61 protein-coding genes and 5 tRNA genes (2 of these 66 cut by a window edge) are annotated in these 56,915 nt (G+C 49.8%); 7 read left to right on the top strand and 59 right to left on the bottom strand.

What is annotated here, in order from left to right; translation table 11 throughout:
• From C508_RS0105110 to trmL, 6 genes are all read right to left on the bottom strand, one after another.
• Positions 1–364 carry the 5' portion of a cell division protein SepF gene (locus C508_RS0105110; protein WP_018702471.1) on the bottom strand. It extends 59 nt beyond the left edge of the window, so 364 of the gene's 423 nt are visible here — the first part of the coding sequence; its start codon is at positions 362–364; its stop codon lies beyond the left edge, outside the window.
• Between the two features lie 86 nt (positions 365–450).
• Positions 451–2,256, bottom strand: coding sequence for a translational GTPase TypA (gene typA, locus C508_RS0105105; protein WP_018702470.1), 1,806 nt, complete (start codon positions 2,254–2,256; stop codon positions 451–453).
• 22 nt (positions 2,257–2,278) lie between these two features.
• Positions 2,279–3,883: an MBL fold metallo-hydrolase RNA specificity domain-containing protein gene (locus C508_RS0105100; protein WP_018702469.1), complete on the bottom strand. Its 1,605-nt coding sequence runs from the start codon at positions 3,881–3,883 to the stop codon at positions 2,279–2,281.
• 148 nt (positions 3,884–4,031) lie between these two features.
• On the bottom strand, positions 4,032–4,955 hold the full coding sequence (gene murB / locus C508_RS0105095) for a UDP-N-acetylmuramate dehydrogenase (RefSeq protein ID WP_018702468.1): 924 nt from the start codon (positions 4,953–4,955) through the stop codon (positions 4,032–4,034).
• A 96-nt stretch (positions 4,956–5,051) separates the two neighbouring features.
• Positions 5,052–5,927 (bottom strand): TIM barrel protein, encoded by an 876-nt coding sequence (locus C508_RS0105090; protein WP_018702467.1) that lies wholly within the window; start codon positions 5,925–5,927, stop codon positions 5,052–5,054.
• A gap of 28 nt (positions 5,928–5,955) precedes the next feature.
• A complete protein-coding gene (gene trmL / locus C508_RS0105085) occupies positions 5,956–6,414 on the bottom strand; it encodes a tRNA (uridine(34)/cytosine(34)/5-carboxymethylaminomethyluridine(34)-2'-O)-methyltransferase TrmL (protein ID WP_018702466.1) in 459 nt (152 codons plus the stop codon).
• A 342-nt stretch (positions 6,415–6,756) separates the two neighbouring features.
• Here trmL and C508_RS0105080 point away from each other — a divergent pair, with 342 nt between their 5' ends.
• Together C508_RS0105080 and hydG are read left to right on the top strand one after the other, a co-directional pair.
• Positions 6,757–7,026, top strand: a complete 270-nt coding sequence (locus C508_RS0105080) for a TM1266 family iron-only hydrogenase system putative regulator (RefSeq protein ID WP_018702465.1) — start codon at positions 6,757–6,759, stop codon at positions 7,024–7,026.
• A complete protein-coding gene (gene hydG / locus C508_RS0105075) occupies positions 7,019–8,458 on the top strand; it encodes a [FeFe] hydrogenase H-cluster radical SAM maturase HydG (RefSeq protein WP_018702464.1) in 1,440 nt (479 codons plus the stop codon). Before C508_RS0105080 ends, hydG begins: the two co-directional genes overlap by 8 nt.
• A gap of 131 nt (positions 8,459–8,589) precedes the next feature.
• Here hydG and C508_RS19355 read toward each other — a convergent pair whose 3' ends face one another.
• The 5 genes from C508_RS19355 to aroE all read right to left on the bottom strand — a co-directional run bounded on the left by C508_RS19355 (position 8,590) and on the right by aroE (position 13,579).
• Positions 8,590–9,030 carry a type II secretion system protein gene (locus C508_RS19355; RefSeq protein ID WP_018702463.1) on the bottom strand — a complete coding sequence of 147 codons (441 nt, stop codon included), beginning with the start codon at positions 9,028–9,030 and terminating at the stop codon, positions 8,590–8,592.
• Between the two features lie 32 nt (positions 9,031–9,062).
• On the bottom strand, positions 9,063–10,277 hold the full coding sequence (locus C508_RS0105065; protein WP_039796878.1) for a type II secretion system F family protein: 1,215 nt from the start codon (positions 10,275–10,277) through the stop codon (positions 9,063–9,065).
• Between the two features lie 20 nt (positions 10,278–10,297).
• Entirely contained in the window at positions 10,298–11,341 is a 1,044-nt protein-coding gene (locus tag C508_RS0105060) for a type IV pilus twitching motility protein PilT (RefSeq protein ID WP_018702461.1), read from the bottom strand.
• A 15-nt stretch (positions 11,342–11,356) separates the two neighbouring features.
• The gene (locus C508_RS17855; protein ID WP_018702460.1) at positions 11,357–12,583 is read right to left on the bottom strand and encodes a GspE/PulE family protein; all 1,227 of its coding nucleotides are present in this window, start codon (positions 12,581–12,583) and stop codon (positions 11,357–11,359) included.
• A gap of 126 nt (positions 12,584–12,709) precedes the next feature.
• Complete coding sequence (gene aroE / locus C508_RS0105050) at positions 12,710–13,579, bottom strand: shikimate dehydrogenase (protein ID WP_018702459.1); 870 nt, start codon at positions 13,577–13,579, stop codon at positions 12,710–12,712.
• A 162-nt stretch (positions 13,580–13,741) separates the two neighbouring features.
• Here aroE and nagA point away from each other — a divergent pair, with 162 nt between their 5' ends.
• The 3 genes from nagA (at position 13,742) to C508_RS0105035 (ending at position 16,273) form a co-directional block, all read left to right on the top strand.
• On the top strand, positions 13,742–14,902 hold the full coding sequence (gene nagA, locus C508_RS0105045) for an N-acetylglucosamine-6-phosphate deacetylase (RefSeq protein ID WP_018702458.1): 1,161 nt from the start codon (positions 13,742–13,744) through the stop codon (positions 14,900–14,902).
• Between the two features lie 24 nt (positions 14,903–14,926).
• Complete coding sequence (locus C508_RS0105040; RefSeq protein WP_018702457.1) at positions 14,927–15,406, top strand: PTS sugar transporter subunit IIA; 480 nt, start codon at positions 14,927–14,929, stop codon at positions 15,404–15,406.
• 147 nt (positions 15,407–15,553) lie between these two features.
• Entirely contained in the window at positions 15,554–16,273 is a 720-nt protein-coding gene (locus tag C508_RS0105035) for an SIMPL domain-containing protein (RefSeq protein WP_018702456.1), read from the top strand.
• A gap of 79 nt (positions 16,274–16,352) precedes the next feature.
• On the opposite strand, the gene pfkA is transcribed toward C508_RS0105035, so the two are convergent.
• The 4 genes from pfkA to C508_RS19350 form a co-directional block, all read right to left on the bottom strand.
• On the bottom strand, positions 16,353–17,312 hold the full coding sequence (pfkA, locus tag C508_RS0105030) for a 6-phosphofructokinase (RefSeq protein ID WP_018702455.1): 960 nt from the start codon (positions 17,310–17,312) through the stop codon (positions 16,353–16,355).
• Between the two features lie 157 nt (positions 17,313–17,469).
• The gene (locus C508_RS20265) at positions 17,470–17,640 is read right to left on the bottom strand and encodes a hypothetical protein (protein WP_018702454.1); all 171 of its coding nucleotides are present in this window, start codon (positions 17,638–17,640) and stop codon (positions 17,470–17,472) included.
• A 587-nt stretch (positions 17,641–18,227) separates the two neighbouring features.
• Positions 18,228–18,578 (bottom strand): hypothetical protein, encoded by a 351-nt coding sequence (locus tag C508_RS0105020; RefSeq protein ID WP_018702453.1) that lies wholly within the window; start codon positions 18,576–18,578, stop codon positions 18,228–18,230.
• A 14-nt stretch (positions 18,579–18,592) separates the two neighbouring features.
• Complete coding sequence (locus C508_RS19350) at positions 18,593–20,365, bottom strand: GGDEF domain-containing protein (protein WP_018702452.1); 1,773 nt, start codon at positions 20,363–20,365, stop codon at positions 18,593–18,595.
• Between the two features lie 310 nt (positions 20,366–20,675).
• On the opposite strand from C508_RS19350, the gene C508_RS0105010 reads away from it, so the two are divergent.
• A complete protein-coding gene (locus C508_RS0105010) occupies positions 20,676–21,569 on the top strand; it encodes a sensor domain-containing diguanylate cyclase (RefSeq protein ID WP_018702451.1) in 894 nt (297 codons plus the stop codon).
• A gap of 29 nt (positions 21,570–21,598) precedes the next feature.
• On the opposite strand, the gene C508_RS0105005 is transcribed toward C508_RS0105010, so the two are convergent.
• From C508_RS0105005 to C508_RS0104855, 32 genes are all read right to left on the bottom strand, one after another.
• Positions 21,599–23,134 carry a YifB family Mg chelatase-like AAA ATPase gene (locus C508_RS0105005; RefSeq protein WP_018702450.1) on the bottom strand — a complete coding sequence of 512 codons (1,536 nt, stop codon included), beginning with the start codon at positions 23,132–23,134 and terminating at the stop codon, positions 21,599–21,601.
• Between the two features lie 70 nt (positions 23,135–23,204).
• Positions 23,205–23,564 (bottom strand): YraN family protein, encoded by a 360-nt coding sequence (locus C508_RS0105000; RefSeq protein WP_018702449.1) that lies wholly within the window; start codon positions 23,562–23,564, stop codon positions 23,205–23,207.
• Between the two features lies 1 nt (position 23,565).
• Entirely contained in the window at positions 23,566–23,880 is a 315-nt protein-coding gene (locus C508_RS0104995) for an EscU/YscU/HrcU family type III secretion system export apparatus switch protein (protein WP_018702448.1), read from the bottom strand.
• The gene (locus tag C508_RS0104990; RefSeq protein WP_018702447.1) at positions 23,877–24,665 is read right to left on the bottom strand and encodes a ribonuclease HII; all 789 of its coding nucleotides are present in this window, start codon (positions 24,663–24,665) and stop codon (positions 23,877–23,879) included. Before C508_RS0104990 ends, C508_RS0104995 begins: the two co-directional genes overlap by 4 nt.
• Before the next feature lie 124 nt (positions 24,666–24,789).
• Positions 24,790–25,680, bottom strand: a complete 891-nt coding sequence (ylqF, locus tag C508_RS0104985; protein ID WP_018702446.1) for a ribosome biogenesis GTPase YlqF — start codon at positions 25,678–25,680, stop codon at positions 24,790–24,792.
• Positions 25,681–25,705: 25 nt separating this feature from the next.
• Complete coding sequence (gene lepB / locus C508_RS0104980) at positions 25,706–26,233, bottom strand: signal peptidase I (protein WP_018702445.1); 528 nt, start codon at positions 26,231–26,233, stop codon at positions 25,706–25,708.
• A 102-nt stretch (positions 26,234–26,335) separates the two neighbouring features.
• Positions 26,336–26,677 carry a 50S ribosomal protein L19 gene (gene rplS, locus C508_RS0104975; RefSeq protein ID WP_018702444.1) on the bottom strand — a complete coding sequence of 114 codons (342 nt, stop codon included), beginning with the start codon at positions 26,675–26,677 and terminating at the stop codon, positions 26,336–26,338.
• Positions 26,678–26,784: 107 nt separating this feature from the next.
• On the bottom strand, positions 26,785–27,384 hold the full coding sequence (locus tag C508_RS0104970; RefSeq protein WP_018702443.1) for an RNA methyltransferase: 600 nt from the start codon (positions 27,382–27,384) through the stop codon (positions 26,785–26,787).
• Positions 27,381–28,121, bottom strand: coding sequence for a tRNA (guanosine(37)-N1)-methyltransferase TrmD (trmD, locus tag C508_RS0104965; protein ID WP_018702442.1), 741 nt, complete (start codon positions 28,119–28,121; stop codon positions 27,381–27,383). Before trmD ends, C508_RS0104970 begins: the two co-directional genes overlap by 4 nt.
• Complete coding sequence (rimM, locus tag C508_RS0104960; protein ID WP_039796810.1) at positions 28,118–28,627, bottom strand: ribosome maturation factor RimM; 510 nt, start codon at positions 28,625–28,627, stop codon at positions 28,118–28,120. Before rimM ends, trmD begins: the two co-directional genes overlap by 4 nt.
• A gap of 13 nt (positions 28,628–28,640) precedes the next feature.
• On the bottom strand, positions 28,641–29,048 hold the full coding sequence (locus tag C508_RS0104955; protein WP_018702440.1) for a YlqD family protein: 408 nt from the start codon (positions 29,046–29,048) through the stop codon (positions 28,641–28,643).
• A 15-nt stretch (positions 29,049–29,063) separates the two neighbouring features.
• On the bottom strand, positions 29,064–29,294 hold the full coding sequence (locus tag C508_RS0104950) for a KH domain-containing protein (protein ID WP_018702439.1): 231 nt from the start codon (positions 29,292–29,294) through the stop codon (positions 29,064–29,066).
• Positions 29,295–29,313: 19 nt separating this feature from the next.
• Complete coding sequence (gene rpsP, locus C508_RS0104945; protein ID WP_018702438.1) at positions 29,314–29,586, bottom strand: 30S ribosomal protein S16; 273 nt, start codon at positions 29,584–29,586, stop codon at positions 29,314–29,316.
• A 25-nt stretch (positions 29,587–29,611) separates the two neighbouring features.
• Complete coding sequence (gene ffh / locus C508_RS0104940; RefSeq protein WP_018702437.1) at positions 29,612–30,961, bottom strand: signal recognition particle protein; 1,350 nt, start codon at positions 30,959–30,961, stop codon at positions 29,612–29,614.
• Positions 30,951–31,310, bottom strand: coding sequence for a YlxM family DNA-binding protein (gene ylxM, locus C508_RS0104935; protein WP_018702436.1), 360 nt, complete (start codon positions 31,308–31,310; stop codon positions 30,951–30,953). The genes ffh and ylxM overlap by 11 nt, the downstream gene beginning before the upstream one ends.
• Positions 31,311–31,409: 99 nt before the next feature.
• The gene (gene ftsY / locus C508_RS0104930; protein ID WP_018702435.1) at positions 31,410–32,324 is read right to left on the bottom strand and encodes a signal recognition particle-docking protein FtsY; all 915 of its coding nucleotides are present in this window, start codon (positions 32,322–32,324) and stop codon (positions 31,410–31,412) included.
• A 52-nt stretch (positions 32,325–32,376) separates the two neighbouring features.
• The gene (smc, locus tag C508_RS0104925) at positions 32,377–35,949 is read right to left on the bottom strand and encodes a chromosome segregation protein SMC (protein ID WP_018702434.1); all 3,573 of its coding nucleotides are present in this window, start codon (positions 35,947–35,949) and stop codon (positions 32,377–32,379) included.
• A gap of 115 nt (positions 35,950–36,064) precedes the next feature.
• The gene (locus tag C508_RS0104920; protein ID WP_018702433.1) at positions 36,065–36,325 is read right to left on the bottom strand and encodes a stage V sporulation protein S; all 261 of its coding nucleotides are present in this window, start codon (positions 36,323–36,325) and stop codon (positions 36,065–36,067) included.
• Between the two features lie 154 nt (positions 36,326–36,479).
• A complete protein-coding gene (locus tag C508_RS0104915; protein WP_018702432.1) occupies positions 36,480–37,541 on the bottom strand; it encodes an elongator complex protein 3 in 1,062 nt (353 codons plus the stop codon).
• Positions 37,542–37,632: 91 nt separating this feature from the next.
• Entirely contained in the window at positions 37,633–38,382 is a 750-nt protein-coding gene (gene rnc / locus C508_RS0104910) for a ribonuclease III (RefSeq protein WP_018702431.1), read from the bottom strand.
• A 6-nt stretch (positions 38,383–38,388) separates the two neighbouring features.
• Positions 38,389–39,639, bottom strand: a complete 1,251-nt coding sequence (gene fabF, locus C508_RS0104905; RefSeq protein WP_018702430.1) for a beta-ketoacyl-ACP synthase II — start codon at positions 39,637–39,639, stop codon at positions 38,389–38,391.
• 15 nt (positions 39,640–39,654) lie between these two features.
• The gene (locus C508_RS0104900; RefSeq protein WP_018702429.1) at positions 39,655–40,602 is read right to left on the bottom strand and encodes an NAD(P)H-dependent flavin oxidoreductase; all 948 of its coding nucleotides are present in this window, start codon (positions 40,600–40,602) and stop codon (positions 39,655–39,657) included.
• Between the two features lie 98 nt (positions 40,603–40,700).
• A complete protein-coding gene (locus C508_RS0104895; protein ID WP_018702428.1) occupies positions 40,701–40,937 on the bottom strand; it encodes an acyl carrier protein in 237 nt (78 codons plus the stop codon).
• Positions 40,938–40,977: 40 nt separating this feature from the next.
• Positions 40,978–41,724 (bottom strand): 3-oxoacyl-[acyl-carrier-protein] reductase, encoded by a 747-nt coding sequence (fabG, locus tag C508_RS0104890; protein ID WP_018702427.1) that lies wholly within the window; start codon positions 41,722–41,724, stop codon positions 40,978–40,980.
• Between the two features lies 1 nt (position 41,725).
• A complete protein-coding gene (fabD, locus tag C508_RS0104885) occupies positions 41,726–42,673 on the bottom strand; it encodes an ACP S-malonyltransferase (protein WP_018702426.1) in 948 nt (315 codons plus the stop codon).
• A 39-nt stretch (positions 42,674–42,712) separates the two neighbouring features.
• Positions 42,713–43,669: an enoyl-[acyl-carrier-protein] reductase FabK gene (gene fabK, locus C508_RS0104880; RefSeq protein WP_169342517.1), complete on the bottom strand. Its 957-nt coding sequence runs from the start codon at positions 43,667–43,669 to the stop codon at positions 42,713–42,715.
• On the bottom strand, positions 43,656–44,675 hold the full coding sequence (locus C508_RS0104875) for a beta-ketoacyl-ACP synthase III (RefSeq protein ID WP_018702424.1): 1,020 nt from the start codon (positions 44,673–44,675) through the stop codon (positions 43,656–43,658). Before C508_RS0104875 ends, fabK begins: the two co-directional genes overlap by 14 nt.
• Positions 44,662–45,684 (bottom strand): phosphate acyltransferase PlsX, encoded by a 1,023-nt coding sequence (plsX, locus tag C508_RS0104870; protein ID WP_018702423.1) that lies wholly within the window; start codon positions 45,682–45,684, stop codon positions 44,662–44,664. Before plsX ends, C508_RS0104875 begins: the two co-directional genes overlap by 14 nt.
• The gene (gene fapR / locus C508_RS0104865; RefSeq protein ID WP_018702422.1) at positions 45,684–46,253 is read right to left on the bottom strand and encodes a transcription factor FapR; all 570 of its coding nucleotides are present in this window, start codon (positions 46,251–46,253) and stop codon (positions 45,684–45,686) included. Before fapR ends, plsX begins: the two co-directional genes overlap by 1 nt.
• Positions 46,254–46,387: 134 nt before the next feature.
• Positions 46,388–46,564: a 50S ribosomal protein L32 gene (gene rpmF / locus C508_RS19795; protein ID WP_071595766.1), complete on the bottom strand. Its 177-nt coding sequence runs from the start codon at positions 46,562–46,564 to the stop codon at positions 46,388–46,390.
• 29 nt (positions 46,565–46,593) lie between these two features.
• On the bottom strand, positions 46,594–47,094 hold the full coding sequence (locus C508_RS0104860) for a YceD family protein (protein WP_018702421.1): 501 nt from the start codon (positions 47,092–47,094) through the stop codon (positions 46,594–46,596).
• A gap of 124 nt (positions 47,095–47,218) precedes the next feature.
• Complete coding sequence (locus C508_RS0104855; protein WP_018702420.1) at positions 47,219–48,415, bottom strand: acetate/propionate family kinase; 1,197 nt, start codon at positions 48,413–48,415, stop codon at positions 47,219–47,221.
• 249 nt (positions 48,416–48,664) lie between these two features.
• On the opposite strand from C508_RS0104855, the gene C508_RS19790 reads away from it, so the two are divergent.
• On the top strand, positions 48,665–49,900 hold the full coding sequence (locus C508_RS19790) for a tRNA(Met) cytidine acetate ligase (protein ID WP_018702419.1): 1,236 nt from the start codon (positions 48,665–48,667) through the stop codon (positions 49,898–49,900).
• On the opposite strand, the gene C508_RS0104845 is transcribed toward C508_RS19790, so the two are convergent.
• The 12 genes from C508_RS0104845 to polA all read right to left on the bottom strand — a co-directional run.
• Positions 49,876–50,649, bottom strand: a complete 774-nt coding sequence (locus tag C508_RS0104845) for a patatin-like phospholipase family protein (RefSeq protein ID WP_018702418.1) — start codon at positions 50,647–50,649, stop codon at positions 49,876–49,878. The genes C508_RS19790 and C508_RS0104845 overlap by 25 nt on opposite strands.
• A gap of 111 nt (positions 50,650–50,760) precedes the next feature.
• Positions 50,761–50,846: transfer RNA gene (locus C508_RS0104840), tRNA-Leu, on the bottom strand.
• A gap of 15 nt (positions 50,847–50,861) precedes the next feature.
• A tRNA-Leu gene (locus C508_RS0104835) sits at positions 50,862–50,948 on the bottom strand.
• 20 nt (positions 50,949–50,968) lie between these two features.
• Positions 50,969–51,055 (bottom strand) — tRNA-Leu (locus tag C508_RS0104830).
• 109 nt (positions 51,056–51,164) lie between these two features.
• Positions 51,165–52,013, bottom strand: coding sequence for a methyl-accepting chemotaxis protein (locus tag C508_RS20810; RefSeq protein WP_018702417.1), 849 nt, complete (start codon positions 52,011–52,013; stop codon positions 51,165–51,167).
• A gap of 136 nt (positions 52,014–52,149) precedes the next feature.
• Positions 52,150–52,235: transfer RNA gene (locus tag C508_RS0104815), tRNA-Leu, on the bottom strand.
• Between the two features lie 11 nt (positions 52,236–52,246).
• Positions 52,247–52,333 (bottom strand) — tRNA-Leu (locus C508_RS0104810).
• Positions 52,334–52,399: 66 nt separating this feature from the next.
• A complete protein-coding gene (locus C508_RS0104805; RefSeq protein WP_018702416.1) occupies positions 52,400–54,007 on the bottom strand; it encodes a peptide ABC transporter substrate-binding protein in 1,608 nt (535 codons plus the stop codon).
• Positions 54,008–54,020: 13 nt separating this feature from the next.
• Positions 54,021–54,641: a lytic transglycosylase domain-containing protein gene (locus C508_RS0104800; protein WP_245553717.1), complete on the bottom strand. Its 621-nt coding sequence runs from the start codon at positions 54,639–54,641 to the stop codon at positions 54,021–54,023.
• On the bottom strand, positions 54,634–55,272 hold the full coding sequence (coaE, locus tag C508_RS17845; RefSeq protein ID WP_018702414.1) for a dephospho-CoA kinase: 639 nt from the start codon (positions 55,270–55,272) through the stop codon (positions 54,634–54,636). The genes C508_RS0104800 and coaE overlap by 8 nt, the downstream gene beginning before the upstream one ends.
• An 8-nt stretch (positions 55,273–55,280) precedes the next feature.
• Positions 55,281–56,117 (bottom strand): DNA-formamidopyrimidine glycosylase, encoded by an 837-nt coding sequence (gene mutM, locus C508_RS0104790; RefSeq protein WP_018702413.1) that lies wholly within the window; start codon positions 56,115–56,117, stop codon positions 55,281–55,283.
• 24 nt (positions 56,118–56,141) lie between these two features.
• On the bottom strand, positions 56,142–56,915 hold the 3' portion of the coding sequence (gene polA, locus C508_RS0104785; RefSeq protein ID WP_018702412.1) for a DNA polymerase I. Its footprint extends 1,803 nt past the window's final position; the window shows 774 of its 2,577 coding nt (coding positions 1,804–2,577); its start codon lies beyond the right edge, outside the window; it ends in the stop codon at positions 56,142–56,144.

The raw sequence follows: 56,915 nt of genomic DNA, 5'->3' as shown, positions 1-56,915 counted from the left end.
CTACTTGCTGCGGTGCATAAATAATGAGACGTTCTTCTACCATCAAAGAACCCGCCTCGCATACAGCGCAAACTCCCTCGAGAAAATCAGCCATAGAACGCTGTTCCTCTGCGGTTAAGCAAGAAAAATTAACAATTAGGCCTTTACCCTGCAACAAGAAATCTGCATAGGAACAAACATTTTCGTAAGCCCGCGGGACTACCACGGTAATGGAAAACTCTTCCCCCCGTCTGGCAGCGCCTTCATGCACGGTCAGTTGAGGCTGGTTTTTGCTTTGCCGCACAGGTGCTGCTGCAGCAACTTCTTCCTCTTCCTCCAAAGGCATTAAAAAATTGGTCAGCTTTTCCATTAAGCTTGCCGCCATGGGGCATTCCTCCTTTTGCAGATACTGTCACTTCTTTATGCTAATTCGAGCTAAATTCCGCAATTCCTGCAGGCTTCCAAAAAATTTTATCCTTTTTTCGCCCGCGCCCGCGCCGTACGATCCAAGATCGCCTTGCGCAAACGAATGCTTTTAGGTGTAACTTCTACTAATTCATCGTCATTAATATACTCCAACGCCTGTTCCAAGCTATGAATGCGAGGCGAAGTCAGACGGATAGCTTCATCCGCCGAGCTGGAACGCATATTGGTTACATGCTTTTTCTTGCAGGGATTCACATCCATGTCCTGCTCCCGGGCATTCTCGCCAACAATCTGGCCGGTATATATTTCCTGGCCCGGAGTAACAAACATGACGCCGCGATCCTGCACGCTGTAAATGCCGTAACCTGTGGTTTCGCCTGGCTCAAAGGCCACCAGCGCGCCACGCGTACGTCCCTGGATATCTCCTTTGTAAGGGGCGTAACCGTGGAAAACATGGTTCATGATGCCATTGCCCTTGGTGCTGGTCAGCAGTTCATTGCGGAAACCGATCAAACCACGAGCGGGAATAACAAATTCCATCCGCAGATAGCCGGAAATTTCGCCCATGTTGATGAGTTCGGCTTTACGAGTGCCCAATTTCTCCATAACCGCACCCATAAAGTCCTGCGGTACGTCTACTGTCAAAAGCTCCATCGGCTCGCAGCGCTGCCCCTGGATGTTCTTATAAATAACTTCCGGTTTACCCACCTGAAACTCAAAGCCTTCCCGGCGCATAGTCTCAATCAGAATGGACAAGTGCAGTTCACCGCGACCCGATACTTTGAAGCTGTCAGGGCTGTCGGTTTCATCCACACGCAAGCTGACATTGGTTTCCACTTCCCGGAACAGGCGGTCCCGCAAATGACGTGACGTAACAAAATCGCCTTCGCGTCCGGCAAAAGGACTGGTATTGACGCTGAAAAGCATGGAAAGAGTAGGCTCGTCAATGGCAATCGTCGGCAAGGCTTCTGGGTTTTCCGTATCAGCGATGGTGTCGCCAATATTGACGTCATCTAAACCGGTAACGGCAATAATATCGCCCATCGCCGCTTCTTCCACTTCCCGGCGTTTGAGACCTTCGTAACCGTACAGGCGGCCAATGCGGCCTTTGCGCTGCGTTTCTCCGTCCAAGACCGTCACGTTTTGGCCGTTCCTAACGCGTCCGCGTACAACACGCCCGATCGCAATGCGTCCTACATACTCATCATAATCCAGGGTCGTAACCATAACCTGCAAAGGACCGTCAATATCGCCTTTAGGCGCCGGAATATTTTCAATGAGTAGCTTGAACAACGGCTCCAAATTAGAACTCTCATCCGCCATGTTCAGCTTAGCAATGCCATCCCGAGCCGTAGCATAGACAACGGGAAAATCAAGCTGATCATCGTCGGCGTCCAGTTCCATGAACAGTTCCAACACTTCGTCCTCTACATCATCCACGCGCTGGTCCGGCCGGTCAATTTTGTTGATAACCACGATTGGTTTCAATTTCTGTTCCAAGGCTTTGCGCAGAACATATTTTGTCTGCGGCATAGGGCCTTCGAAAGCGTCTACCAAAAGCAGTACGCCATCAACCATGTTCAATACGCGTTCTACTTCGCCGCCGAAATCGGCATGGCCAGGGGTGTCAACAATGTTGATCTTAACGCCTTCATGAAGTACTGCTGTGTTCTTGGACAAAATAGTAATGCCGCGTTCCCGCTCCAAATCATTGGAGTCCATAACCCGCTCCGCCACCTGTTCGTTGGAGCGAAAAACGCCGCTCTGCCGCAGCATAGCATCCACCAATGTAGTCTTACCGTGGTCAACGTGGGCAATAATAGCCACGTTACGAATGTCTGTTCTTTCCATAGTTCCTCCTTATGGGACGCTCTTAGACGTCATTAAACATTTTTTTAAAGTAAGCAGAAATTTTGCTAAGCCGCCGCAGCATTTCGTTGGCTTTGCTTGGTTGGGTAGCCACCACTTTGGCAATGCGGCGACGCATTGCCCGGTAGTCCCCCTCCATTTGATCCAAATACTCGTCCAGTTGGCGCATGGCCGGATCCAGAACCACCACGTCGGACTCGACGATTTCCCATTCACGCCCTTTTAAAAGAGCCGCATCGGCAAAACGGGGAATATATACAGGCCATCCCAGCTGAGACTGAATCCGCTCGCTGAAGGGCTCGGACATTTCAATTTCTCCGTGGACCAGGAAGATACAGGCAGGCTTCTCTTTAAAAGAGCTCAGCCAGGTCATCATTTGTTCTTGATCCGCATGGGCGGAAAAACCTTCTAAATTGTGAATCTGAGCCTTAACGGCAATTTCCTCGCCCATCATGCGCACCCGTTTAGCGCCATCTACCAAACGACGCCCTACGCTGCCCTGCGCTTGGTACCCCACAAAAAGCACGCTCGATTCGGGACGCCACAAATTATGTTTGAGATGGTGCAAAATGCGTCCGGCATCAGCCATGCCGCTGGCGGAAATAATGATCTTCGGTTGCAGATCCTCGTTTAACGCCTTGGACTCGTCCGCAGTATGCACAAAACGCAGTTGCGGCAACTCCAGCAGCTTGCCGCCGCATCGCACAAGAGCCTTGGTTTCTTCATCAAAGTCTTGGACGTTATTAAAGAAGATATTGGTAGCTGAAATAGCCAACGGGCTATCGATAACCACCGGAATTTCCGGAATACGTCCCGCCTTCCAGAGCTTGTAAAAATGATACAACAGCGTTTGAGTACGGCCGACCGCAAAGGCGGGGATAATGATATTGCCGCCTCGTTCTACTGTTTCGTTGACAATTTCCGCCAGGCGGCTTTCCTTGTCGTAATGTTCATGATTGCGATTGCCGTAGGTAGACTCGCTGATGATGTAATCCGCCGTCTCAATAATCGCCGGATCGCGAATAATCGGCTGTTCCGGCTGACCTAGATCTCCGGTAAAAAGAAGCTTTTCCGTTTTTCCGTTTTCTTCGCCCCAAATCTCCAATACCGAAGAACCCAAAATATGTCCTGCTTCTTGAAAACGCACCCGTAAACCAGGAACCGGCCGCAGGTCTTCCGCGTAAGCTACAGACCGAAATTGCTGCAGACACTGGAATGCGTCGTCCACGGTATACAGCGGCTGAATTTCCGCCATACCCGAACGTTTTCCTTTTCTCGTCGTCAGCTCAGCATCTGATTCCTGAATATGTGCGCTGTCGGGAAGCATAATGCGGCATAGTTCATTCGTCACTTTTGTACTGTAAATGGGACCTTTAAAGCCTTCTTTACACAATTTCGGCAATAAACCGCTGTGATCGATATGAGCGTGGGTCAGCAACACACAATCAATACTGCCCGGCTCTACGGCAAAAGGCCGGCGATTCAACGCCGCAATCGCTTTGCCCCCTTGGAACATGCCGCAATCCACTAAAACACGACTCTTGCCAATTTCCAAAAGATAGCTGGAGCCGGTTACCATTCTGGCGGCTCCCAGAAACGTCAAACGCATATAAGCACGTCTCCTCTCGACCTGAGTTTTATTCTCCCAGTACTAAAACGTCGAACACAGAGCCACGTAGGTTCCGAAAGCCGGCATTTGCTTCGCCGGCTTCGTACTTTCCCGCCTGCTCTGTGTCATGCTTTCTTCCCTGTCGCTATTAGGCTTCGCCCAAAATGCGCACTTCCGGCTGTAATGATACGCCAAACTGCTGCTGCACCTGCCGCTGCACTTCAGAGATCAACGCTAAGACATCCTGCGCCGTAGCGCCGCCGGCATTAACAATAAAACCGGCATGTTTTTGCGACACTTCGGCTCCGCCCACGCGTAAACCTTTTAGACCGCTCTGTTCAATCAAAGTGCCGGCAAAATGTCCCGGCGGACGTTTGAAGGTACTGCCGGCGCTCGGTAACTCCAAGGGCTGCTTGCTTTCACGCCGCTGGGTCAACTCCTGCATGCGAGCTTCAATGGTGTTGCTCTCTCCCGCTTCCAGCAACAATTCCACTTCGCACACAATATGTCCATTATCCTGAAAAATACTATGCCGATACGAAAACTCCAATTCTTCACGGGAAAATCGGCGCACTCCTCCTGCAGGAGAAACGGCTGTAACTGCGTCAACAACACAGCTCATCTCCCCTTGATAGGCTCCGGCGTTCATAAAGACAGCGCCGCCGATACTGCCGGGAATGCCTACTGCAAACTCCATGCCCTCCAGCCCTTGGGCTGCAGCAAAACCTGACACTTCACTCAAAAGCGAGCCCGCCCCGGCAAAGATACGATTTCCATCCCGGCGCAAAGAGCTTAAAAAATCGCCTAGCTTAATTACGACGCCGCGTATGCCCCGGTCCAGCACCAACACATTAGAGCCGTTGCCTAAAATGGTAACAGGCACGTCCGAGTGCGCATGCAGCACTTGCATAGTCGCCGCCAGTTCTCCCATGCTGCCAGGCTGTACGAAAATATCAGCCGGGCCGCCTATAGCAAAGGTTGTATGCTGCGATAACGGCTCTTCCGCCAATAATCGCCCCACATGAATCACACGTTGCAGTTCCTGAAATACGCTTTGCATATGCTCTATCATAAACCTTTTAGCCTACTCCCTTCAAAATTCTCCCTTATTATAGCACGGCTGGGTATTTTTCGGAAAGCATCAGGCTCGAACCACCTCTAGCATTCATTATAAACCGTTCGTGAGACGCCGATATTCGACATGCATCTGCCGCGCATCTAACGCCTGCGTACCGGCTGATTCGCAAATGATACGGGGCGTGTAGCCCCCTCGCGCACAGCATTCCAGCAAGGGTTCATGCGGCGGACCAAAAGGATCTGCAAACGTCCAATGGCGCTTTTCTCCAGCGCCGGTAAACTCAATCTTGCTGAAATGAATATGCAGTTGTTTAGCCGCTTCTGCTCCCAAAGCCTTTTCCACAGCCGCAAAAACGGCTTCATATTCCTCCCTGGTATCGAAAGCGCCCCCCGCCACTGCGTGCAAATGACCAAAATCGACAGCCGGACGCAGCCACTGAGGCGCTAAGAGACAAAAACCAAGCACTTCCGCCAGCGTACCCAGTTGATTTTTCTTGCCCATCGTTTCCGGACACAGCCAAACTCCATCCAGCAGGCCCTCTTCACTGCATTGCTGCAACACTCGCATCAAGGCCTTTTGCGCCCGTTCCAACGCTGCAACGCGTTCCTTCTTGCCAGCGCCGCCGATATGAAAAACCACCCGATCCGCCCCTAACCAATGGGCTACGCGCAAAGATTTACGAAAGTGCTCCTGTGTATTACCTACCACAGTCTCATCTTCCGCCGCCAAGCTAATATAATAGGGCGCATGAACGCTTAGCGCCACCTGATGTTCTTTTGCAGCTTCGCCTATCTTGCGCGCCGTTTCTTCCTTGACTGAAGCTCCCCGGCTGCATTGATATTCATAAGCATCAAGACCTTGCGCCGCCAGCCATGCAGGCATAGCAACGCTTGCTTTACCTCCGGCTTCATAAAAAGCGTCTGGATTTCCAGCCGAGCCAAACCAAGGTTCTTTTCTTACCGTCATCTGGCACCTCATTGTTTTTCTTGCAGTATTACTTCATCTCCGGGTAGCCAATTTGGCGCAATGCCTCATAGACAACCACGGCCACCGCATTAGACAAATTCAACGAACGAGCGTCTGGAATCATAGGAATGCGCAGACACTGCTCTTCTTTGCCTGCCACCACTTCCGGCGGCAGCCCTGCGGTTTCCCTGCCGAACACAAGCACATCCTCCGCCTCGTATTGAATCGAGCTGTGCGCTTTATGCGCCTTTGTCGTGTTAAAGAAGAACCGCCTCGGCTGCAGCATCCGCTCTACCGATGCAAAATCTTCATGATGATGAATGGAAAGCAAGTGCCAATAGTCCAGACCGGCCCGTTTTAAATGGCGATCATCCACGGAAAACCCAAGAGGATGCACCAAATGAAGCGTACAGCCTGTAGCTGCGCAAAGACGCGCTATATTTCCTGTATTTCCAGGTATTTCCGGTTGATACAAAACAATATGCATGGCAAAGATTCCTCCCCGTCAACAAACTGCCAAGCATTTTTCTTGCTCCTGCAGTGAGTCTCAGTCCATAACTTATATATTATAGCACAAGACGAGCCAAAGAGTGCGTTCTTTACGAATTCAATCTATTCGGTGTATAATAAGAAAAAAGTAATTCTGCGACAGAATGTTTGCCTGTTTTTAAACAAGCTGTCAAGGAACATACATGTGGTCCTGCTGTGAACGCAAGGGTTTCTGCCTGCGCGGTCGGAGAGGCTTTTTTTGTTTTCTGCGCCTCTCTTAAATTGTGTCTAAAGAGAGGCTTTTGCATTTTTTCAGCCTGGACTCCGAAGGAGGTTGTGTATGGAAAAACGAATTGGCGTCATCGGTATTGTCGTAGAATCTCCTGAGACTATCGCCGGAAAAGTCAACCAGTTAATCAGCCAGTACCGTCATCTTATCGTTGGCCGCATGGGAATTCCCCATCACGGCACTGATTCAGGCGTCATCGCCTTGATTGTGGAAGGCTCCACCGACGACGTAGGCGCCTTCACCGGCCGTCTTGGAAATCTGCCCGGCGTAATTGTCAAATCAGCTCTTACAGCAAAAAAGGAGGCCCCTGCTCATGATTAGCAATGCAGAACGTACCAGCGACGCCTTTATCGACGAGGCCCGCATAGAAGAATTGTTGGCTGCAGGAAAAAAAACAGCCCAAGATGTCGATCAGGTACGCGCCATCATCGCCAAAGCTGCTGGCCACCAAGGACTAACCGCAGCGGAAGTGGCCGTCTTGCTTCAAGTTGACGATTCAAAGCTGCAAGAAGAATTATTTCAAACGGCGGAACAAGTAAAAAAGGACATTTACGGCCAGCGTATCGTCATTTTTGCGCCGCTTTATCTTTCCAGCTATTGTGTTAACAACTGCACCTACTGCGGCTACCGCTGCAGCAACGAAAAGCAGTTGCGCCGCCGGCTTACCGCCGAAGAAGTCCGCCGCGAAGCGGAAATTCTGGAGGACATGGGCCATAAACGTCTGGCCGTCGAGGCTGGCGAGGATCCGGTCAACTGCCCTATCAGCTATGTTACTGACATGCTCAAAGAAATTTACGCCAGCAAAAGCGGTAACGGCAACATACGCCGGGCCAATGTCAACATTGCCGCCACGACCATTGACGAATATCGTCAACTAAAAGAAGCCGGCATTGGCACTTATATTCTTTTCCAGGAAACCTATCACAGGCCTACGTATGCCGCCCTTCATCCAGGCGGGCCAAAACAGGACTACAACTGGCACACCACTGCCATGGACCGCGCTATGAAAGCTGGCATTGATGACGTAGGCTTGGGCGTACTCTACGGCCTATATGACTATAAATATGAAACCGTGGCTATTTTCCTGCACGCCGAACATTTAGAACGCACTTTCGGCGTCGGCCCGCATACAATTTCCGTACCGCGCATGCGTCCGGCCAGCGGCATCAATCTCGAAACCTTCCCCTATTTAGTCGACGATGAAGCCTTCGCCAAAATCATCGCCATCATCCGTCTGGCAGTTCCTTACACAGGCATGATCCTATCCACCCGGGAAGAACCGGGCACAAGAGACCGCCTTATTCGCTACGGTATTTCTCAAATCAGCGCCGGTTCCTGTACTGGCGTCGGCGGGTATGCCCAATTGCAAGCGCACCCCGACGAGCGCCTGGATCCAGAAAGCAGCGGGATGCAATTTGAGCCCAGCGACGGCCGCTCGCCTAACGAAATTATCCGCATGCTCTGCGCCCAAGGTTATGTGCCTTCCTATTGCACCGCCTGTTACCGCCAAGGCCGCACAGGGGACCGCTTCATGGCGCTGGCTAAAACTGGCGAAATTCAGAATGTCTGTCTCCCCAACGCTCTTTTAACACTCCAGGAATATCTGCTTGACTATGCGGATGAAGAAACTCGCAGTGTTGGAGAAAAAGTAATCGCCGAGCAGTTAGCCTCGATTCCTCAGGCCGACGTCCGGGACGCCACCCGCCGCGAGCTGGAAAAAATCCAAAGCGGTACACGCGATTTGTATTTCTAATAGCTACGATTTATAAAAGCAGGCAAACTCCTACATGCCAACGGAGTTTGCCTGCTTTTTCTTTGCTCCATCCTCAATCTCGCCGAGCCTTAATTTTATTTCGTTCTTCTTGTTTATTCCGCTCGTTTTACTTACTGCGACGCCGTCAATCCTAACAGTTGGTCCACTGTCAAATCTCGGCTGTCTATTTTTACTGTCACCTGTCCTTTAGCCGTATTAATGCCATACGCCAACGCTCCGGTTTGTTCGCTTGTATACACAGCACCGCCTACGCGAATCTTCGTAGCCTGCATCTTTTGCAGGGAAACCACTGGATCCGGCGTCAACCGTTCCTGAATCAAAGCCAACGTTGGCGCAGCCGTTCCTTCCGCTTTAATCATTACCAACGCCGTATCCATATTCCGCATATCAGCTGCCAATTTGGCGCCGCGCGCCATAGCTTGCGAATCTTCATACTTTAATAGTCCAATCCCCGCTAAGGTCACGATAATGGCGATAACCACCATCAATTCGATTAAAGTAAAACCGCCTTCTAGACGCCAGCATTTTCCCCATTGGCAAAATCGTCTCATCAGCACGTCACTCCTTTCGCCATACCGTCTTATTAAAAAGACCCAATAGCTCCGACAGACTCAAACACAGGCAACATAACCGCCAAAACCAAGGTCCCGACCAACAGGCCCAGAAAAACAATCACGAATGGTTCCAGCAATACTCCCAGCCGTACAGCCGCTTCTTCTACGTCAGCCTCATAAAAATCAGCAACCTTTGCCAGCATCGTTTCTAGCTTGCCTGTTTCCTCGGCTACCGCTACCAGCTGCAATACAAGAGGCGGAAACAATTCACTAGCGCTCAAAGAAACCGTCAAGGACTCTCCTGCGCTCATGCAGCTTCGTACCGTCTGCAGACGTTCTAAAAAGTATCGATTGCTTGTCGTCCGTTGCGCCAAATCCAACGCCGGCAATAAAGGAAGGCCGCTACCCAACAGCGTTCCTAACGTGCGACAATACCGGGCGATCACGGCTTTACGCCAAAGAACGCCCAAAACGGGAAACGTTAAGGCAAGCTTATCCCTCCAGTACAACCAGAAAGATTTTCCCTTCCAAAAACGCAAACCAAACGCCACAATTGCAAAAAATCCTCCCCCAATGAGCCCTTCTCTCCTCAGCCAAGAACTGCTCCGCACCAATGCTCGCGTCAACCACGGAAGTTCCAAATTCATTTGAGTAAATAAATCTGCAAACACCGGCAATACATACAAAAGCATGTAAAAAACTAAAGCTAACGCCATCACCAATACCACGGCAGGATATAACAATGACGAAACTATTTTTTGCTTCAGAGAATGCTCTTTTTCAAAGTAAATTGCTAAACGCCCCAAGATTTCATCCATAGCACCGGAAGCTTCCCCTGCTTCCACCATACCTAACAGCAACGGAGGGAAAAATGCAGGCTGCTTGCTTAAGGCTCCGGCTAGAGAACTTCCTGCCTCAATTTGTCTTTCTACTTCCTCCAAAACCATTTGCCAGCGCCGCTTTCCTGCCTGACGTCGCAGCACCTGCAAAGAAGAAGCAAAGGACACCCCTGCATCTATCAACAAAGAAAACTGGCGGCAAAAAACAGCTAATTCCTTGTCCGCCGGACGCCGTTCCCAATGTTTTTCCTTATGCGACGCACAGGGAACTATCGATGTCAAATAACACTGGCGCGCCCGAATATAGGCGGCTACCTCCTCCTCTCCAGTCGCCTGTAAAACACCGCATACCTCCCGCCCGTCGCGATCGCGAGCGCGATAGGCGTATTCATTTATTTCCTGCATTTCTTTCGCCACTTCCAGTTTCAAAGCAAGTTTAAGTCTTTCACTCCAGCGTTGGCCGTTTCCCGCGCGATCAAACCTTGCCTCCACAAAACCGCCACGGCCATATCCATAGTCTGCATGCCCATTTTCCCGTTTGTCTGCATAACCGAGACCAATTGATGCGTCTTGCCCTCGCGAATTAAGGTGCGCACCGCCGGCGTAGCTAATAAAATCTCCAAAGCAGCTACCCGCCCCTGCCCTGCAAGCAACGGAAGCAATTGCTGCGCCACCACCGCTTCCAGCACCATCGACAGCTGTTGCCGTACCTGCTGTTGCTGATGCGGCGGAAACCCGTCAATAATCCGATCCAAGGCCTGTGCGGCTTCGTTAGTGTGAAGGGTCGCCAACACCAAATGGCCTGTTTCCGCTGCGGTCAAAACGGTTTGCATTGTTTCGGCATCCCGCATCTCCCCTACTAAAATTACGTCCGGGTCTTCGCGCAAAGCCGCCCGCAGTCCCTGCGGAAAAGTCGGCGTATCGCGCGGAACCTCTCTTTGATTGATAATGCTGCTCCGATGCGTATGCACATACTCAATTGGCTCCTCTAACGTAATCACATGACAGCAACGCTCGCAGTTAATTTGATGTACCATTGCCGCCAGCGTGGTCGATTTGCCGCAGCCGGTAGGACCGCAAATAATAACCAGGCCACGGCGCTTGTAGGTCAATTGGCGCAGCACTTCCGGATGCCCCAACTGCGCCAGCGTCGGCAGCGTATCTGGAACCAGCCGCACCGCCAACGCCGTTCCATTATGCTGTTGAAACGCGTGAATCCGATAACGCTTCTGCTCCACTACATAGATTAAGTCCAGTTCTCCGAGCTGGCAAAACTGTTGCCATTGCTCCTCATTGACAAACGACCGCAGCAAACTTGCCGTCCGATCCGCCGTCAAGACTTCTTGTATTGCCAACGGACTTAGGCAGCCTTGCAAACGCACAAGCGGAGGCGCACCAATTGTAAGATGCAAGTCGGAAGCTTGCGCGGCCCGCGCCTCCCACAACAATTGGTTCCAAAACTCAACCATATTCAGTCACCACCTTCACGCCATATCGGCAACCACACGCACCACTTCCGCTAAGGAAGTCAAGCCGGCTCCGGCCTTGGCAACTCCATCCTCACTCATGGTATGCATGCCTTCTTGCCTCGCCATCGCTTCGATTTCATAGGCAGCCGCTCTTTCTTGAATCAATTGGCGCAGCCGTGATGTCAGCGGCATCACTTCGTAAATCGCCTGCCGTCCCCGATAGCCAGTTTGACCGCAAGCGTCGCAACCGCAGCCCTTTACAAAGGATCTGTTGCCTTCTGGCGCATCTTTAAGCAGCATCTGTTCCGCTGTATCTTCTGCCGGCCGATAGGCCTGCCGGCACTTCGGGCAAACAAGGCGAACTAAACGCTGTGCTACCACTCCCAAAAGCGAAGTTGCGACCAAAAACGGAGGAACACCCAAATCCAACAGCCGCACAATCGCCCCTGCGGCGTCATTGGTATGGAGCGTACTGAAAACTAAATGGCCTGTCATGGCAGCCCGCACAGCTGCATCCGCCGTTTCAGCGTCACGAATTTCACCCACCATGATAATATTGGGATCTTGCCTCAAAATCGCCCGCAAAGCCGTAGCAAAAGTAAGTCCGGCTTTCGTATTAACCTGCACTTGATTCATGCCCGCTAACTGCATTTCTACCGGGTCCTCAATGCTCACTAAATTGCTCTCTGGCCGATTCAATTCCGCCAAAGTCGCATATAAGGTGGTTGTCTTGCCGCTCCCGGTCGGTCCGCAAACAAGCACTATTCCTTGCGGTTTTTTGTACAGCAGTTGGTAACGTTGCAAAGCCACTTTGCTGAACCCCAAGGTTTCTATATTCCGCTGCATGCCACGAAACGGCAAAATTCGCAGCACCGCTTTTTCTCCGCCCTGCACAGGCAAGGTTGATACCCGCACATCAATATCCCTCTTCTCGTCCTTCACCCGCCAGCGTCCGTCTTGAGGCAAGCGCTTTTCGGCAATATCAAGCGCGCTCAACAACTTGATGCGCGATATAACCGCCGCCTGTAGTTCTAAGGGCAACTGCTCCTTTTCGCGAAGCATGCCGTCGACTCGAAAGCGCACTCGCACGCCCTGCGTCGCAGGTTCAATATGAATATCACTAGCCCTTTCCTGCAGAGCCTGCTGCAATAATGCATCGACTAATTGAGGTACAGGCAGCATCGCCAACTCTTTTTGCTTCTCAGGGCGAAACTGCATCGATGCTAAAACACCCTCTCGCACTGCCAACGCCTCCTTTTTCTAGAATTTCGCCAACATAGAAAAAACGGCGCTTTACAGCGCCGTTAGCGAATCGTTCCCTAAAATAGCGGTTCTCTAATTAAAAGCGCTTTCCCAAGCGATCTCGTTCTAACCCGGCCCAGACTCCTGCAAAAAATCATGCAGTTTAGCGTAAAACACCTCACGCGGCGCCGCTTGTCCTGTCCACAGCTCAAAAGCTAACGCTCCCTGCTCTGCCAGCATGCCTTCGCCGGTCACCGTCCTATGTCCTCGTCTAGCCGCTTCCCGCAAGAAAGCCGTCTGCAAAGGCCGATAGACAATATCACAGCAAACAGCGTCCTTCTTTAGGCGATCCCAGGAAATCTCAGGACACTGCCCCAGCGATTTGCCAGCCATTCCCAAAGAAGTGCATTGCACAAGCAAATCACATTCTTCCAGCAGCGTTCCGACTTCAGCCGCTGCGCCAAGAGCCACCGCGCTCCCTGCCTTACCAGTGGCCGCTTCCAACCAATCTGCCTGCTCCGGCCGCCGGGCCGCCACCGCTATACTTGCGGCGCCAGCCTCCGCCAGTCCGGCCGCAACCGCCCTCGCCGCACCGCCTGCGCCGAGCAGCACTACTCGCCGTCCTCTAACCGCCACCTGTCTTCTTGCCAAAGATGCCGCAAACCCCGGAGCATCAGTATTATACCCTTTGGCACGCCCTTCTTGAAACACAAGGGTATTCACAGCGCCAATGCGCCGGGCCATTTCGTCTAGTTCATCCACAAAGGACATGATCTCCACCTTGTGAGGCACCGTAACGTTCGCCCCGGCAAAACCTAAGGTGACTAAGGAATTTATAGCATTGGCAATCTTAGCCGGCTCCACCGCCAAAGGAACATAGGCGGCATCAATTTGCATCGCTGCAAAAGCAGCATTTTGCATAGCCGGGGAAGCTGTATGCCCCACTGGCCAGCCAAGAAGCCCGTATAATTTCGTATGACCTGTTATCGTTGTCATGCTCTGCTCCAGCCTTTCTATGTCTTTTTATGTTTTCTTCTGCAATGGTTTCGCATTTCCTGCCCCTATCAGTAAAAGAAAGGACTCTTTTCATCTTGAGATATTCCGACAAATGTGGTACTCTCAGGCCGTACCTATCAAGTCCGTCGAAAGGAGCCAGTCATGCAAGCCATAGTTAATGGCCGCCTGGTCACCACCGATTCCATACTCTCTCAGTGGGCCTTAGTATTCCATCATTCCCGTATTGTAACTCTCCTGCCGCAGGCAAACCTGCCTTCTGATATGCCTTGCATTGACGCCGCAGGACTTTATGTTTCTTCGGGCTGGATTGACGCCCATATTCATGGGTGCGGCGGTTGCGACGTAATGGACGCTTTGCCGAAATCCTTAGATACCATCAGCCTTCTGCTGGCATCTCAGGGAGTTACCTCGTTTTTACCCACCACTATGACTATGGATTGGCAGCAAATTGAAGCCGCTCTGCAAAGTTTGAATCAAGCCTCCTGGCCAGGCGCCTGCTCGTTAGGGTGTCACCTGGAAGGACCTTTCCTCAGTGCTGCACGGCAAGGAGCACAAGCGCCGCAGCATCTGCGACCTTTGGATTTCTCTCTGCTTACGCCTTATCTAAAGCAGCTACGCCTCATTACTATAGCTCCAGAAGAGCCCGGCGGCTTGGAATTCATTTCCCGCTGCTGCGACGCCGGTCTCAGCGTTTCTATTGGTCATAGCAACGCAACCTATGAGGAAGCATGCCAAGCCTTCGCGGCCGGAGCCTCTCATCTCACACATACTTTCAACGCTTTGCCGCCCCTGCATCATCGTCAGCCGGGCGCCATAGCGGCTGCGTTAGACCTCGAACATGTATATTGCGAAATTATCGCTGATAATCTCCATGTCCACCCAGCTATGCAGCGTCTTCTCCTTCGCCAAAAAGGCGTAGACCGCCTGCTGCTTGTAAGCGATTCTATGCGAGCCGCCTTACTTGACGAAGGCCGCTATGATTTGGGCGGACAAGCAGTCAATGTAAGCGACGGCGCTGCGCGCTTGGATAATGGCACTCTTGCCGGCAGTATTACTTCTTTGCCCCAAGAGCTGCGAAATTTCCAAGCGGCGACCACACTCTCTTTACCAGCCTTACTGCGCACCGTAACCAGCACCGCCGCACAAAGCGTCGGCGCATTCGCAATCAAAGGCAGTTTACACCCTGGTAAAGATGCCGATTTTGTTCTCTTTCATGATGATTTTACCGTTGAAACAACCTATGTAGCTGGCCGCAGCGTCTTCCATCGAAAAATCGATTGTTGCGCACCTCAGCCTAACTAAACTATAAGCAAAGGAGTTGTCTGCATGTTTTCTTTCTTGCAACGCAATGCCAAATCGTTTCAGTTGCATGCCCCGGCTCCGGGCAACGTACTTCCCTTAGCCAATGTTCCTGATGCCGCTTTTGCCGGAAATCTTCTTGGTGAAGGTTTCGCCGTCGAACCGGAAGGACATCAAATTTTTTCGCCTTGCGACGGCTTGATCGCCTTGATTGCCCCGACCAAGCACGCGATCGCACTCACAACGGAAAACGGTCTGGAAATTCTCATCCATGTCGGTTTAGATACAGTGGAGCTTAATGGCGAAGGTTTTGAAATCCATGTGCAAGTCGATCAAAAAGTTAGCAAAGGAGACTTACTTCTCTCCTTCGATCCCCGCGTGCTGGCAGCGCATAATAAATCTTCTATTACACCGGTTGTAGTTACCAACAGCGCCAGCAAGGTACAAAAAGCTGTTTTTTCCGCCAACGCTAATGCGAAAGCGCCTTGCTGCCTGACATTAAAATAAAGAGATAGACCTGCTCTTAGTCCAATTAAATCTGGAGACGTAAGAACCTCTCGAACCTTGGGTTCCTTAACGCTCCAGATTTTTTTTATTTTTCTCCGTTACCTTTTTCTCTTGGAAGCGTTTATATAAGCAAAGGAGTTGATATACATGTCAAAAATAATTAAAACGTTCTGTTCCCTCGCTTTGTTTGTCGCGTTGCTTGGTCCCACCGCATTGGCTGCAGAAGTCCCTTCAGCCACAGAAGTTCAGGTAAGCGGCGTCTACCAGGAGGAAATCTCACCGGATGTCGTCTACATCAACTTAGGCACCTTGACTGAAGCCGACACCGTAGGTGCAGCCCAGAGCAAAAACGCGGAAATATCCTCCCATGTCCAGCAACAGCTAGAACGCATCGGCATCAAGACAGAGCATATAAAAACCTCCCAATACACCGTAACCCCGCTCTACAAAAATGATGACAGCCGTCACAACTATGTAATAAAGGGATACCAGGTCACAAACAGCATCACCGTAACCACTACGCCGGACAAAGCGGGCGAGGCAATCGACATAGCTCTTGCTGCCGGCTGCAATCAAGTAAATCATCTGCAATTCGGCAAGAAAGATGATGACGCTGTAAAAAACGCTGCTCTGGCGCAGGCCGTACGCAATGGTCTCAATAAAGCCAATGCCATTGCCTCTGCCTTGAACAAGCGCGTTGTCCGAATTAAAACCATCACGGAAAGCGGCATCAGCGTCCAAAATCCTGACTCAACCAACCAGATGTACCGAATGAAAGCCCTGGCTGAAGCGGCTCCGCCTACTCCAATCTCCGCAGGTTTGCTAAAACTAAATGCCACCGTTCATCTGGTGGTCGAATTGGACTAAAATTAAAAACCCGTAAAAAAATCAAAGAGGACTGTGGAAAATTCCACAGTCCTCTTCTCTTACCAGTAAAGACGTTTCTTCAAGAAAGCACCGTTGAAAGACGAAACAAGGAAGGTTCTATTGTTTTTTGGCACGTTACCGCATCTTTCAGCGAGACGGAACAGATCGTTCCCGTACGATAGCCAAACATAATATTAGAGAGTCCCTGCAAAAGCGCCAACACAGCCTTTTCAGCCAAAGCGCTCGCCAGCAGCCGATCCATAGCCGTAGGAGATCCTCCACGTTGAATATGCCCCAAAATGGACACCCTTGTCTCAAAATTTGTCTTCTCTGCAATAACTTTGCCAATTTCCATCGCGCTCCCAGCACCTTCTGCAACAACAATAATACTATACTTTTTACCGCTATCCCGAGAGGCGACAAGCTGCTTGCATATGTCCTGAAGATCATACTCCATTTCTGGAATTAAAATATGTTCCGCCCCGCCGGCCAAACCGGTAGTCATCGCAATCCAACCGGATTTACGCCCCATTACCTCCACAACAATGACGCGGCGATGCGCTGAAGCCGTATCTCTCAGTTTGTTAATCGCATCCACCACCGTATTAATAGCCGTGTCAAAGCCGATCGAATAATCGGTACCCCAAATATCGTTGTCAATACTGCCCGGAAGACCAACTACAGGCAGCCCCATTTCCGCCAGCTTCATCGCGCCAGTTAAAGAGCCGTTGCCGCCAATAACCACCAAACCTTCAATCCCTTGTTGGCGTACATTTTCTATCGCTTTTCGCTGTCCTGCTTCGGTATGAAACTCTTCACAGCGAGCCGTACCCAAAAACGTACCGCCTCTTTGAATAATATCCCCTACGGAACGGGATGTCAGCTGTTCCATTTCGCCCGCCAGCATCCCGGCATAGCCATTATAAATGCCCCAAACTTCCGCTCCTTCATGAAGCGCTACACGCACCACAGAACGAATAGCTGCATTCATGCCCGGCGAATCGCCGCCACTAGTCATCACTGCAATCTTTTTGAGCATATTCTTGCCCCCTTGTCTTTTCAAGTCAATTTAATTTTATTATACCGTTTCCACAGAACTGTGTCACACTATTTTCAAATTTCCTCTCCCCAGGCATACTTGTCTATAAAAAAAGAGTCAGCTTGCGCTAACTCTTTTTCCCTTTATACAGGGATCGTTATTTACTGTAGCCTTGCACGTAATCCGCGCCAAGAACTTCATATTTTTGCAAATCCAAAAGTAACTGTTCATGCGAGCCATTGCTTTCTTCCATGATTCTTTGAATCTGAAAGCGTCGGTATCCCAAAAATGCTAACTTCTGCTGCATTTGTTGAATGCGATGATCCATTCTCTCTCCTCCTTTATGCGTGCTTGTGGTAACATGGTCGGGCTAAACCATTTTCTTTACCGAGACCATCTCACATTGCTACCAGTCACGACGAGAAGAGTTCCAGCATCTGCTTCACGTTTTTTGGAAATTCCTGCTAATGATCTTGTTAAGGATATCATATAACACAAAAAATTGCAAGAAAATAATTATCCATTTGTTTTAAGTCACTTTAAATATTCACTTCTTTGATTTAACGCATTATATTCTTTTGTTTTTGTTATTGCTGTTTTTTTCATGTTGACTTTTATTTTTAACGGCAGTATTATTTAACTAAGAAGAGGACCATTTGGTTCCAGCAAACTGGGATGGAGGATCAGATCGTCCACTTCCAGCTCTCTCGTCCGGCATCTCTGCATCCTGAGCGGCAGGTAAGGCCGTCATACCAGCAGAGAAGGCGAGCCACGCATGGTATGAGCCGTTTGCAAGCAACCGTTAAATTCTTGCAGGGAAAAGATCCAAAAAGCAAACGCTTATGGTGCTTCCCAAGCGGCTGAAATCAGGATAAGAAAAGTAAGCCGGCAGTATGTTCACTGCCGGCTTACTTTTTATTTTGCGTTTTCTTTTTTATCCTCTTTTTTATCTTTCTTGCCATTTAATTCTTTCTGCAGCATCTCGGCAGCAGCCAATACCGTTTTCTTCGTTCTGCCGCCAATAATAACATGGAACTGCGGCTTCCACCAGGAACCGCCAATCCTTCCAAAAAGAATGTTGGCCTTGGGGTTCGCCTCGGATACTTTTTTTATAGATTTAGACAAATGAAATTTAAGAAAGAAATAGACAGACAACGAAAATTCGGTACGAAAAGGATTTTGAACCCGATAGATTCGATTATCCCCTTTAACTAATGTTTTTGCAGTAAGCTGCATTTGTCTTTCTTGTTGTCTCGGAAACTGCATATTGACTCTCCTTTTTAAAAATCTTTCATTGTTCCATTATTTACAACTACACAATTTCGACCATTTTTCTTTCCTCTATACAACGCAATATCCGCGTAATTCATGACTGCATCAATCGTTTCTCCTTTCTGCATCGCTGCAATCCCTAAGGTCACTGTAACCTGTATATTGCGCCCTTCATCCCACAATCCAGTTTGAGCGATTTGTTCACGTACGCCCTCTAGCAGCTGCTGCGCCTGCTCGCTAGTAGTTTCAGGCAGCAAGATCAAGAATTTTTCCCCGCCCCATCTAGCAACAACATCCTGTTTTCTAAGAGAGCTTTTCAACATACCGGCAACCATTAAAAGAACCTTATCTCCTACCTCATGACCATATTCGTCGTTGACTTTTTTGAAAAAGTCAACATCTGCAAGGGCTAAGGAAAAAGTGCAAGCTCCTTGTGAAAACTGTGCTAACTCTTCTTCAATTCGTTTTAGAATATAGCGTCGGTTATAAATTCCCGTGAGTTGGTCCGTCTTCGCGGCAAAATCCAGTTCATAGTTAACTTCGGCGCTATTTTCCTTGACCGCTTCCTGCGCTATTTTGAAACGCGCTAATTCGGCTTCCATCTTTTGCAGTTCCACGGTTCTCTCTTGAATTTTTTTCTCCAGCATTCGGTTTATCTGTTTAATTTTTTCTTCCGCCGCGTTTCTCCGTGAATGCTTAAACAACAGGTATAAGATAAAAACACTTGCGAAAAGAATGGCTCCACCGCTAAAGAGCCAACCTTCATAACGTTCCCAGAACGATGGCTCTTTATATTGTACCACACTATCTGCCGGTAAAAGAGCTTTATCAATATGCCATTTTTTTAATTCCCGCCCATCAAAGGCATACGTGTTCAACAAAGGTTCCTCTGGCAGATATTCTTCACCTTTAAGAACCGCCACGCCTGCTCGGGCCGCTTCTTCCCCCGCGGCAATCCAGTTTCGCTGATATCCGCCTACCGCTCCTTGCCCGAGAAGTGAGGAATCGCTTGTATAGATCGGCCCCTTAGCTACTTGATATAGTTCCTTTAACACCTGCTCCGAAGCGTAGCGTTGCCCCGTTATATCCACAAGACAGCTCAAAAATAATATCGCGCTATCTTCGCCGCTCTCTTCTACTTCAGCCACCATAGCTTCTCGAGATAGCTTATTGGTAAATACCAGCTCCGCCTGACCTTCATATTGACTCGCCAAGGGCAAAAACGCTTCAATAGCCTCACGTTCCAAAATCGAATCTCCAGCAATAATCACGATCCTTTTCGTAGAAGGCTTTAATTGCAAAATGAGTTCGATATTTCTCCTCAGGTCGTCTCGAGCATCACCTACCCAGGTTATATTGGCTGCTGTCGCTTGGGGTTCGCGCGGTTGCAAAGCGACAATAGGTACGTCAGGAAATATCTGCTGCGCATAGTCCCCCAAGAATTGTGCTACTGTATCTTCAGCGACAATCAGATCCGGTTTTTGTTTTTCATAGTTCACTTGAAAATGTCTGGCGCATTCTTCTAAATATCCCTCTTGATTAAAGCGTGTTATATCAAGATACTCATAAGAATATGAAGCAATATAGTCCGGCTGCCGTTGAAATTCTCTTTTTAAACCGCTATTAAACTCTTCTACCGCAGTAACCTCAGGGGAAAATCCATTTAAAATCAAAATATGCTTTTCTACAGGATTAGCAGAAGCTTGACTCCCAAGCAGCACCAATCCCCAGACCAATGCTACCAAAATTCTTTTACACCATATCTCTATCCAATATCTCATATAACCCTCTTTGTCTGCAACTGTAGCTTACACGCGCGAATACTCCTTGCACGCTCTGGATAGTGGATATTATAACATTTTATATTTGCCAAAGGGTAATCTATTTTCATTTTACTCAAAAATAAATTATCTTTTTTCTCACTTTTTTCTTTTCTGCACTAAAAGCTTGTTCGGATTTCCTTATAATAGTAATTAATTAGCGCTCACGCCTCTATGGATAAAGGTTTTTTCAACATACTGTCGTATTTTTCCACTAATTATTAATGCTAGCCTTCTGCTTCTTTTTCTTTTTTCGAAAGGGTGATTACAAGTGAAGTTTTCTCCCCTTGATTATCAGCAGTATAAGCTCATTGTCGAATCTTCGCCAAATATGATTTGGCGTGCAGGTACCGATAAGCTTTGCAATTACTTTAATAAGACATGGTTAGAGTTTACTGGCCGTACGATGGACCAGGAACTTGGAAATGGCTGGCTTAGCAATGTTCATCCTGATGACATAAAGGACTGCGCTGATATCTATTCTTCTGCTTTTGATTTAAGACAGCGCTTTGAAATGGACTACCGTTTGCGACGTCATGACGGAGAATACCGTTGGATTAACGACCGCGGTGTTCCTTATTATTCACAGGGTGTTTTTTGCGGCTATATCGGCAGTTGCATGGATGTCACCGAAAAATTCGAAGGCCAAAAATTGAAAGAACAAGCCCAACAGGACGGCCTTTGCAAAATCTGCAATCGTCACTATTCGGATCTGTTAATCCAAAAACAGTTTGACCGTGCACAACGCACTAACGCTCCTTTTTCAATATTAATGATTGATCTGGATAATTTTAAGGCGGTCAACGATCATCTTGGCCATCAAGCTGGCGACCTGGTTCTTCAGCAAGTTGCTGCAATCCTAACTGCTTCAACCCGCTCGCAAGATATTGTTGGTCGTTATGGCGGCGAAGAATTTATTGTTGCCTTATCCGACGTAACCCCAACTATAGCTTGGGATATTTCAGAACGAATCCGCACCTCTATCGCCAATAACTCCTTTCATGTCAAACAAGACCATGCAGACGCTCATCTCAGCATAACCGCAAGCTTGGGCCTTAGTCACCTAAAAGCTGGAGATACTGTCACAACGCTAGTTCTCCGAGCTGATCAAAGTTTATACTTGGCCAAGGCAAGCGGAAAAAACTGCGTTAAGTCTCTTAGTTAAGCTCCCCCTTCACCTCAGTTCTATCAAATTTACAAGCCTTCCACGTCTTCGCCGCCTCGCAATTGCACCGCTTCGGCGATATGCTGCACCTCAATGCCTTCGCTGGAATCCAAATCAGCAATAGTTCGAGCTACTTTTAGCAGGCGATCATGAGAACGGGCGCTCATCCCCAGTTTTTGAAAAGCTTGCGCTAATAAGCGCTCCGCTTCGGTACTCAAATGACAATACTGCAAAATTTGGCTGTGCGTCATCGCTGCGTTTACTAGCGCCCCGCCAGCTCCAAAACGTTCTTTTTGCCGCGCTCTGGCCCTCTCTACTCGCTGGCGTATGCAAGCCGAGCTTTCTGTTTTTACACTGCTCTTCATTTCCCCATAGGAAAGCGGCGCCACCTCTACACGCAGATCAATGCGATCCAGCAAGGGGCCGGAAAGACGCTTTTGATAACGCCGAATTTCCCCGTCACTGCAATTGCAGATATGAGGTCCTTGTGAGCCGAACCAGCCGCAAGGACAGGGATTTCTGGCAGCGATCAACAAAAAAGAGGCCGGGAAGTTGTAAGTCCCCTGAGCTCTAGCGATGGAAACATGCCCCTCTTCCAAGGGCTGACGCAATACCTCCAGCACCTGACGCGAAAACTCAGGCAGTTCGTCAAGAAATAGTACGCCTCGATGACTTAGGGTAATTTCTCCCGGACGCGGCACAGATCCGCCACCTACCAAGCCAGCCATAGAAATCGTATGATGAGGCTGTCTGAATGGGCGCTGTTGCACAAGACCCGCTTCGCGGGGCAAAAGGCCTGCAATACTATAAATACGAGTTACTTCCAACGCCTCCGCGGCCGTGAGAGTCGGCAAAATAGAAGGAAGCCGCCGCGCCAACATGGTTTTGCCGGTTCCTGGAGGTCCGCTTAGAAGCACGTTGTGTTTACCGGCAGCCGCAATCTCTAACGCGCGTTTCGCACCCTGCTGCCCTTGCACCTCGGCAAAATCCCCTCCAGACGACACAGGCGACATAGTTTGAGCCATCTCTACTGCATCTGCCGGCATCAACAGCTTTTTCTTTTGCAAATGCTCCATTAAAGCCTGCAACGAGGTTACGCCAAAGGCCTGTACGCCGGTTACCAGCGCCGCCTCCTGCAGGTTTTCCTGCGGCACGTATACGGTCTGGATTCCCGCTTTGCGGCAGGCGTCAACCATAGCCAACACGCCAGGAACAGGACGCACCAAGCCCTCAAGGGACAGCTCGCCCATCGAAACAATGCCGCGGATATCGTCCGGTTGCAACTGCCCGGTTCCCGCTAAAAGACCTAACGCCAGGGGCAAGTCCAATGCAGCCCCTTCTTTACGCATATCCGCAGGCGCTAAATTGGCCGTAATTCGACGTGCCGGAAATTCAAAGCCGGCGTTTCGCACCGCCGCCCGCACCCTCTCTCGGGCCTCCCGTACCGCCGTGTCCGCCAAACCGACAATTTCAAAGGCAGGCAGCCCATTCGATAAATCCACCTCGACGGTAATGGGCACGCCTTCAATACCGCAGGTGGCGCAACCAAAAGTTTGCGCGTACAAAACACATCCCCCCATGCGAGAAGCCGGCTCTCCGTCTGTTGACGTAGAGCCGGCCTTACTATTTTACCCCTTACATGCCAAAAGCATTGGGTATATGATGAATCTTTGGAGCTTCTTCTTGCTGCAGTACTTCAATTACATCCATACGGCAGACTGCGTCGGTCAATCCTTTTTGCTGCAGCCATAACTGCGCTGTACGCAGCAATTTCCGTTGTTTTCCCCAGGTAACGGCTTCTGCCGGACTGCCATATTCTGTACTGCGTCTTGCTTTCACTTCGATAAAAATAATGACGCGGCCCAGGCGAGCGATAATATCGATTTCCCCCATCTGACAACGAAAGCGTCGTTCTAAAATGATATAGCCTTCTTTGACAAGCCAATTAGCAGCACATTCTTCGCCTGATAAACCAAAGGCCAAATGCCGGGCCATCTCACGCCCTCCGCCGACCAAGGCGCTGGTCGACGCGATAAACATATGCTAATACTTCAGCCACTGCCTGATATAATTCAGGAGGAATTTCCCGGTCCAAATGAACAGCCATCAGCATCGCCGTCAGTGTTTTATTCTGATACACCGGCACGCCATGACGACGAGCGGTATCCAAAATCTGCTCGGCCAAGTAGCCGGCTCCTTTAGCAACCACTTTTGGCGCTGTCGTAACGTCGGCTTCGTAGCGCATAGCAATGGCTTGGCGTTTTTGAATCGCCTCTTTTTTCAGTTCTTCTTCGCTTTTTTTGCCATTCATTGCGCATCCTCCCCCGCCAGCATCGAGCGAATAGGCTCAAACGTTTTCCGATGAATCGGAGATGGACCCAGTTTCCGCAAAGCTTCCATATGCTCTGCCGTGCCGTATCCTTTATGTTCCCGAAAAGAATACCCTGGATATTGCTCATCCAAGCGAGCCATTAAACGATCTCGTTCAACTTTGGCTATAATCGAAGCCGCTGCGATGGAAGCGCTTAAGGCATCGCCATGAATCAACGCTTGGCATGGAATCTCCAGACGCTTTAAGTCTATTGCATCCGCTAACACCGCCTGCGGCGCTGGCTGCAGTTGGCGCACCGCTCGTTCCATTCCTCGCACGGTTGCCTGGTAAATATTATATTGATCAATTTCTTCCGGCTCCACCCATACCAACGAGATAGCCACAGCCTGCTTACGTACTTCTTCATACAGCCGATCCCGTTGCAACGGTGACAGCTTCTTAGAATCATTAATACCTGTAATTACGCAGTTTAGCGGTAAAATAACAGCGGCTACCGCTACAGGACCAGCCAGCGGTCCCCGGCCTGCTTCATCAACACCGCAAACCAATTCTTTGCCTTGTTGCCGCCAAAGACGCTCGTAATGGCCCATTACATAAAGCCGCTCTTTTTCCTCCTGCTGGCGTTTCAAACGGCGCTCTCTCGCGTTCAAAAGCTGCTGGACGCCCTTACGAAGATCGCCTTGCAGTTCCTTCAACAACTGCGCCTCGATTTCCTCCGCCTGCAACAATTCGCGAATTTCCGTAATCGTTTTTTTCTGCGCCATCTGCTCTTCCTTCCCGCTGCACCGCTTTCGTATTGCTTTATGTATCATTTCTATTTTCTTAGGACAAATCCTTTTTGCTTAGGCTTAAGAAAAAAGAAAAACCGCAAAAGCGGTTTTTCTCCCATTATTCTGTCGGTAATTCCTTTGGCTGTTCTTGCAAAGGAGGATACTCCAATGTCAATCTGCCTAGCTTGCCATCCCGCAGTTCTCCCAAAACAATCCGCCGCGCTTTTTCCAAGTCCACGATACCGCCTGCACGCAGACAGCCCCTCCGTACAGCAATTTGCCGCAGGATTTCTTCAGGGTCTTCAGGCAACGGCAGCTCCAATTTATAACGCTCTGCCAGAAACTGCGGTTGATGCTCTCGCATCCAGCTGAGAAAATAGCCGATTACCAGTTCCATATCGTAAATGTCATCATTTAAAGCCCCTGTCAAAGCCAGCAAAATGGCAATATCCTGATCGTCCATACGCGGCCACAGCACGCCAGGCATATCTAAGAGTTCCACGGACTTGCCGATTTTCAGCCATTGCTGACCTCTGGTAACCCCTGCTTTATCGCCGGTCCGCACGGTAGCCGCACCCAAAAGGCGATTTATCAAGGAAGATTTACCTACGTTGGGCACTCCCAAAATCATCGCCCGTACCGGATGGTTCCGTATGCCTTTAGCCGCCAGCTTTTGCACCTTGACTGCGCCGGCTTCTTCAATGCGATGGATAAAAGGCTTAATATTCTTCTTACCCGAAGAATCTAAGGCAATCGCCGTAAATCCTTGCGCCTTAAAGTAACGCAGCCATTCTTCCGTCAGCGCTGGGTCCGCCAAGTCCGCCTTATTCAACACAATAAGGCGTTGTTTTCCTGTGGTCCATTCCGTTAGCAACGGATTGGCGCTGCCTCTGGGAATACGGGCGTCCAGTAATTCCACCACTACATCTACCAGCTTCAACTGTTCTCGGATGACCCTATGCGCCTTGGCCATATGCCCCGGGAACCAATGAATATGTCTTTGTTTCATGAAATCCTCCGCGTTTTTAACGCTCTTAAGGCAGTTGTTTCAACTGATCTAAAGGCCAAAACACCATAATCGCTTTGCCTTTCACCATATCCAAGGAAACAAAGCCTACATCGCGGAAACGGCTGTCCTCCGAATTGTTCCGGTTGTCGCCCATCACAAAAATGTGGCCTTCCGGCACGGTAGACAAAGGATAAGAACCACGCGTTTTCTCTAAAATGTACTCTTCATTCTGCAACTGTCCGTTGACGAACACCCGGCCATCTTTAATTTCAATCGTATCGCCTGCAACGGCAATAACGCGCTTAATGAAATCACGACTAGGATCCCGCGGATAACGGAAAACAATAACCTCGCCTTTAGCAGGCTGCTGAAAACGATAAATAAATTTATTGACCACTAAGCGTTCGCTATTAATCAACGTCGGACGCATAGACGGTCCTTCAACTAAATACAACTCTACAATAAAATAACGAATGAAAAAAGCAAGTATCAGCGCAATGGCGATTGATACAACCCAGTCTTTAATTTCTTGTCCCAGTTTGCTTTGGCTCATTTTCCACAAACCCCCTCAAGGCCTCTGAACGTATATCTAATTTTTAGCAAGTTGTGTTTTACGATGCAAAAAGGGGACTGCTGCCAGTCCCCTTCTCGTCGCTTAGCGTTTTTCTCTGATACGCGCTGCTTTACCGCGCAGGTTGCGCAGATAGTACAGTTTGGCACGACGGACAATACCGCGGCGCACTACTTCGATCCGCTCCAAACGGGGCGAATGCACCGGAAAAGTACGTTCCACGCCTACATTGTAGGAAATGCGGCGAACGGTGAAAGTCTCACGCACGCCAGTACCTTTACGGTGAATGACAACGCCTTCAAAAACCTGAACACGTTCGCGAGTACCCTCGACAACTTTTACGTGGGCCCGAACGGTGTCGCCTGGTTTGAAATCAGGGATGTCGGTACGGAGTTGTTCTTTTTCCAAAGCTTCAATGAGATTCATGGGTTTTCCTCCTTCATCAAGACGTTCGTATCCTGCTTCAGGTATAGAGGACCGCCTTATAAACATTAAAATTATATCATCTTCCCCGAGTTAACTCAAGAGAAAAATTAATCGTCACGCGCATTTTCAGTTTCATACCAGGCTTCCCCCAGCAAGCGGTCCAAAATGATAGCCACCGCCGATCGCACCGGTAGATGATTGTATTCGCCAGGCCCGTAAATTGGCTCCAAGATGGCGTCAAAGCGACTCATCGTGTCCGCCTCAATACCCCAGCCAGTACCAAAGAGAATCAGCCAGGGCTGAGAATCCTGCTGCAGTTTGCTGCGCATTTGCCGATAAGAAATGCTGTTGGGATATACCCTGGCATCGGTAGTAACAATCAGCGGCCGCTGTCCTTCAACTTCCTCAATGCGCTTACATGCTTCTTCAATCGAAGCCGCCAATTCCAGAACTTGAAAAGCTTCCTTGCGATCCGGATTGTATTCGCTGCCGTAACCGTCCCGCCAATAGCCAATAATATCCTGTACAAGGCGAGCTTGGCTCTCATGGGGATGAATAACAAAATAACGCGCTACATCATAAGTCCGGCAGGTTCTGGCCAAATCATGCACATCAAAGTTGGTTACAGCCGTAGCTACTACGTCCATGTTGCGATTGTAAATCGGATAATGCACCAGCCCTACATAAACCTTGGCTTTTTCCTTCATGCCTCTTCCTCCTTGACTTCCGCCAACAGCTTCGCATCAGCCTGTTCCAATTCACGCCCCGCCAATAGATCCGGCCGCCGCTTCCAAGTATTACGCAACGCCTCTTTGCGCCGCCAACGTTGGATTTTCGCATGATCACCGCTGACAAGCACCTCTGGTACCTCCCACTCATTAAAGCTGCGTGGTCGCGTATACTGAGGATACTCCAAAAGGCCATCATAAAAAGAATCATGCGGCGCAGAATCACAGGACCCCAGCACCCCGGGCACCAAACGAGCCACCGCATCCGCTACAACCATAGCCGGCAGTTCGCCCCCTGTAAGTACATAATCGCCGATCGAGATGACTTCATCCACCACATGTTGGCGAACACGTTCGTCAATCCCCTCATAATGACCGCACACCAAAATAAGATGCTCCTCTTTAGCCAGTTCCAACGCCTTAGCTTGTGAAAAAGGAGTTCCCCCTGGACACATGAGCAGGACGCGCCCTGTTCCGCCGCTTTCTTTGGCAGACTCTACCGCCCTATAAATAGGATCCGGCTTCATGACCATCCCCGCGCCGCCGCCAAAAGGCGTATCATCTACAATATGATGCTTATCTAAGGCGAAGTCCCGGGGATTAATATGGGAAAAGGAAAGCAGGCCCGCGTCGCGGGCCCGTTTCAAAATGCTATGTTCCAAAGGCGCAAACATCTCTGGAAAAAGAGACACAAAGGAAAAATGGAGCGAATTCATTCCCATACCTCCTGCAAGCGCACACGCATCAGCCCTTCTTGCAAAGAAACCTCGGATACTACACTCTTAAGAGCCGGCACCAACACATCTTGGCTGCGCCCGCTTCGGCGTACCACATAGACATCATTGCTGCCCGTCTCCAAAATCTGCACAATTTCTCCCAATTCTTCGCCGGTTCGCTCATCAACCACCCGAAGTCCCAGGATATCGACCGTATAGTATTGCCCTGCCGCTAAAGGAACCGCATCTTTACGGTCAATATACAGCTGCTGCCCCCGCAGCTTCTCAGCGGCTTCAACCGTGTCTACGCCTTGAAAATGCAATAGAGCTAAGCCTTTATGCACACCAGCGCGCTCTAAGGTCAAAACAGCGCCGCTGTGCATATATACGCACTTCAAAGCAGAAAATCGTCCCGCCTCATCGGTCAAAGGGCTAACACGAACATCACCCCGCACGCCGTGCGGGGCAATAATCTGACCGACCAATATACGGTTAGTCTGTTTCATGGTCATCTTGGTCTCAGCTGCGGAAAGTCAGAACTTTGCCGTCTTCCAGAAGGATCTCGGAGCCCATGATCTTGTTCAGATCATCTCCCACCTTCACATCGACGACGCGCTCCAACTGCCCTCTGACAATCTCAGAGCCGAGTTCGAGTTCCTGCGTGGCCTTGAGCTTGGCCAGCATTTCATTCTTGAATTCCAGGCGCTTTTGCTTTTCTGCCTCAATTTGTTGACGCAGAGCCACAAGTCCTTGGGCGTCCTGCTTAGCTTGTTCCGCCAGCAGGCGCTTGGCGTGAAACTCAATTTGCTGCAGTTCCAATTCTACCCCTTGCAGGGCTTCTTCGGTTTCCGCGGTCAAACGTTGCTTGAGTTCTTCCGTCACCTTGGCCTTGATGGTCACAGGGCATTTCAGAGTCATGCTGTCCATGTCGGTAATCCACCTTTATTCGCTGATTTCCACGTTGACTTTTTTATTTTCCCGCGTTGCAGCCGCTTTCACGACAGTGCGGATGGCTTTGGCAATCCGTCCCTGCTTGCCGATGACCTTACCCATATCTTCAGGAGATACGCGCAAGGCGTATACGGTGCCATTACGGTCATCCGTTGCTTCGACTCGTACCTGTTCCGGATGCCGTACCAGGGCTTTGGCGATAACTTCAACGATTTCTTTCATGACGTTATCACACTCTTTCTCACTTCGAACGCTTCATTTCATCCCATTTGCTCATGATGCCTTCTTTACGGAGAATGTTTTTCGCCGTATCGGTAAGCTGAGCGCCTTTTTGCAACCAGGCCAGGACTTTTTCTTCGTCCACTTTGACTACTGCGGGTTCGCGAGTAGAGTCATAGTGACCGACGATTTCGATGAAACGGCCATCGCGGGGCGAACGAGAGTCAGCCACAACGATGCGATAAAAGGGGTTTTTCTTGGCCCCCATGCGATTCAAACGAATTTTTACTGCCATTGATATCACCTCCTTTATAGAATCATTATTTCATAAACGGCATTTTAAACATGCTGCTTAGTTTATTTTTACCCATTTTCTGCATGTCCTTGAAGCGCTTCATCATCTTCCGCGCCTCAACAAACTGCTTCAGTAATTTATTAACATCCTGCACGCGCGTGCCGCTGCCCGCGGCAATGCGTTTGCGTCGGCTGCCGTTAATCAAATTAGGATCGCGTCGCTCCGCCAGTGTCATCGAACGAATAATGGCTTCTACATGAGCGATTTCTTTTTCGTCAATTTGGATATCCTGGTTTTTTTTCAACTGGTTCATGCCTGGAAGCATTTCCATAATTTTATCCAGCGGTCCAAGTTTTTTTACCTGCTGCAGTTGATCCAGAAAATCCTCCAACGTAAAGTCGTCTTTACGCAGCTTTCGCTCCATCTCTTTGGCTTGTTCCAAGTCGATGCTGGCCTGAGCTTTCTCAATCAGCGTCAGTACATCGCCCATGCCGAGAATTCGCGAAGCCATGCGGTCCGGATGAAAGGGCTCCAGTGCGTCCAACTTTTCACCCATACCGGCAAATTTTATCGGACAGCCAGTAACGGCTTTTACCGAAAGAGCGGCTCCGCCTCGGGCATCGCCGTCTAGTTTGGTAAGAATGATACCGTCCAATCCCAAATCGCCATTAAAGCTTTCCGCCACATTGACGGCGTCTTGACCTGTCATCGCATCGACAACAAGCAAGATTTCATGCGGTTTGACCGCACTCTTAATATCTTTAAGCTCCTGCATCAACTCTTCGTTGATGTGCAGGCGGCCTGCGGTATCGATGATCACCACATCGCGAGCGTATAATTTGGCATGTTCCAGCGCCTGTTTGGCAATTTCCACCGGCTTAGGCTCTTCCATGGTGAAAACCGGTATACTCAGTTGTTCCCCAAGCACCTGAAGCTGTTTAATAGCTGCAGGCCGGTACACGTCAGCGGCAACCAGCAACGGATTTTTGCCTTGTTTCTTTAAGTATTGCCCCAGTTTGCCTACGGTTGTCGTTTTGCCGGCGCCCTGAAGGCCTACAAGCATAATCACCGTCGGCGGCTTAGGAGAAATCGTAATGCGGCTTTGGGTGCCGCCCATCAGCTCGGTCAGCTCATCGTTAACAATCTTTACGACCTGCTGCGCTGGCGTTAAGCTTTCCAGCACTTCCTGCCCTACAGCCCGTTCCTTTATCCGTGCAATTAAATCCTTAACCACTTTAAAATGCACGTCGGCTTCCAGCAGGGCCATACGTACTTCGCGAAGCGCTTCTGTGACATCTGCTTCGTTAATCTTTCCTCGGCCGCGAAGTTTTTTAAATGTCGATTGCAACTTATCGGCTAAGCCCTCAAATATCATGAGCAACCTCCAACAGCATACTCAATTGCCGCCTAGCCTCGCCAAGAGCGGGAATGCCTTGCATATTCTCAGGCAGGCTCTTTAAAAGCTGTTGCACCTGCCGCAAAATTTCCCGATCCTGTTCCTGCCGTTCCAGCAATCGCAATTTTCCTTCATACTCTTCTAAAATATGTTCCGCCCGGCGCAGCATATCATGCACCGCTTGCCGCGAAACACACAGCTCTTCGGCAATCTCCGAAAGAGAAAAATCCTGCAAATAATGTAACTCCACGCAACGCTGCTGCTTTTCCGTCAGTAACGCGCTATACAAATCAAAGAGACGCCCAATACGGACGATTTTCTCCAACATGTTCACCACCAACTTCTTGCCAAGCTCTACTACTTGACACCTGCTTTATTATACGCACTTCCCTGTCAGGCGTCAAGTGCTTTTACTTGGCATTCTTTGTTAGTTGGTAAATAATGCTTGCGCGAACTCCTGCGCATCAAAAGGCCGCAAATCATCCATGCCTTCTCCAACGCCAATCCATTTAACAGGCACGCCTAATTCACTCTTAACAGCTACGATTACGCCGCCTTTAGCCGTACCGTCCAGTTTGGTCAGCGCCACTCCAGTCACATCGCTGACTTCTCCAAACACTCGGGCCTGATTTAAAGCATTTTGCCCTGTTGTAGCATCCAGCACTAACAAGGTTTCATGAGGCGCCCCTTCCACTTCGCGGCCAATAACCCGGTAAATCTTGCGCAGCTCCTCCATAAGATTTCCCTTATTATGCAGCCTTCCGGCGGTATCAATAATCACCAAGTCAAAATTTCTCGCTTTGGCCGCTCGCAAAGCGTCAAACGCCACCGCAGCCGGGTCCGAACCTTCTGTATGCTTAATCACTTCACAGCCGATGCGCTGCCCCCAAATCTCCAACTGGTCAATCGCCGCCGCGCGAAAGGTATCCGCCGCCGCTAAAAGCACCTTCTTGCCTTGCGCTGCGTAAAAATGCCCCAATTTCCCAATCGTAGTCGTCTTGCCTACGCCATTGACGCCAACCACCAAAATAACGCCTACGCTTTTTTCCGGCAATTGCATCGAAGAAGCGTCTTCACTAAGCATAGAGCTAATGCGCTGCGCCAAAAAAGGCCGCAAATCATCGGGCTGGTTGATTTCTTTTGCCTTTATGCCAGTGCGGATGTCCTGCATCAACCGCGTTGTAACCGTTACGCCAACATCAGAGGTCAGCAGCGCCATTTCAATATCATCCAAAAATTCCTCGTCAATATCCGCATAGCCCTTAATGACTTGCTCTATTTTCTCAGTAAAAGACTTACGCGTCTTTTCCAAGCCCGATTTTAACCGATCAAAAAAACCCATTCCTCGTTGCACCTCTTCTCTAAAATTCACACCGTCGTCTTAGAACTGTCTCTTAGCTGGCGGAAGATTGCTTTTCTTCATTGCCAAGCTCCACGGAAATAATACGAGAGACGCCATTTTCATGCAGCGTTACACCATGCAGCCGATCTGCAGACTCCATCGTTCCCTTGCGGTGCGTCACCACCAGGAACTGCGTATGCGCCGCATATTCGCGCAAAAAGCGACTGAAGCGACGCAAGTTGGCCTCGTCCAAAGGTGCGTCAATTTCGTCCACCATGCAAAACGGCGCTGGTCTATGCCGCAAGAAGGAAAACAGCAGCGCAATCACAGTTAACGCCCGCTCGCCACCGGACAAGAGCGCCAAGTGCTGCGTTTTTTTTCCAGGCGGCTGTACAAAAATCTCAATACCGGTTTCCAATAAATTGTCCGGCGCCGTTAGGCGCAGTTCCGCCTTGCCTCCGCCAAACAGGCTTTGGAAGGATGCCGAAAAATATTCATTAATATGTTGAAAGGCTTCCCTAAATTGACTAGACATAGTCGCGTCCATTTCGGAGATAACCTGGCGTAATTGCTCCAGACTGGACGCTAAATCTTCGAACTGTCCTTCTAGGAACTCGTGTCTTTCCAACAACTCCGCATATTCTTTTTCTGCATTGAGATTAACCGGCCCCAAGGCTTCGATCGCTTTTTCCAGTCTAGCAATCGCCGCGTTAAAAGAGGCGGTGTTCCCCTCTACTCGCCATTCCTGCGCTTCTTGAGGACGTAGCGTAAACTGTTCCCACAGTTGGGTCTGCGCCGCTTCCACCTCATAGTCCGCTTTCGCTGTCTGCAATTCAATGGCGTGTACCTTGCGCTCCAGTTCCTGGCTCTGACGCCGGCAAACTTCCTGCGCTTCCAGCGCCTGGCGCCAAACAGATTCTTGCTGCACCCGCTCGCTTTGCGTTATCGCCGCCGCTTCTTCCGCAGCCTCTCGCTTGGCGATAAGGGCTTCCTGCGCCCCAGTAATCGCGGCTAAGGCTTGCTGCGTTTCTTGCTGTTGCGCCTGCAATACGCCGTGTTCGGTTTGAAGCTGCTCTTGTTTGCGTTTTACATGCTCCAGTTCCGCTTCCATACCGCGCAGACGTTCTTCCATTTGCCTTCGCTGTTCCTCTAAAGCCGCCTGTCGCACTTTAGCCGCCATAAGACGACTTTGCTCTTCTTCCCGTCGGCGCGTAATCAAAGCCTGCTGTTCCTGCTGCGAAGATACGTCCTCTCGCTGTAAGTGGTCATCCGCTTCAAACGCCGCCAATGATTCGGACAACTCCTGACGCCGCTGGCGGACCTGTGCAAGCGCCAATTCCAGCTCTTCTCGACGCCTTTTGAGATTTTCGCCAGTTTCCTGCCAACGTTGCATTTCTTTCAGGCAAGCTTGGCTTTGCCCTGTCCAAGCTGTATGCTCTACTTGCAGAGCTTGCAGTTGCTGCCGTATTTGCTCTAATTGAGATTGCAGCCCTTGTCCTTCCTGCTGCAATTTTTCCAACTGCATTTCCGTTTCCTGGAGTTTTTCTGCGCCTGCCGCAATGCGACGACTCAGCTCTTCCAGTTCGCTTTCACGCCCTAACACACCGCTTTCACGCCGCTGTTGACTGCCGCCGCTCATAGCTCCGCCCGGACTGAGCACTTCGCCGTCTAGGGTTACCAATTTTACACTGTGCCCGGTCTGGCGGGCAATGGCAATGGCTTCGTCCAAGGTTTCAACAATAACCGTACGGCCCAGCAAAAATTTTACGGCTGCTTCGTGTTCGGCTGCGCACTCAATCATATCGGATGCAAAGCCGAGCGCCCCGGAAAGCTTAACTGCCCGCAGCTCCGCATCTCGTGGAGCTGCGGGTCGCAGTGCGCTCAACGGCAAAAACGTCGCGCGCCCCAGGCGCTGCGCTTTCAAAAAGGCGATCGCGTCACGCGCCACTTCTTCCCGTTCTACCACTACATGTTGCATGGCTCCGCCTAAAGCGGTTTCCACCGCGGTCACATAGCGGGAGGAAACTCGGATCAGCTCTGCAACCGGCCCGTGGATACCGCTGCGCCAAGCCGCCTTGCTCTGCAGCAAGGCTTTAACACCGCGTCCAAAGCCTTCATGGGCTTCTTTCATCTGCTGCAACACTTGCCGCCTTGTCGTCCATTCCCGCTGTTGCAGTTGCAGTTTTTGCATTTCCTGCTGCCGCTGCTGTCTTTCTTCGCGCTTACGCTGACTTTGTTCCTGTAATTGCTCCCCTCGCAGCCGCGCTTCCTGCATACGCTGCTGCAGCTCGTCTTCTTGTTGCCTCAGTTTTTCCTCTTGACGCGTTACAAAGCCCACTTGCTGTTGCTGCTGGGTTTCTTCGCCGGCAACGCTTACCAAATCCTCTTCCAGGCGCCGCCCTTCCTGCTCTTGCTGCTGGATTTCGTGACGCAATTGCAGCAATTTCTGCATCCGGCTCATTTCCGCTTCTTTGCCCGCCAAGACCTGCGTTTCCAATTCTGTCAGCTCTTCTTGTAATTGTTGCAGCGTTGCTTCCCGTTCTTTGACTTCTTTTGTGCATTGCAAGAGAGTTCCCGCTTGTTGCTGCCATTCGGAGGAAACGTTTTCGCCCTGTGCCCGAGTGCGTTGCGCTAACTGCGAGTATTCCACCTGTTCTTGCGCTAAACGCCGATTACGTTCCTCTTCTTGCAAGGAGCGCTCCGCCAAAACGGCCTGCTGTTGTTGCAGCGCATCTCCTTCTTCCTGACAACTGCGAAGCTGCTGCTGCGCTTCTTCCCAAGATGCTTCCGCTTGGTTGCGCAAGTCGCCGCAGCGTGCAGCCTCGCTTTCAGCCGCATACAAAGCCGTACGACCTGCTTCGTACTCCTGTTGCAATGAAGCCGCTTCGCCGCGCCAACGTTCTTGATGACCTTGCGCCTGCTCCAATCGCTGACACAGCATAGAAACTTGCTGGCTGCGCAATTGTCTTGCCAGTTCTTTATGTTCCTTCGCTTTGCGGGCGCTCTCCGCCATAGGCTCTAATCTCGCAGCAATTTCACCTCGAATGTCCGCTACACGCGTTAGATTTAGCTCTGTTTCCTCCATCTTGCGCATGGCATCTCGTTTACGCTGCTTATATTTGCTAATTCCTGCGGCGTCCTCGAATAACAAGCGTCGTTCTTCGGGTTTGCTATTCAACACTTCGTCTACGCGATTTTGTCCAATAACAACCATAGAGTCCTTGCCCAGACCGGTATGAGCCAAAAGTTCATGAATATCCTTGAGGCGACAAGGCCTCTTATTTAAATAATATTCGCTTTCGCCGGAGCGATAGACGCGGCGGGTGAAAATAACCTCACTATATTCGATCGGCAAGGTACCGTCCGTATTATCAAAAGTCAATGACACTTCCGCCATCCCCAAGGGGCGCCGCCCAGCACTGCCTGAAAAAATTACATCCTCCATTTTAGCGCCGCGCAGTGTCTTAGCGCTCTGTTCGCCCAATACCCACAAGATGGCATCGGAAATATTGCTTTTACCGCTGCCATTAGGCCCGACAATTGCTGTAATTCCTTCGTCAAATTCCAATTCAGTACGGTCTGCGAACGATTTAAAGCCATGAGCTTCCAGTTTTCGTAACAGCACGAATTAATTCACCACATTTCTTGCAGATATCTTACTTATTGTACCATCATCAGCCACCTAATAACAAATAAAAAGCCTGCTTGCCACAGCAAACAGGCTTATAAAATAACTTGGTTCAACGAGGCTCCACAATAAAGCGAATGGCCGTCCTCTCTTCGCCATCAATCTCAATTTCCGCAAACGCCGGAATGGTCACCAGATTGATACCGTTAGGAGCTACAAATCCTCTGGCAATCGCGATTGCTTTAATCGCTTGATTTACCGCCCCGGCTCCCACCGCCTGGACTTCCGCGCCACCGTTTTCACGTAATACCGCCGCCAATGCTCCGGCAACCGCTTTGGGATTCGATTGAGCAGACACTTTGAGGACTTCCATAGTTACTGAACCTCCTTCTACGTCGCTTTGAACTGCAAGGCATCCAGCATTTGTTATTCCTATCAGGTCTTCCTTTATCCCCTCTATTCTGCTCTCTATGAAAAACTCCTTCTCCTAACGCGTCGTTTGCCGGAAAGATTTTATTTATGTTTTTCTAACAATAAAGTCTTCCTATTATTCCTAGTTTTAATTTTTTCTGTCCTTGCACTTCCTCTAGCTGCAGACTGCCTGGATAAACGCTCGCATCTGCCTGCAAAGACACTTCTCCAAAACCGGCCTCTTTCCAGTAGCGCAAGTTTTCGTTTTTATGGCCCCGTACCTTGGAGGAATCGTGCGGATGATAGACAAGACGGCAAGCTGAAAAAGAAAGCTGCTCCAAGCCGCACACCACCTGCTGGCGAACTAAAAAAGACCACACAAGTTCGCCAAAAGCGGGATGATACGGTCCTGCCAGCAATTTAGCAGAATGCAGTTCTTCACTGTCTTGCAATCCCATACGAATCACGCCTATTCTCCGCTGTTGACAACCAGCTACAGCCCACGCCGTACGCTCGATCGCTTCCGCCAGCGCAAGCGGCTTATACGCGCCCTTTGCGAAAGAGGAAGCCAATTCAGTCCCTGCCAAAACCACCGTTGGATATAAACGAATGAAATCTGGAGCTAACTTCCATAGACGCTGCAATGTTTTTTGCCATAACAGCCGAGTTTCTCCGGGCAAGCCCGGCATCAGCTGTACGCCTACGGTCAATCCAACATGTCGCAACACCGCAACAGCCTTATCTACACAAGAAAATTCATACCCCCGCTTGGCTGCGTTCAAAACAGAATTGCAGAGCGATTGCGCTCCTAACTCCACACAGGAAACGCCTTGCATCTTTAGCCATCTGGCCTCTTCTTCATCTATGGCATCCGGCCTGGTGGACAAACGAATGCCTGTTAACTGCCCTGTTGCCAGAAAATGCTGGGCTGGCGCCAACAGCTCTTCTTGCTGCCGCAGCGGCAACGCTGTAAAGCTTCCCCCATAAAAGGCAGCCTCCACTTTCTGGCCGGGGGGCTGCAAGGCCAAGGCATTTTCTAAAATTCCTTGGATATCTGCCGGTGACAGTTTCGCATCTCCAGTTCCCGTCAGCATGCGTTGATCGCAAAAAACGCATTGACTTCTACAGCCAAAAAAAGGAATAAACAACGGTATGATTCGCTTTCTTGGCACTTTCATCGATCTGCCTCCTTCCAAGCAGAAGCGCTATAATATTTTCGAAAACACAAAAACGATGCCGCAACTGCATTTGTTACGGCATCGTTCTTTTTCAAGATGACTTGTGCATGCTTTCTTTGGGCTGCAAAGCCGCAAAAGCTTCTTGAGCAGCATGCTGCTCCGCTTCCTTTTTACTGCGGCCGCTGCCGTGCCCTGCTAGACGATCATTGACCCAAACTTCCACGTGAAAAATTTTCCCGTGATCAGGTCCTTCTTCACCTACCAGCTGGTACTGAATTTTCGCGTCAGCTTTACGCTGCACTAATTCCTGCAACAAAGTCTTGTAGTCTTTTAGATAATTGCCACGTTCGACAAGCTTAATTTCCTGCGCTAACTGTTTCATAACAAAATCCGTTACGCCAGGGATGCCGTGGTCCAAATAAATAGCTCCAATAATCGCTTCAAAAGCATCTGCCAAAATGGAAATGCGTTGGCGGCCGCCAGACAATTCTTCGCCGCGTCCCAAATAAAGGAATTCGCCAACTTGCAGCTCCCCTGCCCTACGGGCCAAGGTAGTCTCGCAAACCAATACCGCTCTGGCTTTCGTCAACTCGCCTTCCGGCAGTTGCGGAAATTTGCGAAACAGATAGTCGCTGATAATCAAATCCAATACAGCATCACCAAGAAATTCGAGGCGTTCATTATGAACCATCGTTTCATGCTTTGTCTCGTTGGCATAAGAAGTATGCACCAATGCCTGGTGTAACAAAGATAGATCCTGGAATACGGTTCCCAAACGCTTGCACAATAAGGCAAGTTCTTGCTGCCGACCCTTATCCACCGTTTGTCTTGTCTTGCTCACGCGCGATTACGCCTTGTACTTTTTGAGCAAAATAGTAGCATTATGCCCGCCGAAACCAAAGGAATTAGAAATGGCGACATTGACCGTACGCTGCCGTTTTACCTTCGGCACATAATCAAGATCCATTCCTTCTTCAGCGTTTTCATAGTTAATTGTCGGCGGAATCAGGTCATTAGTAATCGCCAACGCAGTAGCAATGGCTTCAATACCGCCAGCTGCCCCAAGCAGATGGCCGGTCATAGATTTAATAGAGCTGATGGACAGCTTTTGGGCATGATCACCGAAAAGAGCTTTAACCGCCAGCGTTTCATTGCGATCATTCAATGGCGTCGAAGTGCCGTGAGCGTTAATATAGTCAACGTCCTCCGGCTTTAAACCAGCATCTTTAATAGCCAAGTTCATGCATTTTGCAGCCATAGCCCCTTCTGGAGCCGGAGCCGTAATATGATAGGCATCCGCATTATAACCGTAGCCGCTGATTTCCGCATAAATCCGTGCGCCGCGCTGCAGAGCATGCTCCAGGGATTCCAAAATCACAATACCTGCGCCTTCGCCCATAACAAAGCCTGCACGGTCTTTATCAAATGGACGGGAAGCTTTGGTCGGCTCGTCATTACGTGTCGACAGCGCTTTCATAGAGCAAAAGCCAGCTACCGCCGCCGGAGAAATGCAAGCTTCCACGCCGCCAGCCACCATTACGTCGGCATCGCCGCGCTGAATGATTTTAAAAGCGTCGCCTACGGCATTCGTACCGGTAGCGCAAGCCGTAACTACGCAGCTCGATGGTCCGCGCAGGCCAAAAGCGATAGAGGTCTGACCAGCAGGCATATTGGCAATCATCATCGGTACAAAGAAAGGGCTGACACGGCCAGGTCCTTTATCAAACAAGGTTTTGTATTGATCATGCAGCGTGTCAATACCGCCAATACCGGTGCCGATTACCGTACCAATGCGCTCCAAGTCTTCTTTCTCCAGATCCAAGGCCGCATCTTCAATGGCCATGGACGTAGCAGCAACGGCAAACTGCGTTACTCGGTCCATGCGTTTTGCTTCTTTTTTGTCAATGTATTGCGTAGGTTCAAAATCCTTAACTTCACCGGCAATACGCGTTGTAAAATCGGTAGCGTCAAAACGAGTAATCGGCCCAATGCCGGAAACACCGTTTGTTAAGGACTGCCAAAATTCAGCCGCCGTATTGCCTACAGGGGTAATAGCCCCCAAACCGGTGATTACTACGCGTTTGGAAGTAGTATGCAAATAAAACACCTCACTTTAGTTAACTGCTTCTGCTTCGCGGAGCAGTCGCGCAAAAATTTCCTTTACAGGAAGAATTTCCTCGATTTTATGAATGTACTCGCCAGTAAAGACCAAGCCGGTCTCCACATCTCCCTGCTGCGCGCGAATCAGCGCCCGGATAATGCAGAAATTACGTTTGCAATGCTTCAAACAAGCATCACAGGTTATCGGCGCCGGAGCATCCCCTGCTAAAAGGCGAGCCGCAAAAGGATTGCGTACTGCGCGTCCCGGCAAACCTACGGGGCTGTCAATCAGCACAACATCTTCCGGTTTAGCCTTCAGATAGAACTCTTTTAATGCTGGGGCCGCATTGGATTCTTCGCTTGCGGCAAAACGTGTGCCCATTTGCACACCGCTTGCACCCAGTTTCAAGACTTCTACAATATCTGCACCGTTCATGACGCCGCCAGCGGCGATGACCGGAATATTGACAGCTTTGCAAATATCGGGAATGATCTCACGCATGGATTGGTCGGTGCCCAAATGCCCGCCTGCTTCCTTGCCCTCAACCACAATGGCCGCCGCACCTAATTTTTGCGAAATCTTGGCCAATTTTACCGATGAAACAATCGGCACAATCGGGGTGCCCGATTCGTGTCCGAGTCCAAACATATCTCTGGAAAAGCCAGCTCCGGCAACTACAAGGTCAATTCCTTCTTCAATTGCGGTTTTTACCAAACCGGCAAATTCGCGAGCCGCCACCATGGCGTTAATGCCAATAATCCCCTTCGTCAGGGAACGAGCCAGACGGATTTCATATCGTAACTCATCAAAAGTCATCCCAGATGCGGCAATCAGGCCTATGCCTCCCTGCGAGGCTACTGCTGCAGCCAAGCGGGCCGTAGAAAGACGGATGGCCATGCCGCCTTGCATAACTGGTACTTTGGCCACAAGCTGGCCAATGCGAAGTTCTGGAAGTTTCAAGAAAATACTCCTCCATTCACATGGGCGTCATCATCTTTAAGAAAGTCCCGCGAACAAGTTCACGGGACTTTCTCAGTTGACAGACCGCTTCGCGATCTTTAGCCTTGTTTTTCCTGGTCAATGTAGGTAACAGCGTCTTTTACGGTCTTGATCTTTTCTGCAACCTCATCAGGAATTTCGATGCCAAATTCCTCTTCGAAAGCCATGATCAATTCCACGATGTCCAAGGAATCAGCGCCCAGATCATCGATGAAGGTGGAGTCAATAGCTACATCAGCAGCTTCCACACCCAATTGCTCAACTACGATTTCTTTTACTTTGTCAAATGTCGACATGAAGTTCACCTCCTTCCAAAGCCCACGTAGAAAGTGGAATTTAGTACATGACCATACCGCCGTCCACGTTAAGGGTTTGTCCTGTAATATAAGCTGCAGCGTCCGAACAGAGGAACAATACGGCTTTCGCTACATCGTTCGGCGTTCCTGGACGTCCAAGGGGAATAGTACTAGTCATTTGTTCTTTTACACTGTCTGGCAGCACTTCCGTCATATCAGTGGCAATATAGCCCGGCGCCACAGCATTAACTGTAATCCCACGGCTGCCCAGCTCTTTAGCCATTGACTTTGTAAAGCCCACTACGCCAGCTTTCGCTGCAGCATAGTTAGCTTGACCGGCATTGCCAGTCAGTCCCACAACCGACGTCATATTGATGATTTTGCCGCTTCGCTGCTTCATCATCAATTTAGCCACCGCTTTTGTGCACAAGAACACGCCTTTCAAGTTGGTATCCAGCACCGCATCCCAATCGGCCTCTTTCATCCGCATTAAGAGCGTATCTCGGGTAATTCCGGCATTATTAACCAGAATATCAATCGACCCAAATGCCTCTACCGTCTTCTGGATCAATTCATCTACCTCAGCAGCCACTGCTATGTTAGCCTGTACTGCAATAGCCTGACCGCCCATTTCTTGAATGGCTTTCAGCACTTCCTGCGCCGCCGCCGCATTACCGGCGTAATTAATGACAATCTTAGCTCCGGCCTTAGCAAGTTCCAGCGCTGTCGCCCGGCCAATGCCGCGTGAAGCTCCTGTAATCAAGGCCACTTTATTGTCTACATGCATTTTAGCGGACCTCCTTGAAATAATCAAGGCTTTTTTCCAGAGAAGCCAAATCCTCAATATTAGCGCTGGCGGTCTCTTTGGCAATTTTCTTCGTAAAGCCTGTTAATACCTTGCCAGGTCCGACCTCTACCAGACATTCCGCCCCTTCAGCCAACAGCGTTTGCACGCAGGCTTCCCAAATAACCGGGCTTGCCGCTTGCTCCACCAGCAGACGCTTAATATCAGCAGCATTGGTCATAGGCTTACCGGTTACGTTGGAAATAACCGGAATTACGGCATCCTTAACTGTGATTTTATCCAGCTCCGCCGCCAGTCCTTTAGCCGCAGGTTCCATCAGCGTGCTATGGAACGGAGCGCTTACCGGCAGCATAATGGCCCGTTTGGCGCCAGCTTCCTTCAACTTGGCCGCAGCAGCCTCAACAGCTGCCGTCTTACCGGCAATAACAACTTGGCCCGGACAATTGAAATTAACGGCTTGAACTGCTTGACCCAGCTCCGTCTGTACCTCTTGGCAAGTCTTGACAATACTCTCGCTATCAAGACCTAAAATAGCCGCCATGGCACCTTCCCCCAGGGGAACGGCTTCCTGCATCAATTGCCCTCTTTTACGCACTAAACGCACCGCATCAGCAAAGTCCAGCGCTCCCGCCGCAACCAATGCCGAATATTCACCTAAGCTATGCCCTGCCGCCAGAACAGGAGTAATTCCTTTTTCTTTGAGCACAGCCGCACAAGCCACACTTACCGTCAAAATCGCCGGTTGCGTGTTATATGTTTTTTTCAGTTCCTCTTCAGGCCCCTGAAAGCACATGTCGGTAATAGAAAACCCAAGCGCTTCATCCGCCTCAGCAAAAATCTTTTTTGCAACGGGAAATGTCTCGTACAAATCTTTGCCCATGCCAACGGTTTGCGATCCTTGCCCTGGGAATACGAATGCTAATTTGCTCATCTATTGTTCCTCCATTCCGTCTCGTTATTTATCCGAGTCTTACGCCTTAAAGCGAGTTGCCTGTTGCAAATGCTCCATTACGCCGGGAATGCCGGAAACCAGATCTTGCATGACCGCTTCTACCGATTGAACTTCACGAATCATACCGGCAATTTGGCCCACCATCACAGACCCGTAATCCACGTCGCCTTCTTGTGCGGCTAAACGCAGTTTACCGGCTCCCATTTGATCCAGTTCTTCTGTTGTTGCGCCAGATCGTTCGCGTTCCATATATTCTTTAGTCAGTTTATTCTGCAAAACGCGTACAGGATGCCCGGTGCTCACGCCGGTAACGATAGTCGAACGTTCTTTAGCTTTTACCAAAGCTTGCTTGTATCTTTCATGCACAAGGCATTCCGTAGTGGCCACAAAACGTGTGCCAATTTGAACCCCTTGTGCGCCGAGAGCCAATGCCGCCACAACTCCGCGTGAATCGGCAATGCCGCCAGCGGCAATAACCGGAATAGAAACCGCATCCACAACCTGCGGTACTAAAGCCATGGTCGATACTTCGCCTACATGGCCGCCGCTCTCATGTCCTTCAGCCACCAAAGCATCAACCCCAGTACGTTCCAGACGCTTCGCCAAAGCAACCGAAGCTACCACCGGAATAATCCGAGCCCCAATTCCTTTGAGTGCAGGAATGTATTCTCCCGGATTCCCAGCGCCTGTCGTTACAACCTGCACTTTCTCATCAACAACAACCTGCATAACCTCTTTGACGAAAGGAGACATCAGCATAACATTGACGCCAAACACTTTTGTTGTCAATTCTTTTGCACGGCGAATTTCCTTGCGCAAAGCATCCGGCGGCATATGTCCGGCGCCAATTAGCCCCAAACCGCCTGCATTAGAAACAGCTGACGCCAACTCAGCCGTAGCTACCCAAGCCATGCCCCCTTGAATAATAGGATATTTAATGTTCAATAATTCGCAAATCTGATTACTCACCAACAGATGAATCCTCCTTGTACCAGCGAAGCACGCAGGCAGCCCAGGTCAACCCTGCACCGAAACCTACGAGCACCAGCTTGTCTCCATTTTTGACCTTGCCTTCAAGCACTGCTTCTTCCAAGGCGATAGGAATCGATGCCGCCGACGTATTTCCATAACGATCTACATTGACATGCACTTTCTCCATCGGCAACTGCAAGCGTTTTGCAGCCGATTGGATAATCCGAATGTTTGCTTGATGAGGAATTAAATAATCCACATCCTCATCGGTCATGCCAGCCTTCTGCAAGGCTTTTTGAGCGGCTTCCCCCATAACTTTAATCGCAAACTTGAACACTTCATTACCGTTCATATGCACAAAATGCAAACGTTGCGCTACCGTTTCGGCGCTTGGCGGACGTCTTGAACCGCCAGCAGGCATTTTCAAAAGTTCTCCGCCATGCCCGTCTGCCCCTAATTCCACACCTAGTACGCCATATCCTGCCGGAACCGGCCCGATTACTGCAGCGCCTGCTCCATCTCCGAAAAGCACGCAAGTATTACGGTCAGTCCAATCTAAAATTTTAGAAAGAGTTTCCGCTCCAATAACAAGCACCCGACGATACATTCCCGCCTTCACAAATTGTGTCGCCACCGTCAGGCCGTAGACGAACCCAGAACATCCCGCCGCTAAATCAAAAGCCGCTGCATGAGTCGCCCCAATTTTTTCTTGCACCAAGCAAGCCGTTGAAGGAAAAAACATATCCGGCGTCGCTGTGGCCACAATAATCAGTTCCAGCTCTTCTGCGCTAATGCCCGCATGAGCTAAAGCTCGTCTAGCTGCTTCCGCAGCAATATCCGAAGTGGCTGTCTCTTCATCCGCCACATGACGCTGTTTAATCCCCGTCCGGGAAACAATCCAATCATCAGAAGTATCTACTATCTTTTCAAGATCGGCATTGGTCAAAATGCGTTCCGGCACATAACTGCCTAAACCTAAGATTCCAGCAGACAGCTTAGTCTCCGCCATGCGTCAGCACCTCCTCTTTTGCAATCATCTCGCTAATATGAGTCGCCACTTGCTGCTCCGTAAATTCCTTAGCCACGCGAACTGCATTTTTAATCGCTTTAGCTTTGGAGCTGCCGTGACAAATAATGCAACAACCATTTACGCCCAGTAACGGCGCGCCGCCATATTCCGCATAATCTAATTTCTTTCGTAAACGTTTCATAACCGGCAGCAACATCAACGAAGCCATTTTCGTAAAAAAACCGCTTTGCTGAACGGCATCTTTCAATAAACGCATAATTGCGCTCGCTAATCCTTCGCCGAACTTTAGTACTACGTTCCCTACAAAGCCGTCGCAAACTACAACATCAACCGATCCTTTCGGAATATCCCGTCCCTCAACATTACCAATAAAGTTAATGTTTTGCACTTGCGACAGTAATGGATACGTCGACAAAGTCAATTCGTTTCCTTTTGTCTCCTCTTCGCCAATACTCAGCAAACCAACGCGCGGGTTTTCAACCCCCAGTACATATTGCGCGTAAATAGACCCCATAATAGCGCTTTGCACTAAATGTTTCGGTTTGCTGTCCACATTAGCTCCCGAATCCAGCAGCATGGTTGTTCCCGTTAAATTGGGAATGGGCGTTGCTATTGTAGCACGCTCAATCTTAGGCAATCGCCCCAAGCCAAACAAGGCGGCCGCTACCGCAGCGCCCGTACTGCCGGCTGAAATTACCGCTGCACACTCGCCCTCTTTCACCAAGCGTGTAGCCACCACCACAGAAGCATCTCGCTTTTTGCGAACCGCCGCACCGGGGGATTCGTGCATATCGATTACTTCCGAAGCATGGTGTACAAAAATATGATCGCCTTCGCGCACGCCATGCTTACGCATGGCTTCCTTCAGCAACGTCTCGTCGCCAACCAACACAATATCACAGCCATAGTCTTTCACAGCCGCCATGGCGCCTAAAAGAATTTCTTCCGGCGCATGATCGCCTCCCATGGCATCAATCGCAACTTTCATCAATTTTCGCCCTCCGAGTTCACTGCAACCATAATGAATTTGGCCCGGAACACCTCTTCTAGCTCATTACGGGTTTTTACCCAAATAAAAACTTTGTTCCCGCGGATGCGAATCACTTCTGCCTTGGCCACCAGTTTTTCACCGGCCCGCACCGGCACCTTATATTTTATATTAGCCACGCCGGTTACTGCCGCAGGCGCATCCATAACCGCCAATGCCAACGAATTGGCCTGAGAAAAAATATAATGTCCCCTGGCAATCTTCGTCTTTGCCAGAACCATGTCTTCCGTAACTTTCAATACAGAAATAGCCGTCCGGCCTACTTCCAAATCAACTAATTCACCTACGACATCATCTTCTGCGATAGCCCGCAAATTATTTTGAGCCCGCTGCGCCATAAGTTTGGTTCGCTCCCGCAATTCGGGAATCCCCAGTTCCATGCGATCCAGACGAATAGTTTGCACGCTGACTCCAAATTCCACAGCTAATTCCTCATCACGCAAAAACGGATGAGTAGAAATTTTTTCTGCTAACAATTCTTGTCTTATACGTTTGTTCATGCGCGCCATATCATCACCTAATCTTAGAAACTGGTACTAAAAACATATCGTCCTCATTATAGCGGAGACATGACGCAATGGCAAGCAAAAAATGAAAGGAGCAACTTGCAGACAAGCCGCAAGTTTGCTCCTTTCATTCGGGATTATTCCACGGTGACAACCGCTTTTCCGTTGTAGTGACCGCAATCAGGGCACACGCGGTGAGGCATTTTGGGCTCATGGCACTGCGGGCAAGGTACGAAGCCCGGAGCCGTCAGTTTCCAGTTTGCACGCCGTCTGTCACGACGGGCTTTAGACATTTTACGCTTTGGTACTGCCATGGTCTGGTTCCACCTCCTTCAATGGTAGGCTACTGTTTAGAATCAAGCAACTGTTTGAGAGCAGCCAGCCTGGGATCAATGGCTTCATGATCGCAATGACAGTCACTTTGATTGCGATCCTGGCCGCACACCGGGCATAAGCCCTTACAATCCAGTCGGCACACTTTCTTCATGGGTTCCGCCAGCAACAACGTATCCCGTACCAGTTCAGTCAAATCCAACTCATCGCCTTCATAGACGCTATATTCAGCGTCTTCCGGCAACGGGCTTTCTTGCGATGTTTCCCGATACTCTTGTCGAAATTCTTCAACAAGCTCGGTTTCATAGTCCCGCAAGCAACGTTGGCATTCAAAGGAAGCTAAGGCGCGAACCGCACCGGAAACTACCATATGGCCGCCACTGTTGGCAACTATCCCTGAAACGGAAATGGGTCCCCGCAACCAGAAAAACTCTTCTGCCGCAGGCACCTCGAAGGCAAACGAAAATTGCTTGCCTGTTGCATGTCGGAGTGAAACAACGTTGAGTTTCATCACTTCTCACCTCAACCTTCGTCTATTATATCCACCGAGGCGAGCCTTGTCAAGAAAAGACCATGACAGAAGCCGGCAGGATAAAAACCGCTGCCGGCTTCCAGTTCAGGCAAGTTAGAAAAACTCAACCAAGGCAGATTGATTTTGTATCGCGAGCAATCATCAACTCTTCGTTAGTAGGTATAACGAACAGCTTTACTTTGGAATCGGCCGTACTAATTTCACAGGCTTTGCCGCGAACATTATTACGATCCTTATCGATTTTCGCTCCTAAATAGCCAAACGCTTCCGCAATGCTTTCACGCATCGAAATGGAATTTTCGCCCAAGCCAGCGGTGAAGACAATCGCATCTACACCGTTCATGGCGGCGGCATAAGCGCCCACATATTTCTGCACGCGATAAGCGAATACGTCCAGCGCCAACTGCGCTCTTTCATTTCCTTCGTCAGCAGCGCCTTCGATATCCCTGAAATCGCTGGAAACGCCGGAAATGCCGAGTACCCCGGACTCTTTATTAATATAGCTGTCGATCGCATCAGCATCCATGTTTTCTTTTTTCATCAACATCGGCAAAATAGCTGGGTCAATATCGCCGCAGCGGGTTCCCATAACAAGCCCTTCGAGCGGAGTCAGCCCCATGCTGGTATCCACTACCGCGCCATTTTTAACAGCAGCAACGCTGGATCCATTTCCCAAATGACAGGTGATGACTTTAATGTCTTCCGGTTTTTTGCCCATCATCTCCGCACACTGCTGAGAAACAAATTTGTGCGAAGTTCCATGGAAACCATAGCGGCGAATGCCGTGTTTCTTATATACTTCGTAGGGCAGGCCGTAAATGAAAGCATGTTTCGGCATGGTTTGATGGAACGCGGTATCAAACACGCCTACTTGCGCTACGCCAGGCATTAATTTTTCACAAGCTTTAATGCCTAAAATATTCGGGGGGTTATGAAGAGGCGCCATTTCAATGCACTCTTCCAGGGCATCCATAACAGCACCATTGATACGTACTGATGTAGCAAACTTCTCAGCGCCATGAACTACGCGATGGCCTACGGCCGAAATTTCATTCATATCTTTGATCACGCCATGTTTAGCATCAACCAAGGCATTCAAAACTAATTTGATTGCCACGCTGTGATCCGGAATCTCGGTTTCAATGGTCACTTTTTCGGCTTCGCCAGGCTGATGTTTCAGCACAGAGCCTTCAATACCGATTCGTTCCACAAGACCTTTAGCCAACACCGACTCGTCCGCCATGTTGAAGAGCTGATACTTCAACGAGGAGCTGCCACAATTGATAACTAGTACTTTCACCTTCGAAATCCCCCTTAAATTGATGGAATAAATTAAATTTTTACGAAATCCTATTAAATAAAAACAAATGTTGTGACTTTAAAGCCACAACATCATTTCTATCGGATTTTCATTTTTTATTCTTCGACAAAACTTTTCTCATCCCTTCTTCTATAGAAAAATTTATTATTTATTTGCAGAAAATCACCAAATTTGCCAAGAAAAATGCTAAACTCCAGATAATCAGAACACTAACGCAGGAGGTCTCCCATGTCTGTCACTGGTATTATCGCCGAATACAATCCTTTTCATACAGGTCATGCCTGGCAAATTACCGAAGCTCGCCGTCTGGGCGGCAACGCCCCGATCATCGTCGCTATGAGCGGCTCTTTTGTACAGCGCGGCGAACCGGCTATTTTCGATAAATGGTTCCGAGCTGAATTGGCTGTTTTAGGAGGCGCCGACCTTGTTTTGGAACTGCCTTTCGCTTTTTCTTGCCGTAGCGCAGAAAGCTTCGCCCAAGGAGGTGTACGTCTCCTCGCCGCAACCGGTCTAGTTTCCACTTTGGCTTTCAGCGTTGAAACGCCTGACTTAAACTGGCTGCAGCAAGTAGCTCAGCAAAAAAACGCGCCGCAAACCCAAGAACGCTTGCAAAATGCCTTGCAGGAAGGATTATCCTATGGGGCCGCTTTAGGAAAGGCTCTAGGGCAAACTGTAGCTACCGCAAGCTCGCTTGCCTTACCCAACAACATTCTCGCCCTGGAATATCTGAGCGCCCTATCCAAGTACGCCCCCACTTTGCAAGCGCTTGCGCTGCCCCGTCAAGGAAGCGAATACCACCAAGAAACGCTTCCCGAATCCGGCTATGCCAGCGCAACAGCCCTGCGCCAACAGTTATGCCTTTCCTCTCTGCAAGATCTATCTTCGTTCTTCCCCCCTGTTGTTTGGCATCGTCTTCTATCGTCGCCTAGACGCCCCGTAACCCTTCGCTCCCTTGAACTTCCGTTGTTGCACCAATTGCGCAGCAGCTATGCTGAGGAGTTGGCTCTTTTGCCGGATATGGAACTGGGGCTGGAATGGCGTCTTTTACAATGCGCTCGCACATCCCGAACAGCGGAAGAACTGCTAACAAAACTCAAAACAAAACGTTACACTCGCACCCGACTGCAGCGACTGCTGATCTATAGCCTTTTGCGATTTCCGTCTGCGATCGCCAAGCAGGTAAGTCTTGACGGCCCCGCCTACCTGCGCGTCCTCGCTTTTAATACAACAGGCCGTACCTTGCTTCAGCAAATGAAAAAAACTGCTTCGTTGCCCGTCATTACTCGCGGCGCATCCTTAAGTCGCTCAAAAGCGCTCCAGGAGGCCCCTCTGGCAAGCAACTCCCCTCTTGCTTCCTGGCAATGGGACGTCCGCTCTACCGATTTGCATGCCTTCGCCAGCAGCCAGGCGAGCGGACTGGATTTTCTTCGCTCCCCGGTTTATGTGCCAGAAAGCAGCTCCTGAATAGCGGGCAAAGCCGCCTGCGCCGCCACGCGTCCTAAGGCCACGCACTCCTTGAGATGGTTAAAGGAGCTTGGTGATACATAGCCTACATTAGGTTGCAGCAACACATCCCAATCGCGATGCTTGTGCCTTAGTAACTCCCGCTCCATAATATCAATCGAACGCAGCATAACATCCACAAAACTTTTTACTTCCGGCGCTTCCTCCTTGCTCGTTAAATCCACCGCCACCACCACGTCCACCCCCATTTCCCGCGCCAAGTCGCTAGGAACTGGGTTTAAAACTGCACCATCTACCAAAAGCATATCCTCCCACTCAAAAGGCAGAAACACGCCCGGCACAGATACACTGGCTCTAACTGCCGCCGATACAGGCCCTTCCGAAAAAACGACCTCTCTGCCGCTTTTTAAGTCGGCGGCAACGACACGCAAAGGAATATCCAACTGCGCAAAAGTCTTTTTTTGCAGCAATACATCCATTGTTCCCCAAATTCGCTTGCCCGAAAACATGCCAAGCTTTGACATATTCATATCCAGCCAATGAGCTTTGGGTAAATGGCAAGCTAATTTCAAGATGTCCTGCGGCTTATGTCCGGCGCAATACATCGCTCCCACCAAAGCCCCGATACTACAGCCCGCGATACAATCAACGGCAATCCCTTCCTCTTCCAAAACCTGTAGTACTCCTACATGAGCCAGCCCACGCAAACCTCCCGCTCCCAAAGCCAATCCTACTCGCCGCTGCCTCATTACGCAGCCTCCTCGCGTCAATAATTTCTTTCATTATATAACAAACAGTCCTTGCTGGGAGACAAAATAAAAAGCCTTCGGGAATTTCCCGAAGGCTTGTTACTGATAAATTGGTGCGGTAGAGAGGACTCGAACCTCCACAGAGTTGCCCCTACCAGCCCCTCAAGCTGGCGCGTCTGCCATTCCGCCACTACCGCATAGATCTATAAAGTTGGTGCGGTCGAGAGGACTTGAACCTCCATGAAGTTGCCTTCACTAGATCCTGAGTCTAGCGCGTCTGCCAATTCCGCCACGACCGCGAAAGGGATTCTATTGAGTTTGGTGCGGTCGAGAGGACTTGAACCTCCATGAAGTTGCCTTCACTAGATCCTGAGTCTAGCGCGTCTGCCAATTCCGCCACGACCGCAAAGCCAACCGCCATTACAAATAGCAGCTTACCCACGTTGGCTATTATAGCAGAGACCTAGCGCCAATGCAAGAAAATCTTTGCCTAAGAAAACAGCAATTCCCTCTACTTATTTATATCGCTCAACAAAGGTCTCCAAATTTTTCATGTTCTCATGCACTTGCCGCAAAATGACAGCAATTTCCTCGGTTGTCGCAGCCTGCTCCTCACTAATTGCTCCGGTAGTTTCAATGGACTGATTAATTTCCACAATTGCACCGTTAACCTGCTGCAACGTTTCCTGAATCTTTTTTACAGCCTCATTGGATTGATCCGCCAGCTTGCGCACCTCCTCCGCAACCACTGCAAATCCGCGTCCGTGTTCTCCGGCGCGAGCCGCTTCAATGGCCGCATTGAGCCCCAACAAGTTCGTTTGCGCGGCTATATTCCGAATGAACTCCAAAATACTGGCTGTATGCCGATTTTTTTCGCCTAACGACTGGGCTTGCGCAATCGTCGCTTGTCCGGCCCTAGCTAGCTCGCCAACACTTCTCGCCACCTGTTCAATGCTTTCTGAGGCTTGTGTGGTATTCGCTGCAAGTTCTTCAATGGTTTTAACTAATTGTACACTGTTTTGAAAGTCAATACCTGAACTTAATGTACCAATTACCTCGCCATTAACCCCATAGATGGGCGTAAAAATCGTTTTTATCGGCCGTCCGTAAACCGAAGGAGGAATATCGTCGAGGGTATCCGTCCTGGTAGCCAAGCAACGTTCAATCGTTTCAATCCCCTTTACAGGTTTTCCGGTAGGAAGATCCAATTCAAACTCCTTCGCCCGGTAATAGGATAAGTATTCTTTACAGTCTGTCAAACCAACCGCCATATCTTCCCGAACAATTCGATTCATATACGGTAATACCAATTTAAAAGCTTCAAGAATTTCCTCATTCGTTTTAAAAAAACTATTTTGCGTCATAATCGCACCTCTTTTCTATTAAGATAGTTTTTTACATCGCCAGTATACCACAATATTTCGCAATATTCTTCCTTTTTAATGTTGCAAAATACAAAAACAAAAAAAGCCTGCAATATTTTGCAGGCTTCATTTTTTTTGGTGCGGTAGAATGGATTTGAACCATCACGAGGTTGCCCCCGCCAGCCCCTCAAGCTGGTGCGTCTGCCATTCCGCCACTACCGCATAATTAGGATTGGTGCGGTCGAGAGGACTTGAACCTCCATGAAGTTGCCTTCACTAGATCCTGAGTCTAGCGCGTCTGCCAATTCCGCCACGACCGCATACAGTAAGAACGTCCCTACTTTATCATAACAACTAATCTTCTGTCAACACACCGCCGCAGTAAACTAACGAGCTGCCCAGTTCCACTCCCAAGCGTTCCATAAATTACCCTCTACCGGATTAGGCTTAAAGCCATTTAAACCCGTCTTGCTCGCATCCAACTGGCAGCGGAAATAAAGAGGTATTACCGGCACATCCGTGTTCATAAGCGCGCCAATCTGCTTATAGATCTCTTTGCGCGCCGCCATATCCGGAGTCGTCGCCCCTTGTATCGTCAAGGCGTCAATTTGCGGATTGCGCCAATCTGCAACATTAAGACCGCCTTGTCCTACAAACCGCGAATGCCAATACAAGCGATTATCCGGATCCACTCCGCGCACCCAGGCAAAAAATGCCGCAGCAAACGGCCGCTGCCGATAGGTCTGCTCAAAGTTCTTTGCATCCACTACTTGAAGCTGTACCGAAACGCCCAATTCCTTCCATTGCTGCACTATCGCCTGCGCCGCCAATTCTCGCTGCTTATTGCCGCTAGGCACAGTCAGCGCAAAGGCCAATGGCTTCCCCTCTTTTTGCAGCATATTGCCGTTTTGAGCAAGCCAGCCTGCCTGGGCTAACAATTCCTTGGCCGTTTTCAAGTCGCGAGGAGGGATTCCTTCATTCACATACGCCCAGGAAACAGCCGGCTGATCCGCCCAGGCAGCTACGCCAGTACCTTTCAGAACCTGTTGCGCCAGCAGATTGCGATCAAGCCCCAACGCTAAGGCCTGCCGTACCCGAAGGTCTTTAAAAAGAGGATGATCCATATTAAAGGTAATTTGCTCCCAAATAGGCCCTGGTGTGGCAAAAACTTGGAAATTAGTTTGACTGCGCATTTGATCATAAGCTTGATTTCCAAAATGCGGTGCAATATCCACTTCACCGGATTTGGCTTGAGCAATAAGCAACGTCTCATCCGGCACAATCTTATAAAAAATGGTATCCATTTTAGGTTTGCCACAGAAATAGCGTTCATTGGCTACAAAAACAAGCCCGTCCGCCATACGCCATTCCTGCAGTCGAAAGGGACCTGTTCCAATCGGATTTCTTTGAAAAGCCCCTTTATTTGGATCAGTCCCAGCCAAAAGATGCTTAGGCAGTATCGTTTTAAACAAGCTAACCCAGTCTGGATATATCTCACGAAATTTTATCACCACAGTATAGGGGTCCGGAGTCTCCACGGCGCGGATACGATCATAACCGTCTCTTGAAATCGCCTGGGTTTTAGAGTTCATAATGTATTCCCAGGTAAATCGAACATCCTCCGCCGTAAAAGGAGCCCCGTCATGCCAAGTCACTCCTGTTCGCAGCAAATAGCGAATCGTCAAACCATCAGGACTTACCGTCGGCAATTCTCTCGCCAAATCCGGCTGCAAGACGCCATCCGGCTGACTAACGACTAAACCGCTAAATAGCAGCCGTGACATTTCATGAACCGAAACCGCATCCGAAAGATACGGGTTTAACAACGCCGGCTCATGCAGACTAGCGTAAACCACCTGTCCTCCCGACCGATTAGAAGCAGGCGACGTAACGCTTCCCGCTTTTTCCGAATTCTGCCCGAATGAACATCCTCCAACCAACAGCACTCCGCCCAAAAGCAAAGCCAATATCCAAATGCGGCCGAATCTACGCACCTCAATTCACTCCTTACCCCTTGTTCCCGTATAGCTGCCTATATCGTTCCCTGCCGCTTAGCACCCGTTCCACATATTCGCGAGTTTCGCCGTAAGGAATAGCCTTTATATCTTGAAAAGAAAAATTCCACCCATACGTTGTCATCCATTGTCGCACCGTCCCCCGCCCTCCGTTGTAGGCAGCCAGCATCAACACTTCGTTTCCATGAAACTCTTCTTTTAGAGAGGCTAAATACCACGTACCAAAGCGAATGTTTGTTTCCGGTTCGTTCAAGTGCTCTTCAAAAAAAGTCTCTTCGCCTATATTCCGCGCAACCCATTGAGCCGTCTCCGGCATCATTTGCATCAGTCCGCGAGCGCCTTGATTGGATACGGCCTGCGGCTTGAATTTGCTCTCCGCTTGGATCACCGCCGCAACCAGCATGGGATCTAACTCTCTGCTGGCTGCATAGGTTTCAACCAAAGACCGATAAGGAAACGGAAATCGATAAGTTTCTTCAAACCACACGCTTCGATAACCACCATATACAAGCAAAACAAGCAAGAACAGGCACACGACTCCGCGTATCCGTTTGCCGTCTCGCCGGACGCTTCTGGCAGCCGTTCGCGTATACATTAAACCGCTTCTACTCATGTGACCGCCTTTCAAAAATTCTACGCTTGGGAAGCGTCCCCTGCAATACGCGCAGCCATTGCTCTCTCACTTGCAACAGGGTTGCTTCGTCCTCGCCGTTATTATCAATGCAGACATCCGCCTGCGCCGCTTTCTCACGTAAGTCCCCCTGCAGGGATATTCTATGCTTTCCTTCAGCCGCACTCATGCCATCTCTGGCGCACAAGCGCTGAAGCTGCACCTCTGGATTTACAAATACTACCCACACCTCATCCATGCGAACCTGCCAGCCAACCTCAAACAACAGCGGCACGTCAAAGACCACTGCTAGCTCGCCTCGGGCTGCTGCCGCCTGAGCCTCCTCGGAGGCTCGCGCTAAAATACGCGGATGAAGAATCTGCTCCAGTTTTTTTCTGGCTGAAACATCGGCAAAAACAATGTCTCCCAATTTGCGTCGATCCATTTCTCCCGAAGAAAGAATAATCTCATTTCCAAAAGCAGCAACTACTTCTCGATAGCCGGGGGTTCCCGGTTTCACTACTTCACGAGCCAAGTGATCGGCGTCGATAATGGTCGCCCCCATCTTTTTTAACAAAGAAGCGACAAAGCTCTTACCGCTGCCAATCCCTCCGGTTAGTCCAATCCATTTCATAACCAACCCTACTCTCCCTTGTACGGCTGACAGCGAGAACACCAATGCGTCCCTCTGCCCGCCACCTCTGCGCGCGATATGGCCTGACCGCAATGCAAGCAAGGTTCACCGCCGCGCCCATACACACAAAGGAGTCTCTGATTTCCCCCGCTGCGCCCTAAGCCGTCACGATAATCCCGAATGCTTGTACCGCCATGATCAATGCTCTGCTGTAGTACCTTGCGGATAGCCTGATGTAATTTTTCCGTCTCCTCCCTAGTCAGGGAAGCTACCGTCCGCAGAGGATTCACGCCAGCTAAAAACAAGCTTTCATCCACATAGATATTTCCCAAACCGGCAACTACATCCTGCCGCAGCAAAAAGCTTTTAATACGACTGCGGCTTTTTTGCAGACGTTCCTGCAAATAGGCTGCACTAAAATTTTCTTCTAACGGCTCCGGACCTAAAGCCTTCAATCCGGGCAACGAAGATACTTCGGCTTCCGAAACCAAGTGAAACGTACCAAAGGTACGCACATCATGATATAGCAATTGCGCGCCGTCGTCCAGTATAAAACGCAAGCGGTCATGCAAACGGCGCCCTGCGACTTCCGAAACCGCTCTATACTCCAAGCGTCCTGTCATCCGCAAATGGATCACCAGCACATCCTGTTCCAATTCCAGCAGCAAATATTTTCCTCTCCGGCGCAAGCGCCGTACCTTACGCCCTTCGATACGCCGGGCAAATTCCGCTGCGGGAGTTTTGATCAGCCGAGACAGCCAAATGTCACAATGCTCAATCCGCCGCCCAATTATCAACGGCTCCAATGTACGGCAGATAGTCTCTACTTCCGGCAACTCTGGCATGACTTCATCCCGCTTTCCTCAACTTCATTTAGCCTGCGCCCAGTTAGCGCCGTAATGCACGTCCACAAGCAAAGGCGCCTGCAAGCAAACGGCTTGCTCCATCTTTTCCTTGACAAGCGCTGCCACCGCCAAGCGTTCCTCATCCACTACTTCCAGCACCAATTCATCGTGCACCTGCAACAGCAAACGCGAACGCAGCTTTTCTTCTTGCAAGGCCTCAAATACCAGCAGCATGGCTTTTTTAATAATATCCGCTGCGCTCCCTTGAATTGGCGTATTCATAGCGGTACGCTCTGCAAAAGAACGTTGATTAAAATTGCGGCTATTAATATCAGCCAAATAACGACGGCGTCCCAGCATTGTTTCTGCATAGCCGTCCTTACGAGCCTGGGCTACGGCATTCTCCATAAAAGTTTTCACTTTGGGGTAACGAGCAAAATAGCCTTCAATATATATGGCGGCTTCATTGCGACTCACACCCAAATCTCTAGCTAAACCGTAGTCGCTGATACCGTAAACAATGCCAAAATTTACCGCCTTAGCCCTTCTACGTAGTTCTGGCGTCACATCTTTCATGTCCACGCCAAATACCTCCGCCGCAGTCCGAGCATGAATATCTTGATTTTTTAGAAATGCGTCAATAAATGATTCATCTCCAGACATATGCGCCAGCACCCGCAGTTCAATCTGCGAATAGTCCGCCGACATTAACCAGTCGTAGCCTTCTCCAGGCACAAATAATTCACGAATACGCCGGCCTGTTTCCGTCCGCACCGGAATGTTCTGCAGGTTGGGCTC

This window comes from Anaeromusa acidaminophila DSM 3853 (genome assembly GCF_000374545.1).
Taxonomy (GTDB): Bacteria; Bacillota; Negativicutes; order Anaeromusales; family Anaeromusaceae; genus Anaeromusa; species Anaeromusa acidaminophila.
The sequence above is the reverse complement of the archived record's forward strand: the minus strand, read 5'-3'. Positions and strand labels throughout refer to the sequence as shown.

Coding starts and splice junctions, on each gene's coding strand:
- typA (WP_018702470.1), bottom strand. CDS start 2,256: ATGGAAAGAACAGACATTCGTAACGTGGCTATTATTGCCCACGTTGAC.
- C508_RS0105100 (WP_018702469.1), bottom strand. CDS start 3,883: ATGCGTTTGACGTTTCTGGGAGCCGCCAGAATGGTAACCGGCTCCAGC.
- murB (WP_018702468.1), bottom strand. CDS start 4,955: ATGATAGAGCATATGCAAAGCGTATTTCAGGAACTGCAACGTGTGATT.
- C508_RS0105090 (WP_018702467.1), bottom strand. CDS start 5,927: ATGACGGTAAGAAAAGAACCTTGGTTTGGCTCGGCTGGAAATCCAGAC.
- trmL (WP_018702466.1), bottom strand. CDS start 6,414: ATGCATATTGTTTTGTATCAACCGGAAATACCTGGAAATACAGGAAAT.
- C508_RS0105080 (WP_018702465.1), top strand. CDS start 6,757: ATGGAAAAACGAATTGGCGTCATCGGTATTGTCGTAGAATCTCCTGAG.
- hydG (WP_018702464.1), top strand. CDS start 7,019: ATGATTAGCAATGCAGAACGTACCAGCGACGCCTTTATCGACGAGGCC.
- C508_RS19355 (WP_018702463.1), bottom strand. CDS start 9,030: ATGAGACGATTTTGCCAATGGGGAAAATGCTGGCGTCTAGAAGGCGGT.
- C508_RS0105065 (WP_039796878.1), bottom strand. CDS start 10,277: ATGCAGGAAATAAATGAATACGCCTATCGCGCTCGCGATCGCGACGGG.
- C508_RS0105060 (WP_018702461.1), bottom strand. CDS start 11,341: ATGGTTGAGTTTTGGAACCAATTGTTGTGGGAGGCGCGGGCCGCGCAA.
- aroE (WP_018702459.1), bottom strand. CDS start 13,579: ATGACAACGATAACAGGTCATACGAAATTATACGGGCTTCTTGGCTGG.
- nagA (WP_018702458.1), top strand. CDS start 13,742: ATGCAAGCCATAGTTAATGGCCGCCTGGTCACCACCGATTCCATACTC.
- C508_RS0105040 (WP_018702457.1), top strand. CDS start 14,927: ATGTTTTCTTTCTTGCAACGCAATGCCAAATCGTTTCAGTTGCATGCC.
- C508_RS0105035 (WP_018702456.1), top strand. CDS start 15,554: ATGTCAAAAATAATTAAAACGTTCTGTTCCCTCGCTTTGTTTGTCGCG.
- pfkA (WP_018702455.1), bottom strand. CDS start 17,312: ATGCTCAAAAAGATTGCAGTGATGACTAGTGGCGGCGATTCGCCGGGC.
- C508_RS20265 (WP_018702454.1), bottom strand. CDS start 17,640: ATGGATCATCGCATTCAACAAATGCAGCAGAAGTTAGCATTTTTGGGA.
- C508_RS0105020 (WP_018702453.1), bottom strand. CDS start 18,578: ATGCAGTTTCCGAGACAACAAGAAAGACAAATGCAGCTTACTGCAAAA.
- C508_RS19350 (WP_018702452.1), bottom strand. CDS start 20,365: ATGAGATATTGGATAGAGATATGGTGTAAAAGAATTTTGGTAGCATTG.
- C508_RS0105000 (WP_018702449.1), bottom strand. CDS start 23,564: ATGGCCCGGCATTTGGCCTTTGGTTTATCAGGCGAAGAATGTGCTGCT.
- C508_RS0104995 (WP_018702448.1), bottom strand. CDS start 23,880: ATGAATGGCAAAAAAAGCGAAGAAGAACTGAAAAAAGAGGCGATTCAA.
- C508_RS0104990 (WP_018702447.1), bottom strand. CDS start 24,665: ATGGCGCAGAAAAAAACGATTACGGAAATTCGCGAATTGTTGCAGGCG.
- ylqF (WP_018702446.1), bottom strand. CDS start 25,680: ATGAAACAAAGACATATTCATTGGTTCCCGGGGCATATGGCCAAGGCG.
- lepB (WP_018702445.1), bottom strand. CDS start 26,233: ATGAGCCAAAGCAAACTGGGACAAGAAATTAAAGACTGGGTTGTATCA.
- rplS (WP_018702444.1), bottom strand. CDS start 26,677: ATGAATCTCATTGAAGCTTTGGAAAAAGAACAACTCCGTACCGACATC.
- C508_RS0104970 (WP_018702443.1), bottom strand. CDS start 27,384: ATGAAGGAAAAAGCCAAGGTTTATGTAGGGCTGGTGCATTATCCGATT.
- trmD (WP_018702442.1), bottom strand. CDS start 28,121: ATGAATTCGCTCCATTTTTCCTTTGTGTCTCTTTTTCCAGAGATGTTT.
- rimM (WP_039796810.1), bottom strand. CDS start 28,627: ATGAAACAGACTAACCGTATATTGGTCGGTCAGATTATTGCCCCGCAC.
- C508_RS0104955 (WP_018702440.1), bottom strand. CDS start 29,048: ATGGACAGCATGACTCTGAAATGCCCTGTGACCATCAAGGCCAAGGTG.
- C508_RS0104950 (WP_018702439.1), bottom strand. CDS start 29,294: ATGAAAGAAATCGTTGAAGTTATCGCCAAAGCCCTGGTACGGCATCCG.
- rpsP (WP_018702438.1), bottom strand. CDS start 29,586: ATGGCAGTAAAAATTCGTTTGAATCGCATGGGGGCCAAGAAAAACCCC.
- ffh (WP_018702437.1), bottom strand. CDS start 30,961: ATGATATTTGAGGGCTTAGCCGATAAGTTGCAATCGACATTTAAAAAA.
- ylxM (WP_018702436.1), bottom strand. CDS start 31,310: ATGTTGGAGAAAATCGTCCGTATTGGGCGTCTCTTTGATTTGTATAGC.
- ftsY (WP_018702435.1), bottom strand. CDS start 32,324: ATGGGTTTTTTTGATCGGTTAAAATCGGGCTTGGAAAAGACGCGTAAG.
- C508_RS0104920 (WP_018702433.1), bottom strand. CDS start 36,325: ATGGAAGTCCTCAAAGTGTCTGCTCAATCGAATCCCAAAGCGGTTGCC.
- C508_RS0104915 (WP_018702432.1), bottom strand. CDS start 37,541: ATGAAAGTGCCAAGAAAGCGAATCATACCGTTGTTTATTCCTTTTTTT.
- C508_RS0104895 (WP_018702428.1), bottom strand. CDS start 40,937: ATGTCGACATTTGACAAAGTAAAAGAAATCGTAGTTGAGCAATTGGGT.
- fabG (WP_018702427.1), bottom strand. CDS start 41,724: ATGCATGTAGACAATAAAGTGGCCTTGATTACAGGAGCTTCACGCGGC.
- fabD (WP_018702426.1), bottom strand. CDS start 42,673: ATGAGCAAATTAGCATTCGTATTCCCAGGGCAAGGATCGCAAACCGTT.
- C508_RS0104875 (WP_018702424.1), bottom strand. CDS start 44,675: ATGGCGGAGACTAAGCTGTCTGCTGGAATCTTAGGTTTAGGCAGTTAT.
- plsX (WP_018702423.1), bottom strand. CDS start 45,684: ATGAAAGTTGCGATTGATGCCATGGGAGGCGATCATGCGCCGGAAGAA.
- fapR (WP_018702422.1), bottom strand. CDS start 46,253: ATGGCGCGCATGAACAAACGTATAAGACAAGAATTGTTAGCAGAAAAA.
- rpmF (WP_071595766.1), bottom strand. CDS start 46,564: ATGGCAGTACCAAAGCGTAAAATGTCTAAAGCCCGTCGTGACAGACGG.
- C508_RS0104860 (WP_018702421.1), bottom strand. CDS start 47,094: ATGAAACTCAACGTTGTTTCACTCCGACATGCAACAGGCAAGCAATTT.
- C508_RS19790 (WP_018702419.1), top strand. CDS start 48,665: ATGTCTGTCACTGGTATTATCGCCGAATACAATCCTTTTCATACAGGT.
- C508_RS0104845 (WP_018702418.1), bottom strand. CDS start 50,649: ATGAGGCAGCGGCGAGTAGGATTGGCTTTGGGAGCGGGAGGTTTGCGT.
- C508_RS20810 (WP_018702417.1), bottom strand. CDS start 52,013: ATGACGCAAAATAGTTTTTTTAAAACGAATGAGGAAATTCTTGAAGCT.
- C508_RS0104800 (WP_245553717.1), bottom strand. CDS start 54,641: ATGAGTAGAAGCGGTTTAATGTATACGCGAACGGCTGCCAGAAGCGTC.
- coaE (WP_018702414.1), bottom strand. CDS start 55,272: ATGAAATGGATTGGACTAACCGGAGGGATTGGCAGCGGTAAGAGCTTT.
- mutM (WP_018702413.1), bottom strand. CDS start 56,117: ATGCCAGAGTTGCCGGAAGTAGAGACTATCTGCCGTACATTGGAGCCG.